The sequence below is a fragment of the Sodalis sp. RH20 genome, from assembly GCF_047324205.1.
Taxonomy (GTDB): Bacteria; Pseudomonadota; Gammaproteobacteria; order Enterobacterales; family Enterobacteriaceae; genus Acerihabitans.
Map to the genome: position 1 here is coordinate 690999 of NZ_CP178733.1, position 56665 is coordinate 747663.

Consider the following 56665-nt stretch of genomic DNA (forward strand, 5'->3'; position numbering starts at 1 on the left):
ATTTGAACAAGAGCACGACACCCAGCCAGTAATGCTGATGCGTGTTTTGGACAGAGCCCTGGCGATAGGCGTGATTGCCACCGGCAAAAAATAAGAAAGTGGAGAGTGGGCAATGCTGAATTTTGATTACATCCGGGAACGTGTTTCAACGGCGCTTGCTGACATACGCACTGCTACAAAAGGACAACTAGCTGCATTTGAGGATTCTCCGATGACCCATTCCACGCGGTATAAGCGCAAGCGGCCGCGGGTAATAGAGCTAGGCGACAGGAGGGTGTGTGCAGACACTGATCCTATTTACTGCCCGGAAACGCGTAACAGAAAGCAACCATTCCCGCCGATTGACCCCATTACCTATTCCTATAGCTCCTGGCGCCGGGCTATAGGCGAGCTTGAACCATATCAGGAAGCATGGATCCGGTATTGCTATGGGTATGACTTGGACTATGGGCATCAGGTTACGATCTGCCAATTTATCTGGGACGAGTTTCAAAAACAGCTGGTGGGCAAAAAGGTAACCGAAAAAATGCGCGGCCGCTTGGCGTCATTGGTATGGCTAGCGGCTCAGGAAAGCGCCGGGCATTGGGATATGTTTCGCAATCCGTATACCAGCAAACGGCTATCTGAGCTGGTGGGGGTAAAGCCAGACAACTGGTCCAAAAACTACAGGCAGCACTGGAACTCGCTCATTGTGTTATGCGACGAGCTTGATATATCGGCACTAGGAGCGATTTTATCTAAAAGAAGTGATGCACGTTACAGAAACTTAGCATCATAATACTTGCAAAAATCAACTTTATCGGCGATATTAAGAGTATATTAGATATTATGCCAATTTTTTAAATAACCAAAACCTCGCCACGGCGGGGTTTTGCTTTTTCTGGAGTTCAAATGGCTGAGTGCCGTTCCGAGCAATTGATTTTCCGCCCTGCTAGCGAAAAACCAACAGAAGACATGCATGATGTTGAGGTGATCGTATACAACCCATGCGATGGCTGGCACATCGGGGAAATCCGGGTGGATAAAGACGATGATTGTTATATCGGAATCTATGACTGGTCTGGTAGCGAACTGACTTCTCATGATTTTTATGTAACCTGGGCAATCCTTCCCGATGGCTTAAAGTTAGGGCGGGCTTTCGAAGTCAAAAAAGGGTGGACACAGCGTTGAGCTTCAATGTACTGCTTGGAGTCAGCGGTTGCACAACTTGAAATGCATGAGGCTTGTTTTTTTTTGCACACTCGCCTCGGGTAGTTAGATAGTTTATCAAATGTCCTTCTAACAACGTAGAATATCCAAGTTATCTTTTTTCATGCTCGAAAAGCTACAAATGTCACGCAAATTTAGTTGCCAGTTACCCCTGAAAGGCTCTATATTAAATCGATAAGTTTCATAAAAAGTACCTCCTTTAAGGAGGTTTTTTCGTCTTTAATGGTCGGTGGACACTACATGTTGTGTCTGCTCGGTTTTTCTGGCACTACATGTTGTGGCTAGAGGGGTTCCTAATGAATATATCTGAACTGTATACCAAATATGAGATCAAACCGGCAGAATATATGCCGAACGAAAGCTCGGATGATTTTGGCCGACGTGTTATGAGTTCTTCACCCAACATAGTAGAGCAAAAAGGTGTTATGTATTCAACTGGTTCAAAACTCAGTGAAAACACCCAAAATCAGAAAAATTCCAATACTTATCAGATGTATACATATTAGAAAAATAAATCATGCCTAATTGGAACAAGGTTATGGGCGAGATGGCTGTTCTCGCCCAAAAAAGCCCTTTTGATACTGTTAGAAGCAAATATATTAAAGAAATGTCACAACTGACAGGTCGGAATGTAATAGCGTATTATTCAGGATTTCTACAGAAAAATTCCCAGTCAAATCAACACCTTATATCCATGACAGATGATGATAAAAATGGGTTCATGGCTGCAATTCATGGATTAAATCCGGAATTGGGCCTTGATTTGATATTGCATACACCTGGCGGGGATATAGCTGCACTAGAATCAATTGGGTATTATCTTCGTGCGAAATTTGGTAAAAATATCAGAGCATTTGTTCCTATGATTTCTATGTCTGCAGGCACTATGCTTGCATGTTGTGCAAAGGAAATTATCATGGGGAAACAATCAAACATAGGCCCGTTCGATCCTCAAGTTGGGGGCGTTCCTGCTCATGGAGTGCTTGAAGAGTCACAAAATGCTTTGCAGGATATTTTAAAAAATCCGGCGTCAGCAGCATATTGGCAGTTTACTCTTTCGAAGCTAAATCCAACATTTATTGGTGAATGCCAAAAAGCTATCCAATGGGCAACAACGATCGTTAGCGATTGGTTGGTCACTGGCATGTTTGATGGGGATGCCGACGCCCACACTAAGGCAGAAGCTATCTGTGCTAGCTTGAATAATCATTCCTCAACATTTGCCCATGCACGTCATATTCATATTGATAAAGCGTTGCAAATCGGTCTAAACATAACAGCTATGGAAAGCAATCAAGACCTCCAAGACTTGGTTTTGACTATTCATCATAGTTTTATGCATACATTCGGCAATAGTTCAGCAGCGAAAATAATTGAAAATCAAGAGGATGGACGGATGGTGTGGCATGTTCCTCCAAATGGTCATTGATTAGAAATAATAAAATCTAATAAATTTGAGGCTTATGCTGATTAACGCATTGCGTGGCAATTGAAATGCAATCTTATCCTAAGTTTAAATAATATATTATGCCTTTATCGCTGAATATTTTTGTCAACAATGCCAGATTTTTGATTTCAAGAGCCGCACTCAGGTGTGGCTTTTTCTTTGTGAAATGGGCGGCGGTGATGGTGCGCTAACACCAAAACCGCCATTCGCCTGTATCGGGGATCACAAGCGAACCAAGGCCCACTGCTGATGTGCACACAGCAAAGTGAGCCTATCAAAAAGGACGCTTCTGGTCTATGAAAAATACTGTTAATTTAAACAGTGCTAAGCTCGTTCACGCGGATTCCCTCAGCTACATCAAAACGCTTCCTGATAACTCCATCGATCTGATTGCCACCGACCCGCCGTACTACCGGGTTAAAGCGCTCGCATGGGATCGGCAGTGGGATAGTGTTGAAGATTATCTGGCCTGGCTGGACGACATGCTGGTGGAGTTTTGGCGAGTACTGAAACCGGCTGGCAGCATGTATCTGTTTTGCGGCTCGCGCCTGGCGTCAGATACCGAATTGCTGGTGCGCCAACGCTTCGACGTGTTCAACCACATCATATGGGCGAAACCATCTGGGCAGTGGAAAGGTTGTCGCAAAGAAGATCTGCGATCTTTCTTCCCTGCAACGGAGCGGATCATATTCGCTGGTCATTATGGCGCAGAGGGATATGCAAAGGGCCAAGTGGGGTACGCGAGTAAATGCAAGGAGCTCAAAGCCCAGGTATTTAAGCCCCTAATTGATTACTTTCGCAATGCCCGCGCTGCCCTGAATATTTCAGCTGCGGAAATCAACGCGGCAACCGGCACGCAGATGTGTTCTCACTGGTTTTCCGAAAGTCAGTGGCAACTACCGAAACCAGAGCAATACGCCGCGTTGCAAAAGCTGTTCGCTAAAAAGGCGCTCGCCGCCGGTTTAGCTTGCCCGCTGGCGGGGCTTCATTGTTCTTTGCGTGAACGTTATGATGCGCTGAGCGAGACCTACTCCAGACTGGTAGAGGAATACGGCGAATTGCGCCAGCAATATCAGAATCTGCGCCGACCGTTCGCAGTAACGAAAGAAGTCCCTTATACCGATGTCTGGACGTTCCCGCCGGTACAATCGTACCCGGGCAAGCATCCCTGCGAAAAGCCGGCCGACATGATGCGACATATTATCCAGGCCAGCAGTCGGCCAGGCGATGTGGTGGCCGATTTCTTTATGGGGTCCGGGGCAATGGTAAAAGCCGCAATAGCGCTTGGAAGAAAATCGATAGGGGTTGAACTGGAGGAAGAGCGTTTCCTGAAGACCCGCAAAGAGATCGAAATGACGTCAGTTAAATAAACGTACCGATGTTTTACCGAAATGAGGCTGCCTAACCAGGCGGCTTTTTTTATTCCCGCGCCACGCTCGGCGTACTTCAACCACAGAACCTTTCAGGGGTGAGCCACAGTGGTGGTCAGTGTGACTAATCTGTGGGCTGATCATTCATCCAAAAAGTAGCTCTCTGCAATAGGCATGCTTCTGAGTGCCTTTGACAAAGAGCTTTTCATTTTCGGTCCGCCCAGTATTTTCCTTGCCATCCTGGCTGGTGGACTGCTTTTACCCACATACACCGGGTGACCGGGTAAATAACGAGCCTGCTATGGATTGGAATGCCTTGGTGTCTTCAGTATTTTCCAAAGAAACGGCTATAGGCGGATTCATTTCGATCATATTCGGTGCTGGAGGTTACGCAGCTTTTGGCCGCAGATTCCTGTCAAGCAGCAAGGCTCTCATCACGAACGATAAACAGTGGTCGGACACTCTGGAAAAACAGGGTAAATATATCGACCGACTGGAGATAGCATTGGAAGCACGCAATGCCGACCTCAAGGCTCGTGATGTCGAGATTGAAAAGAAAGATGAACTGATCCGGCAATATTATCAAGACCTCGCCGCGACGAAAGCTGAACTGCAGATTATTCAAAGCTCGCAGATCTATTTAACCCGCAAAGTTGACGAGCTGACCGCCGTTAATAAAACGATGTCAGAAGAGCTTTCACGCTTACGTTCTGAATTGGGAGCCGCCCGATGATTCACCTCGAATTCAAAAACAGCGAACTGACCATCACCTGGCGAATGCTGGTTTTGTTGTTCTGCGTAGCGCTGGGCATACACCTCGGCGGGGTAGTGAGTGGCTATTGCATTGCACAAGCGCAGTTCGCCCAGCGCGCAGAGGCCCGCGATAAAGCGATCGCTCAGTTGCCTGACAAGACAGCTGATAAGGTCAAGCAGGCCGTAGAGGACAATGACAAATGACCAAAGACGATATTTTCAACGAGATTATCGGCAGGGAAGGCGGCTACGTTGATAACCCTGACGATGCTGGTGGCCCGACAAATTGGGGTATCACGCAAACAACTGCTCGCGCACATGGCTACACCGGCGATATGAAGAATCTGACCCGGCTGCAGGCCATCGCCATCTTGGACGCCGACTACTGGACTGGCCCACGGTTCGATCAGGTCGCCCAGGTCTCTATGCCGATTGCTGTGGAACTGACGGATACCGGCGTAAACATGGGGCCATCGGTCGCGGCTAAGTTTCTTCAGCGAAGCCTTAACGCGATGAACAATCAGGGCAAGCTATATCCGGATCTGATTGCTGATGGACAGGTAGGTCCGCGTACTATCACCGCGCTGAAAACGTACCTTTCGTCCCGCGGCACAAACAGCCTCGTGATCATGTTGCGCTCGCTTAATTGCCTGCAGGGTGCGAAATACATCGAACTGGCTGAAAGCCGGGCCGCCAACGAGACGTTTGTCTATGGCTGGCTTGCCAATAGGGTGGCGTAATGTCAATTCTCGATATCCTGCGCAGTTCAGGCGATGGGTCAATATCCATGAGCAAGACTCATGCAACGTTGGGTTTCCTGGTGGCTACCGGCATTGTTGCTTGGTACGCCTACAACCTCCAACTCTCTGAATGGATGTTTGTTGCCTACATGGGTATTGCCCTTGGCGCCAATTCCATCAACAAGAAAATCGCCACCGACGCGCCGCCGCCACCCCCACCACAAGAAGGGTCAAGACTATGACAGTTATAATCGCCTGGATATTCTCCCACTTGTCCGTGATTGGCGCAGGTTTGGCCGCGCTGGTGGGCATTATCGCAACTGCATTTGGCCTTGGACATTCGAAAGGAAAGGCTACGGCTGAGAACGTCGCAAAGGTCGAGAAGGTCGAGGAAGAAAAGCAGACCATTCAGGATATGGCCACCCGGCAAACTACCGTAACAACTGAGGCCGCCAATGTTCAGGAAAACGTTAACCATATGTCTGACGCTGATGTTGATAGCGAGTTGCTCGCAAAATACTCCTACCCCTCAGACAAAGACGGTAGTCGTTGATACGGCGTGCAGTTGGGTAAGGATCATCCGCCTAACGCCTGACGATATTAAAACACTCGACCCGCGTACTAAAAAGGACATCCTGGCTCATGACAAGGCGGTGGAGGCTAACTGTTCAGATGTAGCTAGATAACTCATGTACAACTGGATTATAAGCAGGCATGTTGGTTTCTAATATAAAATTCATTGCGAACGCAATCTTTTGAGATTGCCTTGAAATGTGCATTTACGAGTGAGTCTGATAATGCACAAGCCCCCACGGAAAACTTGCTATATTTGATTGAGCTAAGTATGTTGGTTATTTACGAAAGGGGGAACTATGGAAACTAAAATTGAGGGTGTTCGTCTGAGTGCAAATACTTTTGGGAAAGCCACAAATGGTGAATATGTTCCGCCCAGTGGCGGTGTCATAACTAGCATTGACACACAAAACCAGACATTTACCTATGCCTTCTTGCAAGTCAAAAGCGGCGAAACATGGTATACGATTGGTCAGTAAGAAAAATCTAACCGCCCGAAAGACTTTTTATTATGTTCAGTCAGCCTCGCACTAGCGGGGCTTTTTTATTGTGATATGTATTGAGTATCAATGCGAAAACAGCGTAATGAATTTAATGAAGTTTTTTTACCTGAATCATAGAAACGGTCCATTTCAGTTATTTTTGCGATGAGTGCGTATAAGTCAGCAAGCCCTGTATATTGGCAATGGTTAGGCAGCTCTAAATAATGCTATAGCATTCACAAAGATGACAGTAGTTTAGATTCAGGCAGTTACACCATTTTCTACGACTGAATGGTATTAAAAGCATTTGGAAGCAGGCGGTCAATATTATGCATGTAAAGCCATCATCAATTCCTTTCAGCTCAACTTGGGGAGTGTCGATGGCGGCTCTTGATATGCTGGAAATAGCATGAAAGAACAACGCATCTACGGCAGCAAGTGGGACCGGATGCGCCTGGCTTTCCTGCGTGAGCATCCACTCTGTGTCATGTGTAAGCGGCAGGGCCGAGTCGTGGCCGCTGCTATTGTTGATCACATCGTTGCCCACCGACTTAAGGACGCGCTGCAATCCGGCAATGCCGAGGCTATTACCAAAGCGCAAAAACTCTTCTGGGACCGAAAGAACTGGCAATCGCTATGTAAACAGCATCACGACTCTACCAAGCAGCGCATGGAGAAGAGCGGCATCATGCCGGGATGCACCGAGGATGGCATACCACTCGATCCCAATTCACATTGGCGCAAATGAAAACGTTTATCACCGGCATCAAATGAGAGCCATTCTCAACGGGGAGGGCGGGTCGAAAGTTCAGGGCTTAGCCTCCTGAGGACCGAGCAGCCTGCTTTTTGTGCACAACCGCGAAATGAAAACTTTTTTTTGGGAGGTTTTCCATGGCTGGACGCCGACCAAAACCAACACACTTGAAGATCGTCACCGGTAACCCGGGCAAGCGTCCTCTTAACGAAGACGAACCGAAGCCCCCAAGGGAAATCCCAAGCCCGCCAGCGTATTTGTCCGATTGGGGCAAGGCTGCTTGGGGCCGACTGACCTTGCTGCTTGATCAAATGGGCGTATTGACTGTTGCCGATACCATGGCATTGGAACGCCTTTGCGATCTGTATGCAGAGATCCTCCGTCTACGTAATCAAATTGATACAGAAGGGAACACCTATACAGTGGAAACTGACGGCGGGTTTCTGATTAAGGGGCACCCCGCAGTGGGACAATTAGCCGATGCGGATCGCCGTTTCAAAGGGTATTTAATTGAGTTCGGTCTCACGCCGGCGGCAAGGACAAAGGTAAAGGTCGATGGCGGTAAAAAAGAAAAAGACCCGCTCGAACGGTTCTTCGGCTGACCCGGCAACACAATATGCTTTGGATGTAACGGCCGGGAAGATCCTGGCCGGTCCTGATATTCGCGCCGCATGCACACGGCATCTGCGCGATCTGGAGGAAGGACCAAAGCGCGGATTGGTCTGGGATGTTGAAGCAGTCACGAGGGTAATAGATTTCTTCGCCAAAGTGCTGAAGCTCAACGGCGGCGAGCATGAAGGACAGCCATTTATCCTTTTACCCTGGCAATGCTTCATCGCCGGATCGTTATTCGGCTGGAAAGGCCCGGACGGCACCCGGCGTTTTCGCATGAGCTATATCGAATCTGGTAAAGGCTCCGGAAAATCACCCCTAGCCGGCGGCATTGGCCTGTATCTGCTGATGGCTGACCAGGAGCCACGTGCTGAGGTTTATGCCGCGGCAACCAAAAAAGACCAGGCCATGATCTTGTTCCGGGATGCGGTCACCATGGTGGACCAATCTCCAGCCCTTACGAAGCGCATAACAAAGTCGGGCGGGGCAGGCAAAGAATGGAATCTGGCATTTCTGCAATCCGGTTCCTTCTTTAAACCCATCAGTTCGGACGACGGCCAGTCCGGACCGCGCCCGCATGGCGCGCTGATCGATGAAGTACACGAGCACAAAACCAATCAGGTTGTGGAGATGATGCGCGCTGGCACCAAAGGACGGCGCCAGGCGCTGATATTTCTTATAACCAACAGCGGCCACGATAAAACCAGCGTCTGCTTTGAGTACCACGAATATGGCCGCAAAGTAGCTGCCGGTGATTTAGTCGATGACAGTTTTTTCAGCTTTATTTGCTCGCTGGACGAAGACGACGATCCTTTTAAGGACGAAGCTTGCTGGCCAAAGGCCAATCCTTCTCTGGGGTATACCTTCGAGCTGAAATATCTGCGTGAGCAGGTTACCCAGGCGCGCGGCATGCCCTCGAAAGAAAGCACGGTCCGCCGGCTCAATTTCTGCCAATGGGTGGAAGCCGCCGATCCCTGGATTAACAGCGATACCTGGATGAGCTGTGAAGGGGATTATGCCCTGGAAGAGTTACAGGGCGAGGAATGCTATGGCGGCCTGGATCTTTCAGGTTCCCGCGACCTTACCGCGCTGGCGTTGTTTTTCCCCAAACAGCGCAAATTATTCGTGGAGTTCTGGACACCAAAAGACACGATGCTGGACCGCGCCAAGACTGACCATGTGCCTTATGACAGCTGGGTGCGCGACGGTTATGTCCACGCGCCGCCCGGCAAGGCGGTGAACTATGGCTTCGTGGCGGTGCGTATCGGCGAGTTGACGGCCATGTTTAATATCCGGTGCCTCGCGTTTGACCAGTACCGCATTAAATACCTGGAACCGGAGCTGGAGAAAGAATCCGTCAGCGTTGTGCTTATACCGCACGGACAGGGTTATTTCAAAGCGCAGGGATCAGGGCTGTGGATGCCGCGGTCAATCGAAGTCTTTGAAGAAAAACTGAACGACAAAACGATCATCATTCGCCGTAATCCCTGCTTGCGCTGGAATGCCGCTTCGGCGGTGCTTGAAGCTGACCAAAAGGATAATCGCATTTTCGCCAAGAAGAAAAGCACCGGGCGAATCGATGGCGTTGTTGCGTCGGCGATGGCTATCGGCGCCGCCGAGGATGCGGAGATCGAGGAAGAAGGCGATCTGGATGGTTTCTTTGATGACCCAATCATAGTAGGTACCTGATGGCACGGAACAACAAACCGGGGCGGATAAAATCCACGCTCCTTAATTGGCTGGGCGTGCCGATCAGCCTGACGAATGGCACTTTCTGGCAGGAATTGTATGGAACCAGTAGCAGCGGCAAGGTAGTGACCGCCGATAAGGCCATGGCCCTGGCGGCGGTATGGGCCTGTGTGCGGCTGCTCAGTGAATCCACGTCAACGCTGCCGCTGAAAGTCTACCGGCGCGAGGCGGATGGTTCGCGCAAGCTGGCGCAGGATCACCCGGCTTATAAAGTCCTGTGCCGGCGCCCCAATCTGGAAATGACCCCCTCGCGCTTTATGCTGATGGTGGTGGCCAGCATCTGTCTGCGCGGTAATGCGTTTGTCGAAAAGCTGATGATAGGCTCGAAAGTGGTTTCCTTGAATCCGCTCTTGCCGCAAAACATGCTGGTGAAGCGGCTCGATAGCGGCATGCTGGAATATACCTATACCGAGAACGGCAATAAACGAATTATCCCCACCGATCGCATGATGCATATCCGCGGCTTTGGCCTGGATGGTGTCTGCGGCATGATGCCGATGCATACCGGGCGGGATGTGTTCGGCGCGGCGCTGGCGGTGGATGAGTCAGCGGCCAAAATATTTGAAAACGGGCTGCAGAGTACCGGTTTTCTATCATCGGAAACCGCGTTAACCAAAGAACAGCGTGAACGGCTCCGTAAGAGCCTCCAGACCTTCGCCGGCTCAAAAAACGCCGGCAAATTGATGGTACTGGAAAATAAACTCACCTATCAAAACGTGACCATGAACCCGGAATCAGCGCAACTGCTGGAAAGCCGGGCGTTCAGTATCGAGGAAATTTGCCGGTGGTTCCGGGTGCCGCCGTTTATGGTGGGGCATGTGGATAAACAAAGCAGCTGGGCGTCCAGCGTGGAAGGGATGAACCTGCTGTTCCTGACGAATACGCTGCGCCCGTTGCTGGTCAATATCGAGCAGGAAATTTCCCGGTGCTTATTGAACGACGATGAGGATTATTTTGCTGAATTCTCTGTTGAAGGGTTGCTACGCGCGGACAGCGCCGGGCGTTCGGCCTTCTACACTACGGCATTACAAAATGGCTGGATGAGCCGTAACGACGTCCGGCGCCTGGAAAACCTGCCGCCCATCGATGGCGGTGATATCTATACGGTGCAATTGAACCTGACTCCGCTTGATCAGCTTGGTAAGGATAACGTGGCCAGCGGCGAGCGTGCCCGCGCGGCCCTGGAATCCTGGCTGTTCCCCGAGCGTCAGACTACCCCGCAAAATCAGGACAAGACCCGAGTCGCTTAATCTGGAGTAAATCTCATGACAATTAAAAGCCTTCCGGCTGCGCCGGCGGGGCGCCCCTGCGCGCGGGTTTCCTGTGAGCTGGTGCCGGGTGCGGTGGACCGCTGGAATGGCGGGCTGAAAGCGGCCGACAGCACAGATAACGCCATTTCCATGTTTGACGTGATCGGCAAGGACTGGGGGGGCGAGGGCGTCACCGCTAAGCGCATCGCCGGCGTGCTGCGATCAATGGATGGCGAAGACGTCACGGTCAATATCAATTCCCCGGGCGGCGATATGTTCGAGGGCCTGGCGATTTACAACCTGCTGCGCGAATACAGCGGCAAAGTGACGGTAAAAGTGCTGGGTATCGCCGCCTCCGCCGCGTCGATTATTGCCATGGCCGGCGACGAGGTGCAAATCGGGCGCGGGGCGTTCCTGATGATCCACAACTGCTGGGTGGTGGTGATGGGCAATCGCAACGACCTGCAGCGCGCCGCGGCGGATATGGAGCCGTTCGACCGAGCCATGGGGGATATCTATGTCGCCCGTAGTGGCCTCGCCGCCGATGATGTGGCCGATATGATGGATAACGAAACCTATATCGCCGGCAGCGATGCGGTGGAAAAAGGCTTTGCCGATCGGCTACTGCCCGCCGACGAAATCCAGGACGGAGACAACAGTCCCGCCGCCGCGCTGCGCAAACTGGATGCGTTACTGGCAAAGGCCAACACCCCGCGCACCGAGCGCCGCAAATTACTGAAAGCTTTAACGGGGCTCACGCCAGGCGCTGAGCCCGATACCTCCGGTACGCCGAGCGCTACCAATATCGAAAATGAAACCTTAGCCAGTCTGAAAGCTGCTTTAAGCGGCCTGACGGCGGCGTGCCAATAATTCTGGAGACACTATGTCTGAAGTAAATGATCTGCTGAAAAAAGTCACGGCAAGCATCGAAGATGCGACCGGAAAATTCAACACGAAGGCGGAGGAAGCCCTTGCTGAGGCACGGAACTCCGGCCAGTTGTCCGCCCAGACGAAAGAATCCGTTGATAAAATGGCGGTTGAACTTAATGCGCTGCGCGAAGCGGAAAAAACCCTCAAGGCGGCGCTGGGTGATCTGGAGCAGCATGTGGCGCAAATGCCGCTAGCGAACGCCAAAACGGTTATCGAAACCATCGGTTCGACCGTGGTCAGCTCCGAAGCGCTGAAGGCATTTGCCGCCAGCATCGAAGGAGGTAAGCGCGTCAATATCCCGGTGAATGCCGCGCTATTGTCGGTAAACATCCCTGGGCAGATTGTTCCGGTGGATCGTCAACCCGGTATTCTGGAACGGCTGAAACAGCGCCTGTTTATCCGGGATCTGATCGCGCCAGGCCGCACTATCTCCAATACCATTTACTGGGTACAGCAAACGGGCTTCACCAATAACGCCAAGGCAGTGCCGGAAAACACCGCTAAGCCGTATAGCGATATTGCCTTTGCTGAGAAAATCACGCCGGTACGCACCATTGCGCACATGTTCAAGGCGGCCAAGCAGATCCTGGATGATATGCCGGCCCTGCAGACTACCGTTGATGCGGAACTGCGCTACGGCCTGAAATATGTTGAAGAGCAGGAAATCCTGTTTGGCGACGGCACTGGCGCGCATCTCGACGGCATTGTGCCGCAGGCCACCGCGTATGCGCCTGCATTCGAGGTTGCCCAGCAAAACGGGATCGATGATTTGCGCCTGGCTATGCTGCAGGTTCAACTGGCGCGCGTGCCCTGCGACGGCCATGTCCTGCACTTTATCGACTGGGCCAAGATCGAACTGACCAAAGACACGCTGGGCCGCTATATTCTGTCCAATCCGGCGGCGCTTACTGGCCCTACTTTGTGGGGTATGCCGGTGGTGGCCACCGAGGCCGCGGCGTTCCAGGGTAAATTCCTGTGCGGGGCGTTCCGGAGCGCGGCGCAAATCTTTGACCGTGAAGAAGCCAATGTGGTGATCAGTACGGAAAACGCCGACGACTTTGAAAAGAACATGATTTCGATTCGTTGTGAAGAACGTCTGGCGCTGGCGACTTATCGCCCGGAAGCCTTTATTTATGGCAATTTCACGGTACCGGTTTCCGGCGAATAATCCCACTAACTTATAGCAGCCTCCGGGCTGCTTTTTTCTGGATTGAATCATGAAAATGACAGCGATAAAGCCCATTTATTTAAACCGTGATGTTGTGCTGGCGGGCCAGGAGTTTGAAACGCTCGAACAGCACGGCCGGGAGTTGATCAAAAAGGGTTATGCCGAGGCGGTCACTGAGGTGGCGGCTGACGTACCGGCAGAAAAACCGGTTGAAACTGGACCTGCTGAGGAAAATGCGCCGGCCGAGGCTGATGCTAAGGCTAAGGCGAAAACCAAATAAGGTGACGCCATGCTAACGGCTGAACAGGTAAAGCACCACTGCAATATCGAGCCGGAATTCACCGAAGATGATGCCTGGCTGCAAGCCCGCATTAAGGCGGCGGCTCTCTATGTGGAGAATTATACCCAGCGCCGCTTATATGAATCCGCAGATGATCCGCTGTACCAGGCCGACGAAGACGCCTTGCTGTATGGCGAAGATATCGAAACGGCAATGTTGCTGCTGATCGGCCATTGGTATGCCAACCGTGAGGCTGTAGTGGTCGGCACCAACAACGCCAGCGCATCATTGGATTTTGCCGTAGATGCACTACTGCAACCTTACAGGATCTATGGCCTATGAAAGCGGGGAGAATGCGGCACCGGGTGACCATCCAGCGGCCGGCAACCGGTCGGCTTCCTTCTGGGCAACCGGCTACTGGCTGGGAGGATGTTACCTCTGTGCGCGCCGAGGTGACGGATATTTCCGGTAGCGAGTTACTAAATTCCGGGGCTGAACAATCGGAAACGACAGTGCGGATCTGGATGCGCCGTTACGCGGCGGTGCCAATTACCAGCGCAAATCGGATTGAGCACCGGCCGCCGACCGGCCACGGCGAGATTTATGATATCGAATCTGTAATCACCGCCGAGAACGGCACCCGGTTGGAATTGCTGTGTAAAAAAGGGGTGAAAAAGTGATCGATACAAATCTCGATTTCTCCGGCCTGCTGGATATCGGTAAGGAACTGGAGGCGCTCAGTAAGGCAGAAAACCGCAAGGTGATGCGCGACGCAACCCGCGCCGGCGCGACCGTATTTAAAGACGAAGCCGTAAAGCGAGCGCCGAAGCGTAGCGGAAAACTGGCGAGAAATATCGTGGTGATTACCCAGCGCGATCGGGATGGCGGTATCGTTTCCGGGGTGCATGTGCGCGGTACCAATCCCCGGACAGGTAACAGCGATAACTCGATGAAGGCCAAAAATCGAAATAATGCTTTTTACTGGCGTTTTATCGAACTAGGCACCTCGAAATTGCAGTCGCATCCTTTTATCCGACCGGCATTTGATGCGCGGGAACGAGCTGCAGCGGAAGCGGCATTTGCCGAACTAAACCGGGCAATCGATAGGGTGCTGTCAAAATGACTGAAGCCGAAGCGTACACCCTCCTGGGACCATTGGCTGACGGTCAGGTATTTCCCTACGTCGCGCCGCTGGGTACTGTTGTGCCCTATGTGATTTTTATCCTGCCGTCCACAACGTATGACCAGGTGTTATGTGGTCAGGGCGCGTCGGCATCATCCCTGCAAATTGATGTCTATGCGCAAAGCATTGACGAGGCCCGGGCTATTCGCCAGCAGGCGCGCAACCGCATTGAACCATTATTGCCGGTGGATCTCATGGAGCTACAAGACTATGAGCCTGACACCGCACTATACCGCGCCACGCTTGAAGTGCAGATCTGGCAGTAGCCTACCTATTTAACATCATGCCGCCGAATGGCGGTTTTTTTATGCCTGGAGAAAACCATGACAGCTCTTGCCGAAAAAACGCAGGGTACCAAAATTTCCATTTCTTCGTTACCTGCTACCGCCGAGACCGCCGCAGATGCCGTAATGCTGGATTTGGAATGCACCATTAAGCAAATCGGGTTCACCGCTGGACAGAAATCAGACATTGATATTACTACCCTGTGTTCAACGGAAACGGAAAATATCAATGGCCTGCCGGCACCGGCGGAGGTATCCCTGTCGGGAAATTTTTACCGCAACCCGGCTCAGGATGCACTGCGCACGGCGTATGACAATGACGAAACCTACGCTTTTAAGGTGGTATTTCCGTCGGGGAATGGCTTCAGCTTTATCTCTGAGGTACGCCAACATACCTGGACGTCTGAGACGTCGGGGGTGGTCGCGGCTACGTTCTCCCTTCGCCTGAAGGGCAAGCCTGTGTCTATTGCCGCCCCTGTCGCTCCTTAAGATTTATTGCCGCCGGTCCGCTTCCACCCTTAATCATCATTAAGAGAAAAATAACTCATGGCAAAGAAAACACTATCGCTACGCGAACAGGTGCTTGCTCCGCTTGCTGGTTTCCGCACTGCCACGGAAACGGTACCAGAATGGGAAAACGCTAAGGTCAAAATCCGGGAACCCTCCGGCCCAGCCTGGGCGAAGTGGCGATCGATCATTAATCCAGAAGCCCCGGAAGGGGAAGAGGAGACAAAATTAACCGAGTCTCAAAAAACGCACCGCAATATCCAGGCGGATGTTGTCCTGTTTATTGACGTGCTGCTTGATGAAGACGATCAGCCGGTATTTTCAGAGGCAGACACCGAGCTGGTGCAAGGCATTTACGGTCCCGTCCATGCCCGCCTGCTGGCCAAGGCACTTAAACTCGGTCTGACGCAGGAAGAAACCGAAAAAAAGTAGCTGACCCCCTCAACTTTTTCATGATGTCGCTGGCGCTGCGGCTGGGGCGGACACTTGGGGAACTGGAGCGCGCCATGTCGGCCAGCGAGCTTAAGATGTGGATCGAGTATGACCGCCGCAGCCCTATTGGCGATATCCGCGGCGATATACAGGCGGCCCAGATCGCCGCCGCCACGTTCAACTCGCAGGGCGGAAAGGTTTCTCTTCAGGATGTCATTTTGCACTGGGGAGAAAACAAGACCACGGACGGCGGCGGCGATACCGCCGCCTTTGAAGCGTTTCTGAGTAATCTTGCAGGTTAATCACCGCCTTTCGGCGGTTTTTTTATGGGTGAAAAATGGCTACGCTGCGCGAACTGATTATTAAAATCTCGGCCAATTCCAGTTCGTTCCAGACCGAGATCGCCCGCGCCAGCCGTATGGGGGCCGATTATTACAAAACAATGCAGAACGGCGGCCGCCAGGCAGCGGCGGCCACACGGGAAACCCAGCGCGCCCTTGCTGAACTGAACTCGCAACTGGCATCCGTCAAAGCGTCCGCAACCGGTATGGCTGGTGCCTTTGCCGGTGCTTTTGCCGTGCGTGAGCTTATCGGGTATGCGGATACGTGGAACCAGTTAAGCGGCCGCCTACGCCTGGCGTCCACATCCTCGCAGGATTTTGCAACCGCGCAAACCCAGTTGATGGCTATCAGCCAGCGTACCGGCACAACCATCCAGGCGAACACCAACCTTTACGCCCGTATCGCGCAGTCCATGCGAGACGCGGGATATGCTTCGTCCGATGTAGCAAAAGTGACAGAAACCGTCGCTACGTCGCTGAAGCTGTCTGGCGCAAGTACTGAGGAAGCCAGCTCCGTTATTACGCAGTTAAGCCAGGCGATTGGATCCGGTGTCCTGCGTGGTGAAGAATTCAACGCCATCATGGAGAATGGCGGCCGCCTGGCTAAATTATTGGCTGCGGGGCTGAATACGACTGTTGGCGGTCTGCGCGCCATGGCGAACAACGGCCAGTTGACGACGGATAAAATTATCCCGCTGCTGACCAACGTTGAGCAGTTGCGAAAAGAGTTTGCCACTTTACCGGCATCGATAAGCGGTTCAGCTCAAAAGGTCGAAAATTCCTTCGAAGCTTGGGTGGGGGAAGAAAATAATGCCGTAGGCGCATCCACGGAGTTGTCCGGCGCGCTTGATGCTCTCGCCGCCAATATGGGCACAGTGGCCAACGTCACCGGCACGCTGGTGGCCATCGGTGCTGCGCGTTACTTTGGCAACATGGCGGGCAGTATCGGCACCGCCACTGGTAAGCTGCTGGAGAACTACAAAGCCCAGGTCAGCATTGCCAGCGCCCAGGTCTATGCCGCCGCGCAAACACAACGCAAGGCTGTAGCAGATGCCGGCGCCGCGTTATCTGCCTATAACCTGGCGCTGGCTGAAGCCAATGTCGCTAAAGGCACGAATGCGTCAATGCTGGCGACGCAAAACCTGATCGAAAAACGCGGCGCGATGATTGCCGCTAATACGGCTCTTGTGCAGTCGAATCGGGCTGTTGCCTTATCCGAAACGGGACTCAATAACCTGACTTCTGTTACCAGCCGCATCGGGGCAGGCGTGTCCGGGCTTCTCTCATTGGTTGGGGGAATACCAGGCGCAGTATTATTAGGGGCCGGCGCCTGGTACACGATGTACCAGCAGCAGGAACAGGCTACGGCGTCCGCGCTGGAATATGCCAAATCCCTGGATGGCATCAAAGCCAAATTAAGCACTTTATCGCTCTCCGGTGTGGCTGACACCGGCGATAAAATTCGTGCCTCGCTTAAAGCGCAAACTGACCTGATAGAAGATCAGCAAGATAAGGTCAATAGCCTTACCAGCACCATCGCGTTTTATCAAAAGCAGCTCCAGAATCCCTCCCCGGGCGTCAATACCACGGACTTGCAATCCGGTATCGACACCATCATGGGAAAACTGGCCACCGAAGAAGATCGGCTGCGCCAGATGCGCGCGGAGCACGATAAAACGCTGGCTGCCCTGAACGCGACGGAGCAACAGCGCATTGACTTGGTGCGCCAGCAGGCCGCCAACGAAAACAGCCTGTATCAGTCCACGCTCATGATGAACGGGGCTTATTCGGAATTTAACCGGCTGATGTCGCTGGGTAATAACCTTCTTACCCAGCGCGCCGGATTCGGAGCGGGTGCGTATCAGGGGCCTGTGGTATCAACTGCATCGGCAACCCCTCAACAAGCCACCGCAGTTGAGCGATCCCGGCGGGATAATGAGCTGGCAAGCCTTTCCGGCCTGGCAAAACAGCATCAGCAATTTGTCTATGAAGCGCAAGACCTGAAATTAACCGGCGCGCTTTATACCACTTATATCAATAACAAAGACCAGGCCGCGCAAAAGGATGCTGCCTCGGCCGCGGCCAAAAAGGTCGATACTGCTGCTACTTCCTCCCAGAACAAAGCAGTCAGGGAGGCGGCCAGCCAGGCGGAGCAGTACTCCCGCAAAATGGCCGATCTGAGTGTTGCGACTGAGGTTCAGCAGGTGCGTGCCACCCAGGGGGAGAAGGCAGCAGATTTGTATGCCGCGGCGCATCAGGCCGGGACAAAATGGACAGACGAGCAGCGCAAGGCTATCCGTGCCTCTTCTGAAGAGTTGGCTATATGGACCCAGCGAGCGGATGAAAATGTCCGTAAGCAGCGCGAGCAAATCGACGCACTTAAGGATCTGCGCGATGCCGCCCGGAAATATCAGGATGATGCGGCCCTTACAACCCAAACGCGTGGAATGAGTGATCGGGGCCGTCAATATTTTAATGACCGGCAGGAAGTGCAGCGCGTATTCGATAAAACTGACCAGGGCGCAGCAGCGATTGCGGCGCGCTCTGCCGCGCTGGATGCGTTGAATAAAAAATACCAGGCTACCTCGGATGCTGAAGCTGACTGGATGGCCGGCGCCACCAGGGGGTATCGGAATTGGCTGGACAATATAACCGATATTGCTGGCACGGTGTCGCAGGGCGTCACCAGTACGCTGGATGGTGCTTTTACCAGCGTTACCTCGATGCTGGAGGGCAATAAAGGTTCGTGGAAGTCTTGGGGCATATCCGTGCTCCAGATTCTCGAAAAAGTCGCTCTGCAAATGGCGGTTGTCCAAATGGCTGGCCAGGGCAACTCCGGCAGCAGTCTTTTCGGCTCAATCGTCAGCGGCGTGAGCAGCTATTTCGGTGGTAGTACTGCTGGCGCATCAACATCAACCGCATTCAATACCGGTGCCTACAGTAATCTGAGCCTGAACGCCAAGGGCGGCGCCTACAGCTCGCCCAGCCTGAGCGCGTATAGCAATAGTATCGTCAATCAACCAACGCTGTTTGCGTTTGCCAAAGGCGCCGGCCTTATGGGGGAAGCCGGTGAAGAGGCTATTATGCCTCTGACCCGAACAGCAGATGGTTCACTGGGAGTAAGGGCAGTAGGTGGTGGCAATGTTACCGCCGGCGCCGGCAGCGCGCCCCAGGTCTATATCAGTATTGATAACAATGGCAATACCACAACCCAAAGCAGCACGGGATGGGAGCAATTCGGTAGCGAGATCGGCGCGTTTGTCGATCAGCGGTACCGCGCGCTGCGTGATAGAGATCTGGGGCAAAACGGTGTCATTAGCCGGGCTATCAAGGGGCGGATATGATCGACACTTTTAACTTTCCCGCGCGCATCAATCCCGTGGGGGAAGTCACCCTCCGCGTGCGGGAAACGCAATTTGGGGATGGCTATACCCAGCGTTCCGGCGACGGAATTAATGGTGAGTCTGATAGCTGGCCACTGACGTTTGTCGGGGATTGGGATTACATTTCTCCGATCCGCAATTTTATCCGTTCTCATAAGGGTTACATCGCATTCCAGTGGCGGAATCCGCTATTTGAGTTGGGATTGTATATTTGCAAAACCCATCAGGTTACCGCGCTGGGGAATAACTCCCGCGGTAAGCCTATGTATCAGTTGACCGCCACTTTCGAAACTGCTTTTCATCCATAAGGGCAAAACGTGTCTATCAACAGTGACCTGCAAAAATTAGAGCCGGGTAGCAAAGTCGTGCTTTTTGAAGTGGACGGCACGGCATTCGACGGCCCGCAGCTTTATTTCCATAACCATGCCATTCCATTTACCGAAGACGAATTGAATGCCGCCGGCGGTGATCCGGCTGCGCTGCCGGCAAAATCAATCTGGTGGCAGGGCATCGAGTATAAAGCCTGGCCGACTCAAATCACCGGTGAGGAAGTAACGAGCGACGGCAGCGCGCCATCACCATCATTAGCCGTGGCCAATCTGGACGGCACCATTTCTTCAATGTGCCTGGCCTATCAGAATCTGGCAAAAGCCAAAGTCATCAAGCACACCACGTTCGCGCATTACCTGGATGCAAGGAACTTCCCGGAAGGAAACCTGAACGCCAATCCAAGCGAGGAAAAGCTCGACGTTTGGTATATAGACAGCAAGACCATGGAGAACGACGAGCAAATACAGTTCGCGCTTTCCAGTCCCGCCGATCTGCAGGGCATTATGATCCCGACGCGGCAAATTCATAGCCTTTGCACCTGGTGCATCCGAAACCGTTACCGAGGCCCGGAATGCGGCTACACAGGTTCGGCCTATTTCGATATTGATGACAACCCGGTGGATGATCCGTCAAAGGATGCCTGCGGTGGCCTGATGACGTCATGCAAATTGCGTTTTGGCGCCACGGCGGAATTACCTTTCGGTGGTTTCCCCGGGTCCGCGCTACTGAAGAGGTAAGGATGCGAAAACATATCATCAAATCGCTGCTGGCTCATGCCGAGCAAACCTATCCGGCGGAGTGTTGCGGCCTGGTTATTCAGAACGGCCGGAAGCAAACTTACCTCCCATGCACCAATACCGCGCCAGAAAACGGTGAACAATTCAGGATTGCCCCCGAAGAATATGCGGCAGCGGAAGATGCCGGTGTCATTATCGCGGTGGCCCACAGTCATCCCGACGCCACCACGCAACCGTCGCAGCTCGACCTGGCGCAATGCGATCTATTACAGGTCCCTTGGATTATCGCGAGTTGGCCGGAAGGCGACGTGCGTGAGATTATGCCCGCTGAAGGAATAAAGCCGCTGGAGGGGCGCCCGTTCGTGCATGGCATCTGGGACTGCTACGCCATCATCCGAGACTGGTACAAACTGGAGCGAGGCATAGAACTGCCCAATTTTGAGCGCTCTGATGGCTGGTGGGACCGTGGTGAAAACCTCTACATGAAAAACTATGCTGAAGCGGGCTTCGTGCCCACGGAAGGTGCATTGCAACCCGGTGACGTGATCATCATGCAGGTGCGCGCGGATGAGCCAAACCACGCCGGCGTTTACCTGGGCGATGGGCTGATGCTGCACCATATGTACGGCAAGTTGAGCGGCAAAGTCCCTTATGGGGGATACTGGCATGAAAGAACGATTACAACCCTTCGCCATAAGGGATAATTTATTGCTATTATCCTTGAATCATCGTTCGAGGGAGCCATAATGAAGAGAAACACTAACCTAATCTTGGCTGCAATATTTTTTGCAATTACAGGATGCTCTACAAGCCCCACCACATCTGACAATGTTACGTCGATACCTACAGAGCGCGCCCTAGGATTTCAGAATAAAAGTGATAGCAGCGCAACGATTATAATAAGCCGCGATAGTGGCTTCTTATCAGGGGGAGGGTGTTTTGTATCAATTCTTATTGATGGTAAAACGGCCGCTCGGATTAATACTTCTGAGATAGGTAAATTTTATGTTGAGCCTGGACGTCATATTATTGGCATCTCTGGCGATCCGTTAGGTGGGGGTTTATGTAAGTATCAAATCGGACAGCCTATAAAAGAATCATCAACTGAAGTTAGTAAAGGTGATGTCCAGAAGTTTAGAATATCTGGTGGCACTAACGCCGGATTAGATATCAGACCAACGAGCTTATAACCTATTTTTGATTTGCTACCATATTATTAAAAGGCCATTTAACCATGGCCTTTTTTAATGGAGGAATTATGTCAGAGTTGAAAACCATTCACCTTTATGGATCATTGAAAAAGTTTACGAAGGCAAATAAAGGAATAATTAATTTATCAGTTAATACAACGCAGGAAGCAATTAAAGCATGCTGTACGGTGCTTCCTGGCTTTGAGCGGTTTTTGATGACGGCTAAAGATCGTGGGCTAACCTTTTCAGTATTTAAAGGAAAGAAAAATATTAGTAAAGATGAATTGGATTTCGGTGTGGGCGATGATGAAATTAGGATCGTGCCAATTATTATTGGCAGCAAGCGGGCGGGATTATTTCAGACGATACTTGGTGCCGTTCTTGTGGTCGCTGGATATGCTTTATCGGGATTTACTGGTGGAGCAAGCCTTGCTTTAGTTCCAGCTGGCGTGGCAATGATGGTTGGCGGCGTTGTCCAGATGCTTTCACCCCAGCAGAGCGGACTGGCAAGTCGGCAGGATCCTGACAATAAGCCCAGCTACGCCTTTGGTGGCCCGGTAAATTCAATCGCTCAAGGCAACCCGGTACCCATTGGCTATGGCAAACGCCGTATTGGGGGGGCCATCATTTCAGCCGGAATCTACGCGGAAGATCAACAGTAATCAAGTTTAAATTCAGGAGCAAATATGAACGAATCACAACGTATTGCCGCGCTTGAAAAAGAAGTGACGGAAATTAGAATTCAGATAAAAAAAGCCAAGAATGAGAATGAGCAAGTGCATAGAATGATGAAAGCGGCCACATTGAAGGCCGCCGATGCATCATTTTTGCTGAGCTATCAAAGATAAGGCTTGATCCATAATCTCAGTAATTAATGGATTAGATACACTCCATTTATTTTTTTCTTGATTAATTAATTGTGCTAAAAATTTCCTTTCACCCTCAGGATGTTGACTACATAATAAACGAATTACATATTCAGCGGCTCCAACCCGCACTTGTAATATTCGCAAATCTTCTTTCTCTTGTTCCGTCATAAGTTTTGCCTTTTTTAACTCAGAGGTTTTCAGCCATCTCTCTGGCAAGGTGCGCCCATGTGAACGTATGGGCGGGCTGAATCCTTAACATAAACCTTACGTAACCAAAGGTTAATCCTGATATTTGATCAGCTATCGGCTCGCTTCGGCGGGCTTTTTTTATGCCCGGAGAAAACATGCCATCAATCGAAGGTCAGAAAGGCGGTAGTGCCAGCACCCACACGCCGGTTGAGTCCCCCGACTCACTGCAATCCACCTCCTATGCCAAAATGCTGTTTGCGCTTGGCGAGGGGGAGTGGCTGGGTGACCTGGACGGCACAAAAATTCAACTTGATGGAACCCCGATCCAAAGCGCCGACGGCACAATAAATTTTCCCGGGGTGCAATGGGAGTTTCGCTCCGGAACGCCGGACCAGTCCTATATCGCCGGTATGCCTGATGTCGAAAACGAAACTGCCGTTGCTCTGGAACTGACCAACCAGACGCCATGGATCCGGGCTGTGACCAATACCGAGCTAAGTGCTGTGCGCTTGCGTTTCTCCTGGTCTTCTTTGCAACAGCAAAAAAGCAACGGCGATGTGGTGGGCTACCGGATCCAATATGCGGTAGATGTAGCCACAGATGGTGGAGCATATCAGGAAGTGCTGAATACTGCGGTCGATGGAAAAACCACGACCACTTACGAGCGTAGCCATCGCATTGATCTACCTGCGGCAACCACTGGCTGGCAAATCCGCGTCCGTCGTCTTACTGCCAATTCATCCAGTAACCTTATTGCCGACACCATGGTGATCGAAGCCATAACAGAAGTGATCGACGCCAAGCTACGCTATCCCGAAACGGCGTTGTTGTTTATTCAGTTCGACGCCAGCCAATTTCAAAATATCCCAGTGGTTTCATCCGAACCCAAAATGCGCATTATCCGGGTGCCGACAACCTATGACCCTGTTGCTCGCACTTACAGCGGAACCTGGGACGGCACGTTTAAATGGGCCTGGTCAAACAATCCTGCCTGGGTGGCTTATGACATTCTAATGGCTGAACGTTTTGGCCTGGGCGAACGGATCACCGCTGCCAATCTCTATTACACCAAATGGGACCTGTATACGATTGCTCAATATTGCGATCAGTTGGTGCCCGATGGCCGTGGTGGTGGGGCGACTGAACCGCGTTTTCTCTGCGACGTTTATATTCAATCTCAGGAGGAAGCGTGGACCGTCCTCAATGACCTGGTGGCTGTTTTTCGCGGCATGATGTTCTGGGCCAACAATCAAATGAACGTGTTGGCAGATATGCCGCGGGACATGGATTACGCAATTACCCGGGCGAATGTTAAAGACGGAAAATTCACTTACGCCAGCGCCAGCGAGAAAACCCATTACAGTACGGCCATGGTTTCGTGGTCAGACCCGGCAAATGGTTATCAGGACGCGGTGCAGCCGGTGTTTAAAAAAGCCTTGATTAGGCGCTACGGCATTAAGCAGGCCGATATCACCGCTATAGGCTGTATCCGCCAAACGGAGTCGATAAGGCGCGGTGATTGGGTACTGGAAACCAACGACAAGGACCGCGTGGTGTCCTTCACCGTGGGGTTGGACGGTAAAATCCCATTGCCGGGTTATATCATCGGTATTGCTGACGAAATGCTCGCTGGCCGGCCACTCGGTGGACGAATCAGCGCTGCAGCTGGGCGTAATATAACCCTTGACCGTGTTTCTTCAGCAGCCGTTGGGGAACGGCTGATTATTAATTTGCCCAGCGGCAAATCCGAAGGGCGCACCATTTCGTCGGTATCCGGCAAGGTCGTCACCGTTACCACGGGCTATTCAGAAACACCGGAGCCGGAATGTGTCTGGGCTGTAGATGCCACCAACCTGGCCCTGCAGCTGTTTCGCGTCACTGGCATTACCGCGGGTGACGATGGAGTGTCGTTCGATATTACCGCCATAGAGTACGATCCGAATAAATTTGCGCGCATCGATACCGGCGCGCGGATAGAAGATCGGCCGGTTACGGTTATCCCCCCTGGCGTCCAGCCGCCGCCGTCAAATGTGGTGATCAGCAGCTTTACCGCTATCGCCCAGGGCCTGGCGGTCACCACGATGCGGGTAACATGGGATAAAGCAGACAGCGCGATTGCCTATGAATCTGAATGGCGTAAAGACAACGGCAACTGGATAACTGGGCCGCGCACCTCCGCGCAGGGTTTTGAGGTGACCGGGATATATGCTGGCCGTTACCAGGCGCGCGTGAGGGCAATAAATGCCTCGGAGATTTCCAGCGTATGGGCAAACGCTCTTGAAACACAACTGAACGGCAAAGAGGGTAATCCGCCGGCGCTGGCCAGCTTTACCGCCACCGGCCAGGTATTTGGCATTGCGCTGTCCTGGCAATTCCCGGCCGGCGCCGAGGATACGCAGAAAACGGAGATTTGGATCAACACCCAAGGATCGGATGATGGTTCATCGCTCCTGGGGGACTACGCCTACCCGCAAAACTCCCACACCATGACCGGCCTTGCCGCCGGCAAATCCTTCTGGTTTAAAGGCCGGCTGGTGGACAAAACAGGTAATCAGGGGCCATGGACAAACTGGATTAATGGCGCATCCAGTAGCGATGCCTCTGAAATTCTGGATTACCTGAAGGGGCAGATCACTGATACGCAGCTGGGCCAGGATTTATTGGCGCCCATCCAGGATGCCCGAGAGTTAAAAAACATGTGGTCGGTAAAGGTCGGTGCCACTCAGGACGGCAAGCAATACCTGGCCGGGATCGGGGTAGGGGTAGAGAACACCCCGTCAGGCATGCAAAGCCAGGTGCTGATTTTGGCCGACCGTTTCGCTGTGCTTAATCAAACCAATGGCGTGACCTCGGTACCCTTTGCCATTGATGGCGGCCAGGTGTTTATGAATATCGCCTTTATCAAAGACGGAACTATCACCAACGCCAAGATCGGCGATTACATCCAGTCAAACAACTGGGTAGCGGGTCAATCAGGTTGGCATATCGGTAAGGATGGCAGCTCAGAATTCAATGATGTTACGGTGCGGGGAACAGTTTATGCCACGGATGGTTTATTCAAAGGGCGCATTGAGGCAACGGACGGCTATTTCAACGGCACCGTTTATGCCAACCATCTTGAGGGTGACCTTGCCGTAATGACGTCCATGGATATAAACGTCAGTACACCGTCCGGCTCGTCAAGCCATGAGGGCAATTACACCAAAACATTAAATCCTGATAATTATATCGACAGAACATTGTCTGTTATTTTCCCCTTAAATGCCTGGGCATCAACCAGCCCGCAGGGAGGTGACGGAAACGCCTATATCGAGTTAAAGGCAGAAATATTTGTTGACGGTGTTTCTGTCATCACGTTCAAAACCAATGCTAATGCGTTAGGTGGTGGCAATACCGATTACAACGGCACCTCGGGAGCCTGGACGGTGGATGTGCCGCAAGGGCAGGCTAAGACGATGAGTCTCAAAGTGACCAAAACTACCGGCGGGGGTGGTACTCATGACGCCTACGCCGGGCCAGCGATATTCATAGCATGCCGTAAACGAAATAACAGTTGGTCCTGATTTCATTGACGACAAAGAGAAATCCGCTTCGGCGGATTTTTTATTGGGAGAAATAAATGGCAGTAACTATCAGTGGCAAACTTATCGGCCCAAATGGGGACCCGCGCTCGGGTGTAACAATACAGCTTCGCGCGGTGAAAACATCATCGGCAGTTGTTCAACTGGCCCCTTCAACTTCGGTCACTGGCAGCGACGGCAGTTATTCCTTATCTGTCGAAGTCGGCACGCACGAGGTTATGATCGAGGCTTTTGGCCAGCCTTACGAAAAGGTAGGCACCATAGCGGTGTATGCCGATTCAACTGCTGGGACGTTAAATGATTTTCTAACAGCACCTGGAGAGACAGAACTCACCCCCGCTATTGTCGCCACAGTTGAAGAAATGCGCACTGCCTCTCTGGCTGCCCGGGACGAAACACTCGCAGCCCGAGACATAACCGTCACAGCCGCCCAATCTGCTATCACCTCTGGCAACCTTCAACCTGACGAGGCCACGGGGCTGGCCAATACCACTAACGGCCAGATCTTCACGGTAGGGTATGGAAGCGGCGCGGATATTTCATATAAGACATTCGAGAACGTGAACGGCGTAGCTGTAGTAAGAATTGAGGCACTTGGCAAAGGAGCAGTGGATGCGGTTCAATCTGATATGGATATTCTTGGACAATCTGTTATAAAAGGCGACGATATATTTTTACCAAATGGAAGAAAAATAATAAATGGCATGGCTGGTTCAGATGGGTTTGGTAACGTTTATTCAGATGAACGAGGTAAATTTTATGGCGGGGGGGTTTCGCACGATACATCAGAAATAATTTTTGATCCTTATATTGCCATGGTTATTGGTGACCAAACCGATGGGGTGACACCTTGGACAGTTTTTTATAAAAACGGTCATATTAAAACCAATATTTGTGAGTTAATAGAACATCCAAGTCCTGTATATCACCTTAACCCACCAGGGATATATCTGGCAGATAATGCAACGCCAAATCCAAACGCGTTCATGAGACCTATCATGCTAAAAGATTTAAACGATTTCAATATAGGTCTTTATGGCATGTCTTTGGATTACGCAGTGAGAGGTGATGCCGCTTCAGGCAGGCAGGCTGCGGAGTGGTTGTATGAGTGGGCTATGCGCCGTTCGATGGTAATAAGAAATGGGTCAGGTAATCCTGGCGCATCATATGAGAGACACTGGCGAGTCGCAAACTTTGCAATTTGTTATTTTATAGGGAAAAATGAAATAAACTTTGAGTTGAGAAGGGAAATTATTGATTGGTTTACTGACCTCGGCAATACCATGATACTTGATTTTGATGGATATTCTGCTAAAACAAATAATCACGCATACTGGTGCGCCGCCTCCGTGTATGCGCTTTATCTCGTTACCGGCATAGAAGAATTTAAAACATTTTCTCTAAATCAATATGATTTAGCAATGAACCGCATACAAGAAGATGGGACCTTGACAACTGAACTAGACAGGTTGAAACGTGTACTTTATTATCATAGTTTCGCACTAGAACCTTTGATAATGATGTGTGAGTTGGCAATACAAAAAGGAGAGGATTTATACAATAGAAGCTCAAAATTATTTCTATTGATAGAAACCACTATTCACGGCGTATACGATCCCGTTTGGTTCAAGAACATAGCTGGCTTATCTAATGATCAAGAGCCAGTTACTGGGGGTGGGTGGGGTGGGTTCCTTTCTTTACGATACCCGGAGCTTATTCAGGGAAGGTTAAATGCTGACATAACGGTTTACACTGACCAGTTTTTCATGGGAAAAACTTACGAATTAGCAAGACTATGGGTGAAATAATATGACGACTATTATTGCCGGAAGCGGAATAATTACTAATCCGAATTCAATAAAGCTTTTCACTCCCTCTATTGAAATGCCTCCTTTATTGATAAAGGGGAATTTTAAAAGGTCAATAGCCAGTTTAGTTGATATAAGTGGGGCGGGTGCTCTATTTAACCTAGCCGGAACAAGTACAGGTAATGTCACCTTTGATGATGAGGGTGTTTTTGTTACGAAAACCAACGGTCTTGAAACAAATGTATTAGCAACCGAGGCCATTAGCATCTACTCAGTTCATAAACAAGGTGACCTGACTTATGATATTCTAAACGCGATCCCTTTTAATGATGGCTCTCAAAATACAACCGGTTCAGGATATGGGACATATTTTTTGGAGCGATACCCGCGTGGTAGTGGAGATACACAAATTAACGGGATGTATGCAACAGGATATGTTTATTGGGATTCAACTCCTAGCGCTAACAGAACTGGTTTACAAAATGCTCAACAGAATGTTGAAAAGGGTGATTTCGTTTTTCGTATGATGGTGATTGATCCAGTTTCATATACTGCAACTATTTATTCCGGTTATAAAGGCGTTTTGACAAAGGATGTCACTCAGATCCCGCATGATTTAGCGGCGAGGGTGAGAACAACGCCTTTACGTGTAGGATATGCTCCTAACTCCTCGGCAATATCAGGGGCTAGCCCCGCACTTCGTATTGCAGAGTTTGGAGCGTATAATGGCGCATGCACAGATAAGCAGGCCGCAAAGGCGTATACAGAATCCAGGGCACTCCAAGCTTTAAGTGGAATAACCATCTAACTAGGAATATCACGCTTTAGGTCGGGCCTTCCCTGGCCCTTTGGAAGTACACGCGCACTGTACCGAACCAATCGGCCTCCATCAAACCGGCGCGACATTCTTGCGAAACGCGCCGCAAAACTAAATTTCCCTTCCGCTCAACGCCCTACGATTTTCCTCTCCCGCTTCGCTTCACAATATCCGCATGGCGTGCATATACTGTATAAAATAACAGTGATGATCCATTTGAGTATGCGAACATGATTTTTTATCGGGCCGTTGAACTTGCCGAAGTAATTCCCCTCCCACTTTTTTTGGAGCGGGTGCCCGCTGGCTTTCCCAGCCCAGCCCAAGATTACATTGAAAACCGTATAGATTTGAATCAGTTATGTGTGAGCCATCCAGCTGCGACCTATTTTGTCAGGGTAACCGGCGACTCGATGATCGAGGGGTTTATCAACGAGGGCGACATGCTAATCGTAGACAGCGCTCTCACGGCACAGCATGGGCAAATTGTTATCGCGGCAGTAGACGGTGAATTTACTGTCAAGCAATTGCAACTCACCCCGACGCCACGCCTATTACCCATGAATACGGCTTATCAGGCCATCACAATACGTTTAGAGGACAATGTCGAGATATTCGGCGTGGTGACGTTTATCATTCACTCGGCACCCTGACCATGTTTGCCCTGGCGGATGTGAACTCGTTTTACGCATCCTGCGAGACAGTATTTCGTCCTGACCTGCAAGGTAAGCCGGTCATCGTTCTCAGTAACAATGACGGCTGCGTAATAGCGCGTTCGGCTGAAGCAAAAAAGCTCGGCTTCAAAACCGGGAACCCTTTTTTCGAGATTAAAGACATCGTACGGAAACACTGCGTGCATGTGTTTTCCAGCAATTACGCGCTGTATGCCGACATGTCAAACCGGGTCATGACCACCCTGGAGGAGATGGCGCCATCAATTGAGATTTACTCCATTGATGAGGCTTTCATGAACCTGTCCGGGGTCAGCAATTGCATGAGCCTGGAGCAGTTTGGGCGAGATGTACGCGAAAGGGTAAAGCAGCGCACAAAGCTGACCGTTGGCGTAGGCATTGCCCCAACAAAAACGCTGGCCAAGCTCGCCAATCATGCCGCTAAGCAATGGAGCAAAACCGGCGGCGTGGTGGATCTGTCCTCTCCGCTGCGCCAGCGTAAGCTGATGGCGCTGATGCCGGTGGAGGAAGTCTGGGGCGTTGGCCGGCGGATTTCGAAAAAGCTAAATGGAATGGGTATTTTTACCACCTTGCAGCTGGCTGATAGCCACCCGCCATTTATCCGCAAGCATTTCAGCGTTGTGCTGGAGCGCACGGTTCGGGAACTCAATGGCGAATCATGCATGGCGATGGAAGAGTTTGCGCCAACCAAACAAGAGATCATCAGCTCGAGGTCGTTCGGGGAACGGGCCACCACCTACCAGATGGTGCGCGAGGCGGTCTGTGCTTATGCCGAGCGAGCGGCGGAGAAACTGCGGGGCGAACGTCAGTACTGCAAGAAAATTTCTGTCTTCATCAAAACAAGTCCGTTTGCGGTGGATGAGCCCTATTATGGCAACCAGGCGACCGGAAGTCTCACCATCCCGAGCAATGACACCCGCGACATTATCCGCGTCGCTATGGAGTGCCTGGACAGAATTTTCTTGCCTGGCATGCGCTATCAGAAAGCCGGTGTGATGTTGGGGGATTTTTATAGCATCGGAGTAGCGCAGTTGGCTCTATTCGATGAATATAAACCGCGGGCCAACAGCGAAGCGCTCATGCGTGTACTGGATGGGATTAATCACTCTGGGAAAGGTAAGGTCTGGTTTGCGGGGCAGGGCATACAGCAGGCGTGGCAAATGAAGCGGGCGCTTCTCTCGCCGGCGTACACGACCAGATACAAGGATTTGCCGATCGTGAAAGCAAAGTGATGCAACTCAAACGACAGGGTTATCGATGCGTTTGATGATCCCTGCGTTGTCGTTGTGAATATTCCCCACGGCCTTAGCGACAGGGTGAAAAGAAAATTCATCTGCCGGTATGGCGAAATCATGTGCCAGTTCTTCGGCGCGTTCCGGCGTTATCTCGGGTGATAGCCATTCGAGGGAAGCCTCTCTCGTCATAACCAGCGGCCGGCGGTCATGGATATCGACCAAGCCCTTGTCACTGGCCGCAGTGATGATAACAAATCCATCGTCATCCGGCGCATCCAGGGCGTCGGGATGAAATCGACCTATAGCCGCAAAGAATATAGGAGCCTTGCTTTCATGATAAATGAAATACGGCTGTTTAATTTTTGCGTCGTCCGGATCTTTCTTCCATTCGTACCAGCCGTCTGCCATGACCAGTGCGCGCCCAGTATTCCAAAGTGGCTTAAACATGCGCCCCGTAGCCGCCGTCTCGACGCGCGCGTTGATGAGGGGAGGGCGGCCAGCTTCTTTGGCCCAAGCCGGCTGATATCCCCACATTACGGGGTCGAGGTGCAATTTATCATCGCGCTGGTTTAACAGTAGAACGCGGGTGCCTGGCGCAACGTTGTAGCGTCCGATTGGCTCGCCATCGAGGGCGCCAACGAATTCGACGTCAGGCTTAAGTGATTCGAGATATTGTTCTCTGGTTTCGATCTGGGCAAATCGTCCGCACATAGAGATCAGCTTATAAGGAGGAGGGTATTTGAAGTATAGAAAATGGTGCGGTTTTTCCCTGGTTTTTCCCCCATTTTACCCCAAGCAAAATGCAGACGAAAAAAAACCAACCACAAGTGGTTGGTTTTCTTCAGGATGATTGGTCGGCATGAGAGGATTCGAACCTCCGACCCCCGACACCCCATGACGGTGCGCTACCAGGCTGCGCTACATGCCGACTGCATGGGCGCCTATACTACCTTGTCCTGCGTTGATTGCAATAGCCCATTGAATTGACTGCTTTAGATTTAAGCAGTTAATTGGCAATAAAGCGTTTTTCGTCCGTCAGTACCTGCAAAAGCAGCGCCAGCTGCGGTTTGGCGTTATGAATAACGTCGCCATTAAGATCGTAGGTGCGGTAATCACCGTTGCTTTGCAGCACGATGCTCTGGGTCGGCGTATTGATAACCAGCGTGCCGTTATCGCCGCTGACCACCCAATCGTTGCTCCGCCTTGGGGCAAACAGATCCTCGCCCTGGGTATAGTCGCTGGCATCGGTGGCGACATGCAGCAGGCGCTGCATCAGCGTGGCGGTGACATCGTTGTGGTAGGTCAGCTTGGTCACCACCTGCGGCGGGGTGCCCGGCCAGTGGATGATAAGCGGCACCTGCAGCTGGTATCGGTTAAGGCGTGTGCCGGCTTCCCGATGGCCGTTCTTGCGATCGTTGAGCTCCAGCCCGTTGGCGGCGGTAATCACCACCACCGTATGCTCCAGGTCTCCCCTGGCGCGCAGGGTGGCGATAATCTGGCCGATATAGCCGTCCAGGCGCTGAGCGCCCTGCTGGTAATGCTCCGCCAGGTTGGGCTTGTTATTCAGGCCGGCGTTGATATCCGTGCCGTTGAATTCCACGTAAGAATACCAGGGCGCATCGCCGGTGGACGCCGCGCGCCACTGTTGCCATTGCTGGGCGGTCTGGCTGTCGGGCTGGCTGACCGGCTCCGGCAGGCTGAAATCGGTCAGCAGCGCCTGCCTGTCCAGCGGGCTGCCGAAGCCGTTGGATGAGAACAGGCCCAGCTGATAGCCCTGCTTGCCGAGCGCATCGAATAATACCGAGGTCTTGCGCGCCGCCAGGATGCCGTCCATATAAGAAGACGAAATGCCGTAAAACAGCCCGAACAGCCCAGTATCCGCATGATTGCCGGTGCTGAAATGGTTGGTGAAACGCACGTTGTCGGCGGCGAACTGCTTTAACGTCGGCATCTGTTGGTCGACGGTATCGTTGCGCAGGGCGCCGGTGGCGATGATCAGCAGGTTATATCCGCTGCCTTTATTCTGGAATTGCAGCGGGCTTAACGGGTATTCCACCGCCACCGCCTCGGGATTGCCCTGCTGCACCAGGCGACGCTCGTATTCCTGCGCATCCAGCAGGCCGTGCCGCTCCAGGAAGCGGCGCGCGGTCATGGGGTAGGATAGCGGCAGGTTGGAGCGCTGCATGGTAATCGGCCGGTAGAAATTGGCGTCCGCCCAGATATAGATAATGTGCGAGGCGAAAAAGGCGCAGATAAGCACGATAGCCACGGGCTTGCCGATTTTACGCCGGTTAAGGCTGCGCAGCTTTTGCCATGACCAGGTGCCGAAGAGCATTTCCACCAGGAAGATGATGGGGATGCCGATAAACATCAGCTGCCAGTCGCGCGCCAGCTCACCTTCGTCGGGGTTGACCACCAGTTCCCAGACCACCGGATTAAGGTGGAGGTGGAAACGGGTAAACACCTCGGTATCCACCAGCAGCAGCGTCAGCCCGGCGGTGGCGATAATGGCCGACAGAAAGCGCAGCAGTCGCTGCGACATCACTACAAAGGTCAGCGGGAAGATAATCAGCAGGTAAAGGGTAAAAACGATAAAACTAAAGTGGCCGAGCCAACTGGTGAACGCGAAAACGCGGCCCAGCAGCGAGCCGGGCCAGTCGGCGACAAAAAGATAGCGGCTGCCGAGCCCAAGGCTAAGCAGGATGTTGAAAAGGGCGAACCAGTGACCCCAACTGATCATTTGGGAAACTTTGTCACGGTAGCGCTGGCTATTTGTCACCATAAATCAGTCTTGGCAGCTCATTAATGCGTATCGTGAGTCCGGACGGAGGAGAGCAGCGCCTCGCCGAAGGAGTTTGCCAGGGTTTTGCGCTGTTCCGGCGCCACGCTGGTGTTGATCACATGAGTAATCATATTACCCAATACCATCAGCGACAAATCGGTTGGCGTACGGTGCTTTTCCAGCACCGCCGACAGTTCGCCCAGCAATGCTTCAACCTCTTCGTCGCTATAACGGGATGCTTGCGGCATAATATATTCTTAGTAATCTGTTAAAGTCCGCTATCTTACCGTATCAACTCCGCTTTTTCCGCTTTTTTATCGCTTTTCAGCCGGGGCGCCCCTGCGCAATGTGCTGTGCCAGCGCAACACCGGTTGAGCTGCGGGCTATTCAGTGTTTGAATACGCACCTGGCCCGAAGGAGAATAAATCATGAGTCTGGATATTGACCAGATAGCATTGCATCAGCTTATCAAACGCGACGAGCAAACGCTGGAACTGGTATTGCGCGATTCGCTTTTGTCCCCCAGCGCGGCGGTGGCGGAGATGATGGCGGAACTGCACCGGGTATATAGCGCGAAAAACAAAGCCTATGGTCTGTTTAACGAAGGCAGCGAGCTGGCGTCGGCGCTGCGCAGCTGCCGTAAGGGCGATGAAGACTTCCTGGCGTTTACCCGCGCCGCCACCGGCAGGCTGCGCGACGAACTGGCCAAATATCCTTTTGCCGAGGGCGGCGTCGTTTTGTTTTGTCAGTACCGCTACCTGGCGGTGGAATATCTGTTGATCGCGGTGTTGAACAGCCTGAGCAGTATGCGGGTGAATGAACAGCTTGATATCAGCAGTACCCATTATCTGGATATAAACCATGCGGATATCGTGGCGCGTATCGATCTGACCGAATGGGATACCAATCCGCAGTCTGCGCGCTATCTGACGTTCCTGAAGGGACGAGTGGGCCGTAAGGTGTCCGACTTTTTTATGGATTTCCTCGCCGCCAGCGAAGGGCTGGACGCCAAAGCGCAGAATCGCGGGCTGTTGCAGGCGGTGGATGATTATTGCGCCGATGCCCAGCTTGATAAAAGCGAGCGGCAGAATGTGCGCCAGCAGGTATACAGCTACTGTAAGGATCAGCTGTCGTCCGGCGAGGAGATCGCGGTGGCCGAGCTGTCCGGGACCCTGCCGCCGGTGGGCGATAAAACCTTTCAGGCGTTTGCCAGCGGGGCGGGGTATGAGCTGGAGGAGAGTTTTCCGGCCGACCGCGGCACCCTGCGCCAGTTGACCAAGTATGCCGGCAGCGGCGGCGGCGTTACGCTGAATTTTGACGCGCAGCTGTTGGGCGAGCGTATTTTCTGGGACCCCGCCACCGATACCCTGACCATCAAAGGTACGCCGCCGAACCTGCGCGATCAGCTTACCCGTCGCCAGAACGGCGGAAGCTAACGTACGGTGTCGGCGGGCCTACCGCGCCATGGGGCCTCGGTCGGGCGGAAAACCACGCCCGATTCAACCCCATCGGCACGGTCTCCCTTGAATACGTTTGCTGTGAGTACGGTGTTGGCGGGCCTACCGCGCCATGGGGCCTCGGTCGGGCGGAAAACCACGCCCGATTCAACCCCATCGGCACGGTCTCCCTTGAACACGTTTGCTATGAGCCCGGTGTTGGCGGGCCTACCGCGCCATGGGGCCTCGGTCGGGCGGAAAACCACGCCCGATTCAACCCCATCGGCACGGTCTCCCTTGAATACGTTTGCTATGAGCCCGGTGTTGGCGGGCCTACCGCGCCATGGGGCCTCGGTCGGGCGGAAAACCACGCCCGATTCAACCCCATCGGCACGGTCTCCCTTGAATACGTTTGCTATGAGCCCGGTGTTGGCGGGCCTACCGCGCCATGGGGCCTCGGTCGGGCGGAAAACCACGCCCGATTCAACCCCATCGGCACGGTCTCCCTTGAACACGTTTGCTATGAGTCCGGTGTTGGCGGGCCTACCGCGCCATGGGGCAAAAAAAAACGCCGCGTAAGCGGCGTCCTTTTATCGTATCGGTTAGTCGCGATTAAACGCGGACAAAGTCGATATGAGTCAGTTTCGGTTTGAACGGATGGCGTTGTACCGCCTGAACCTTAACCTGAGTTTCGGCGCCGTCGATAACCAGTGATAATACGTCGCTATAGAAACCCGGTTTGGTTTGGGTATTCAGCACGATTTCGTGGTCCATCTCGATAGAGACCGGCGCTTCGGTGCCACCATAAACGATAGCAGGAAACTTATTCGCTAGACGCAGGCGGCGGCTCGCACCCTTACCCTGATCTTTACGCACTTCTGCATTAATAATTAACATGTATTTTCTCGATACTTAAAAAAGTAACCCCGCTACAGGCGACCCAGCAGCAGGTTGGATAGACGTGCTTTAAAGTAAAGCGGGCGGAATTCTACCGGAAATACCCCGGCGGGGCAAATAAAACCCCGTCAGCCGCGCAATTCGTGGGCCAGGCGATAACGGCCCTGGTAGTCGAAAATCTTTTCCCTTACCTGCCAGAACGCGCCCTGGCGGCGCGCGACGACAAAATCCGGCGCGCGCAGCCGGTCCGCCGCGCGCTGGATATCGGCGGCGGTTTGCCAGGGAAAGGGCACCCCCGGCGCCCGCTGGTGCAGACGCAGAAAACGGTGCTCGAACACCCGCCGCTGGGGCGGCGTATGCAGCCGGAAACGCTCGGCGACCTCGGCGCCGTCCTCATCATGGTAGGTGATGCGCAGCCATTCGCCTTTGCCGTCGCCCCCGCAGTCAAGCGTCATGCCGCTGCAGCGCAGCACCAGCGCGTCCTTGAGCCGCAGCGCCGCCTTGAGCATATCGTCCGGATCCACCAGGATTTTATCGCATTCGTGGCAGCGCCTGGCGGCGATATCGTTTTCGGCGCCGCAGTCCGGACAGATCTTGCAGCGGAAGCGAAAATCGCATTGGCGGCGTTCGCCATCTTCCTGTTCCTCGAAACCCTGGCAGCGGCGGCCGTAGTGTTCAATGACTTCGCCCTCCGGCGTGGTTTTGCCCCAGAACATATTGGCAAAGCCGCAGAGCGGGCAGAATACCTGGACCGGCGTGCCGGTTCCGGCCGGTTTGGCCTGGCCTATCTCGGGAGAAAATAGATCGTGGCCGTTGCCGGCATAGTCGAGAATCAGGCATCGGGTCTTGCCGGGATAGAGCCGGAGTCCGCGCCCGACAATCTGCTGGTACAGGCCGACCGACTCGGTGGGCCGCAAGATGGCGATCATATCCACATGGGGAGCGTCAAAACCGGTGGTCAGCACCGCCACGTTAACCACGTAGCGTAGCGATTGCCGGCGGAAGGCGTCGATCAGCCGGTCGCGATCCGCCTGGGGCGTTTCGGCGCTGATAAGCGCCGCCTGCGCGGGCGGCAGCAGGCCGAGGACTTCGCGGGCATGTTCTACCGTCGCGGCAAAGATCATCACGCCGCGCTTATCCGCCGCGTACTCCTGTATCTGGCCGACGATAAGCGGCGTGATGCGGTTTTGCCGCCGTACTTCGGTATTCAGCTCCGACTCGGCATAGTAGCCGTTGATATTGGGCGACAGGCGGCTGAAGTCGTAATGCAGCACCGGCATATCCAGGCGCTCCGGCGGCACCAGGAAGCCGTGCTTGATCATATAGTGCAGCGGCAGCTCATAGACGCAGTCGCGGAAGAAACTGCGCTCGTCGCCGCGCACCATGCCGTGATGGTGGTATTGGTATATCCATCCCTTGCCGAGGCGGAAGGGCGTGGCGGTCAGCCCCAGGATGCGCAGCGCCGGCCGGGCGAGGCGCAGATGGCGGATGACCTGCTGATATTGGCTGTCGTCGCCGTCGCCGAGCCGGTGGCATTCATCGATAATCAGCAATGAGAACGCGCTGTCGAACTGATCCAGGTTGCGCGCAACGGACTGTACGCTGCCGAACACCACTTTGCCCCGGCTGTCCCGCTGCTGCAGACCGGCGGCGAAGATATCCGCCTCCAGTCCCAGCGCCTGGAATTTTTCATGGTTTTGCGCCACCAGTTCCTTGACGTGGGCCAGGACCAGAACCCGGCCGCGCGCCAGGCGCGCCAGCTCGGCGATCACCAGGCTTTTGCCGGCGCCGGTGGGCAGCACGATCACCGCCGGTTCGTCGTGGCGGCGAAAATGATCCACCGCCGCGTTGACCGCGTCGCGCTGATAAGGACGTAGGGTGAAGGACATCTCTAAATGAATCTCGTTGTCGGCTATGCTCGGCAGGCAAGCCCCGTTATACTGTGATTTCACTTTATAAGCATATGCGGCATTCGCCGCCTTTCCCGCACGATAGCGGATTCGGGCCATTTGGTCCGGCCGCGCGCCTCCCTTACCGGGCGGGTGGAGCATCGTTGCCGGGCGCTTTCCAAGATTACAGGCAAAACGACGTTAATGCGACTGGACAAATTTTTATCTCAACAGTTAGGTATCAGCCGGGCGCTGGTGCAACGGGAACTGCGCGCCAAGCGGGTGACCGTCGACGGTGATACGGTGAAACAGGGCGCGTTCCAACTGCTGGCGCAACATGAAGTGCGCTTTGACGATCGGGTCCTGCACCAGATACTTGCCCCGCGCTATTTTATGCTGCACAAACCCCAGGGCTATGTGTGCTCAACCGACGATCCCGATCATCCCACCGTGCTGTATTTTATGGACGAACCGGTGCCGGACAAGCTGCACGCCGCCGGACGCCTGGACATCGATACCACCGGCCTGGTGTTGATGACCGACGACGGCCAGTGGTCCCACTGGATCACCTCGCCTAAACATCACTGTGAAAAGACCTATTTGGTGACGCTTGAGGATCCGCTGGACGGGGATATCGCGCGTCAGTTTACCGAAGGGGTGATGCTTCACGGCGAAAAACTGCCGACCCGGCCCGCACAGCTTGAGCAACTTGCCGAGCGTGAAGTGCGCCTGACCATCAGCGAAGGGCGTTATCATCAGGTGAAAAGAATGTTCGCCGCGGTGGGTAACCATGTGGTGGCGCTGCATCGCGAACGTGTCGGCGCCATCGTGCTGGATGCGGATCTGGAACCCGGCCAATACCGCGCGCTGACCGCCGATGAAATCGCCGGCATAGGCGCGCCGGCACGTCCGTGACAACAACGGCGGGCGGTGGGTCCGCCGGCCGTGCAGGATTGATAAAGGCATGAACGAGGAGTCGTACAACGTGCAAGCAGACCGGACATCCCATATCGGTTTAATCGTCATCCTGGGTTTATTGTCGATGCTGATGCCCTTGGCTATCGATATGTATTTGCCGGCCATGCCGCTGATTGCCTCGGAGTTCGGCGTCGGCGCGGGGAGCGTGCAGATGACCCTGAGCGCCTATGTGCTGGGGTTTTCCATCGGCCAGCTGTTTTACGGGCCGTTGGCCGATAGCCTGGGCCGTAAGCCGGTGATTCTGTTCGGCACGTTCTTTTTTGCCGTCGCCGCCGCGGCTTGCGCGCTGTCGCAATCGGTGGAGCAGCTGATCAATATGCGTTTCTTGCATGGTCTGTCCGCCGCCGCCGCGAGCGTGGTGATCAATGCGCTGATGCGCGATATGTTCACCAAGGATGATTTTTCACGCATGATGTCGTTTGTGGTGCTGGTGATGACGGTGGCGCCGCTGCTGGCTCCCATCATCGGCGGCGTGCTGCTGGTGGTGTTTAACTGGCATGCCATTTTCTGGATCATGAGCCTGACGGCGCTGGTGGCCACCGTGCTGGTGATGCTGTATATCCGGGAAACGCTGCCCAGGGAGCGGCGGCAAAAGTTTAATCTGCGCACCACCATCGGCAACTTCGGCGCGTTATTTCGCCATAAGCGGGTGTTCAGCTATATGCTGGCCAGCGGTTTTTCCTTTGCCGGGATGTTTTCGTTCCTGAGCGCCGGGCCGTTTGTCTATATCAATCTTAACGGCGTTTCACCGCAGAATTTCGGTTATTATTTTGCCCTTAACGTCTTGTTTTTGTTTATCATGACGCTTATCAACAGCCGGAGCGTGAGGCATTTCGGGGCGCAGAAGATGTTCCGTTTCGGGTTGTTTATCCAGTTGCTGATGGGTATCTGGCTGTTGATCGTTTGCGGCATGAACCTGGGGTTCTGGCCGTTGGTTATCGGCGTGGCGGTGTTTGTCGGCTGCGTGGCGATGGTGACGTCCAACGGCATGGCCGTGATCCTGGATGATTTTCCGCATATGGCCGGTACCGCCTCGTCGCTGGCGGGAACGCTGCGGTTCGGCGTGGGCGCGGTAATCGGTGCGTTGTTGTCGCTGGCGACGTTTTCCAGCGCCTGGCCGATGGTATTGTCCATGGCGTTTTGCACCATCAGCGCGATGTTGTGTTATCTGTATGCCAGCCGTCCGCGGCGGGCGGCGCGTACCGCGTCATAGCGTTTTCCTTTTCACACGCCGGGCGTTGGCACGTTCTCCCTTAACACTTCTGTTTTGGGTTTGGTGTTGGCGGGCTTACCGTGCCATGGGGTGCTCTGTTGGGCGGGAACACCACGCCGATTCGACCCCATTGGCACGCTCTCCCTTTTACACGTCTTGTGTAGGTTTGGCGATAGCCGTCCTGGCAATATTGGGCTTCCGTGAAGATAAATGTCGCCCCGGCGAGGGTTTCGCCTGCTTTGCGTTAGCGTGCGTCAGGGCTTATGACGCCTCGGCAAGGGTTTCGCCTGCTTTGCGTTAGTGTGCGTCAGGGCTTATGTCGCCTCGGCAAGGGTTTCGCCTGCTTTGCGTTAGCGTGCGTCAGGGCTTATGTCGCCTCGGCAAGGGTTTCGCCTGCTTTGCGTTAGCGTGCGTCAGGGCTTATGACGCCTCGGCAAGGGTTTCGCCTGCTTTGCGTTAGCGTGCGTCAGGGCTTATATCGCCACGGCAAGGGTTTCGCCTGCTTTGCGTTAGTGTGCGTCAGGGCTTATGTCGCCTCGGCGAAGGTTTCGCTTGCCGTGCGTGAGGTGTTCATAGGTATTGCCGGATGCCGGCAAGCGACAAAGAGGCCGTACCGCGACGGCCTCCTTGACCTCCGCGCGCCCGGCAGGTCGCGCGTCGCTGCGCGATGCCTTCCGCCGCCAATGTCCCCGTGATGCACCGGCCCGTTATGCGCTCCCGGCGCAACGGGCCTTTCGCCGCTCCCGGCGGCTCATGCCGGGACCACCGGCGCCGTCAGCACGCTTTATGCCGGGATATCTGTCGCGGCCAGCGCTGTGATGTATAGGGCATCGGCGCCGCTGTGGGTTTAGTGGAAGGTGGTACAGCAGACAGAGAAGCGGCTAATCATTGTGCAATGCAAAAGGCACCGCGACAGGTCAGTCATACATGCAAATATACATGCAGTCGGCAGCCGGCAATTATCAGTCATACATCATGCGATGCAGCCAACATTTACACCGTCAGCAGTCATACGGCCAGCGTCTCATACCGCCGGAAATTATGGTCAGACAACCACGTAGCCGGGCATAAACCCGCCACAGTGAGAGTAGGTAGCTGGCCGCAAATCTTAGCTAAACTAAACTAAGCCAAGCTAATTTAAGTTAACCCAAAATTAATACCGATATTTTTCCCGGTACGTGCATATTACTTACTACCAAAAAACGCTATTTTACTCACAGACGATGGTGTTGACGTGGTGCCGGCATAGAGTGCGCCGGCAGCGCGCATCCCGGCTGGATGAGCCGCCGGGAGCGGCGAAAGCTAAGGGCCGCGCCGGGAGCGCGTCCCGTGCGGTCCCAAAGCCGGGATGCGTGATGCCGGGAACCGCGCAGCGGCGCACGATCTGCCGGACGCGCGGAGGTCAAGGAGGCCGTCGCGGTACGGCCTCTTTGTCGCTTGCCGGCACCCAGCATTCCATATAACCGCCGAACGCACGGCAAGCGAAACCCGCGCCGAGGCGACATAAACCCTGCCACAAGGCAAGCCAAGGCACAGCAAGCGAAACCCGCGCCGAGGCGACATAAACCCTGCCACAAGTCAAGCCAAGACACAGCAAATAAAACCCGCGCCGAGGCGGCATAAACCCTGCCACAAGGCAAACCAAGGCACAGCAAACAAAACCCTCACCGAGACCACTTAACCCCTGACGCCCCCTTTACCTTTTATTTATCCTGAAACCTTTTGTAGCGCGTCGGTTACAAATAGTCGCAAATCTGCGCTTGTGTTTCTTTTCCTCGTAATGATAATCAATATCGTTTTAATTGACGTTTCTTTACTTTTTATCGCCCCCAAAAGCATCGAGGTGATGGGTATGTTTGTGCCTTTTCTGATTATGCTGCGTGAGGGTCTCGAGGCGGCGCTGATCGTGAGCCTTATCGCCGGCTATCTGAAAAAGACCGGCCGCGGCCGCTGGCTAAAAGCGGTGTGGGTGGGCGTGCTAAGCGCGGCGCTGTTGTGCCTGGCGGTGGGTGTCGTCATTAACGAAACTACCGGCGAATTTCCGCAAAAGCAACAGGAACTGTTCGAGGGCATCGTGGCGGTGCTGGCGGTCCTCATCCTTACCTGGATGGTGTTCTGGATGCGCAAGATGTCCCGTTCGATTAAAGCCCAGCTGGAAAGCGCCGTCGATCAGGCGCTCAGCAATGCCCGCGGGCAGGGCTGGGCGCTGGTGGGCATGGTGTTTTTTGCCGTGGCCCGCGAGGGGTTGGAATCGGTGTTTTTTTTGCTGGCGGCGTTTCAGCAGGACGTGGGCATCGAGGCTCCCATCGGCGCGGTGTTGGGATTGGCCTGCGCCATCGTCTTGGGGATGCTGATGTATTACGGCGGCATCCGCCTGCGCATGGAGAAGTTTTTCAAATGGACCAGCCTGTTTATTCTGTTTGTGGCCGCGGGGCTGGCGGCCGGGGCAATTCGCGCTTTCCACGAAGCGGGATTATGGAATGGTTTCCAGGCAATCGCGTTTGATTTCAGCGCCACCCTGTCCACCCAATCGTTGTTCGGCACCTTGCTTGAGGGGCTGCTGGGTTATCAGGAAGCGCCCACCGTCAGTGAAGTGGCCGTGTATTTGTTATACCTGGTGCCGGCTCTGGTGATGTTTTTCCTGCCTGCGCGGGGCAACCGGACGACACGTGTCGCCGGATAAAATCCATTAAATTGTTCCACTATTCAGGGTAAAAAAATGTCCAATATGCAACGCTTCCGTCGCCGCATTCTTCCTGCCGCCTTACTGGTGGCGCCGGTGCTGTCGGCATGGGGCTGGCCCGCGCTGGCGGCCGATATTCCCCAGGTCAAGATTACCGTTAACGATAAGCAGTGCGATCCGATGGCGCTGACCGTTAAACCGGGCAAAACGCAGTTTATTATTCATAACACCAGCCAGAAAGGGCTGGAGTGGGAAATCCTCAAGGGCGTGATGGTGGTCGAGGAGCGCGAGAACGTGGCGCCGGGCTTTACCCAGAAGATGACCGCCACCCTGGAGCCGGGGGAATACGATATGACCTGCGGCCTGCTGAGCAATCCGAAGGGCAAGCTGACGGTTTCGGCGGACGGCGGCGCGGGCGCGGCGAAACCGGATGCCATGGCGCTGGTGGGGCCGATTGCCGATTATAAAGTCTATGTGCTGCAACAGGTCGGCGAGCTTGTCTCCCATACCAAGACCTTTACCGATGCGGTGAAGAAAGGCGATCTGGCCACCGCGCAGAAGCTATTTGCCCCCACCCGCGTGTACTACGAGCGTATCGAGCCTATCGCCGAACTGTTCTCGGATCTGGACGGCAGTATTGATGCCCGCGAAGATGATTTCGAGCAGAAATCCGCCGACCCGAAATTCACCGGTTTCCACCGGCTGGAAAAAATCCTCTTCAGCGATAAAACCACGGCCGGCACCGCCCCGTTTGCCGATCAATTGTATAAAGATACCCAGGATCTGCAAAAACGCATCGGCGACCTGACCTTCCCGCCGAGTAAAGTGGTCGGCGGCGCCGCCGGACTGATTGAGGAAGTGGCCTCCAGTAAGATCAGCGGCGAGGAAGACCGTTACAGCCGTACCGATCTTTCCGATTTCCAGGCCAATATCGACGGATCGCAAAAAATCGTCAACCTGCTGCGCCCGCTGCTGCAAAAAGCCGATGCGCCGCTGCTGGCGAAAATTGACGGTAACTTTGCCAAGGTGGATAACGTCCTGATGAAATACCGTAATAAAGACGGCTTTGCGTCTTATGACAAGCTGACCGATGCCGATCGCACCGCGCTCAAAGGCCCGATCACCGCCCTGGCGGAAGATCTGGCGCTGCTGCGCGGCGTGCTGGGGCTGGAGTAGGGTTGAGCGCCTGATGAGTGCTGATAAAGATAAAAACAGCGGTAAGGCGGCGTCGCCATCACGGCGCCGCTGGCTGAAGGGGCTTGGCGCCCTCGGCGGCGCCCTGGCGTTGCGCGGCGCGGCGGCGGCGCCGGCTCCTGCTCCCGATGAGCATTCCCCCGGCACCTTGTCACCCGACGAGCGCTGGCAGCGCCAGCCGTTTTACGGACCCCGGCAGGCCGGCATCACCACGCCGCAGCAGGCGGCCATGATGCTGGTGGCGTTTGACGTGCTGGCCGGAGATAAGGACGATCTGCGGCGGTTGTTTCGCGTGCTGACCGAGAGGATTGCATTTTTAACCACCGGCGGGCAGGCGCCGGCGGTGGATGATAAATTGCCGCCGATGGACTCCGGCATTCTGGGCGAGCATATCGCCCCGGATAACCTGACCATCACGGTGGCGGTGGGCGACTCGTTGTTTGACGATCGTTTCGGCCTCGCCGCGCTGAAACCCCGGCGGCTGCAAAAGATGACGCGTTTTGCCAACGATGCGCTGGACGCTGATTTATGCCATGGCGATCTGCTGTTGCAAATTTGCGCCAACGGCAGCGACACGGTGATTCATGCGCTGCGGGATATCATTAAGCATACCCCGGATCTGCTGAGCGTGCGCTGGAAGCGCGAAGGCTTTATTTCCGCCAGCGCGGCGCGCAGCCGGGGCAAGGAGACACCGATTAATTTGCTGGGCTTCAAGGACGGCACCGGCAATCCGGATACCCGCGACCCCGGCCTGATGGATCGGGTAATCTGGGTCGGCGCCGGTACGGATGAACCCGCCTGGGCGGTAAACGGCAGTTACCAGGCGGTGCGCATTATCCGCTTTCACGTCGAGTCCTGGGATCGTACGCCGCTGCACGAGCAGCAGACCATCTTCGGCCGTGATAAGCGCACCGGCGCGCCGCTGGGCATGGCCAATGAACATGATGTGCCCGACTACAGCCGCGATCCGCAGGGCAAGGTCATCCCGCTCGATGCCCATATGCGTCTGGCCAATCCCCGTACGCCCGCCACCCAAGGCAACCTGATGCTGCGCCGGGGCTATAGCTATTCCCTGGGCGTTTCCCGCTCCGGCCAGCTGGATATGGGATTGTTGTTCGTCTGCTTCCAGCAGGATCTGGAGCAGGGGTTTCTCGCCGTGCAGCGCAGGCTTAACGGCGAGGCGCTGGAAGAATATATCCAGCCCATCGGCGGGGGCTACTTTTTTGCCCTGCCGGGGGTCGAGCGCCAGGACGGCTATCTGGCGCAGTCGCTGCTGGCATAACGCCGGCGGTTTTCCCCCTTCTGCCGCTTTGCCGGCGCGGCTGCCCTGCGCCGGCGTGCATGTCGATTTTCCTGTGAACCGCCGTCCCCTTTACCCGCCGCGACGGCGGGAGCGCATCCTATCCTTCCTCCCGTGGCATTTTTTTGTTCGCAAAATGTAAATAATAAGCTCAGTTAAAGTTATGCAAATGCATAAAAAACAGTTGTGCTACGGCGTTTAACGCGGTACATATAGGCCGAAAAGAGATCTGTCTCTCATTTCAAAGTTATCTATGCTGTTTTTATGAACATATTGACTGCTAATGTCACGCTAATATTATAGTATTGTGATAAAATTGTTACTAAGTAGTTTAATCGTCTGGGGACGTGGAGTGACAAATCTACAGTTATCCGTGGTGCATCGTTTGCCACAATATTACCGCTGGCTGAATGGGTTTAGCGGCATCAAAGTCGAACCGATATCCGCCGGTGATTGCGACGATAACGACCTGATTGGCCTGACGCTGTTAAGCCATGAAGGCGATACGGCGTGGGAAGTGATGCGGGAACTGGCGCGTTCCCTGGTGGAAATCCAGGTCACCTGCTCGGTGCTGGAATGCGAAGGGCAGCCTTGCCTGTTTTTGCACCGTGACGATGAATGCACCGGCCTGTGCCGGCTGAAAAACATGGGCGTGGCCATCGCCGAGCCCGCGTCGGCATCGTACTATTCTTAAGACCAGTACCCGGGCGCGCCGCGCTTACCCGGCCGCCAGCAGCAACTGGCGGGTATACTCCGCCGAGGGCGCGTCGAACACCTGCCGGCAGGCGCCCTGTTCCACGACTTCCCCTTCCCGCAGTACCATCACCTGATGACACATTGCCCGCACCACCTGCAGATCGTGGCTGATAAACAGGTAGGTCAGCTGGTGTTTTTCCTGCAGTGATTTCAGCAATTGCAGGATCTGCGCCTGCACCGATCTGTCCAGCGACGAGGTGGGTTCATCAAGAATTACCACGTCCGGCTGCAAAATCAGCGCCCGGGCGATGGCGATGCGCTGGCGCTGCCCGCCGGAAAATTCGTCGGGGTAACGATGGCGGGTGTCGGGATCGAGCCCCACTTCGCTTAGCGCGGCAATCACCCGCCGGTCCTGTTCCTGCGCCGAAAAATGATGATGCACGCGCAGCCCCTCCACCACGATTTGCGCCACCGTCAGCCGGGGATTCAGCGCCGAGTTCGGGTCCTGGAACACCACCTGGATACGGCGGCGCAGCGGCAGCATGCCGCGCCGGTTAAACTGATGCAGCGGCTGGCCGTCAAACCAGATCTCGCCGTCGGATTTCAGCAACCGCAGCACCGCCAGCGCCGTGGTGCTTTTGCCTGAGCCGGATTCGCCCACCAATCCCAGGCTTTCGCCGCGCCGCAGGCTAAATGACACCCCGCGTACGGCGCTTTTTTGCGCCGCCTGGCGGCGAAACAGCCCCTGGCGCCCGGAAAAGGTCACGCCCAGATTAGCGACCCGCAGCAGCGCCGGCGCCCCCGGCGGCACCGGCAGCGGCTCGCCTCCCGGCTCCGCCGCCAGCAAACGGCGGGTATAAGGGTGTTGCGGCGCGCTGAAGAGGGCGTCGCGCCCGCCGATCTCCACGCATTTGCCTTCCTGCATCACCGCCACGTTGTCCGCCAAACGGCGCACGATATTCAGGTTATGGGTGATAAACAGCAGCGCCATGCCCATCTCCCGGCGCAGGTCGGTCAGCAATGCCAGGATCTGCGCCTGTACCGTTACGTCCAGCGCGGTGGTCGGCTCGTCGGCAATCAGCAGTTTGGGCCGGGTGAGCAGGGCCATGGCGATCATCACCCGCTGGCGTTCGCCGCCGGAGAGCTGGTGGGGGAAATCCCGCAGCCGGGATTTGGCCTGGCGGATGCCCACCCGATCGAGGCTGGCCAGCACTTCGGCGCGGGCTTCGGCGCCGCGCATGTCCCGATGCAGCGCCAGCACCTCCAGCAGCTGTTTTTCCACGCTGTGCAGCGGGTTAAGCGACGACATCGGTTCCTGGAAGATCATGGCGATGTCATTGCCGCGCACGCGCCTGAGCGTTGCGTCTGGGGCATGCAGCAGGCTCTTGCCGGCGAACAGGATATCGCCATGGGGGTAGCACACCTGCGGCTGGGGCAGCAGGCGCAGGACCGACAGGGCGGTAACGCTTTTGCCCGAACCGGATTCGCCTACCAGCGCCAGCGTTTCGCCGGCGTTAAGCGCCAGCGTCACCTTATCCACCACCTGCCGGGTTTGATTGCCCTGGCCAAAGGCGACGCTCAGTTCCTTGATTTCTAACAATGGCGTGGTCATAGGTTAATGCGCCTTGCTGGGGTCAAAGGCGTCGCGCACCGCTTCGCCGATAAAAATCAGTAATGACAGCACCAGGGCCAGCGTGACAAAAGCGGTAATGCCGAGCCACGGCGCCTGGAGGTTATTTTTGCCTTCCAGCAACAGGTTGCCCAGGGACGGCGAGCCGATGGGCAGGCCGAAACCGAGAAAATCCAGCGAGGTCAGGGTGGTAATGGACCCGCACAGGATAAAGGGCAGGAAGGTCAGCGTCGCCACCATGGCATTGGGCAGCATATGGCGCAGCATGATCATCCGATCGCTGACCCCCATGGCCTGGGCGGCGCGGATATAGTCGAAATTACGGGCGCGCAGGAATTCGGCGCGCACCACGCCCACCAGGCCCATCCAGCCGAACAGCACGGTAATGGCCAGCAGCCACCCGAAGTCCGGCGGCACGACGCTTGATAATAAAATAATCAAAAACAGCGTCGGCATGCCGGACCAGACCTCGATAAAGCGCTGTCCCCACAGGTCCAGCCGGCCGCCATAATAGCCCTGGCTGGCGCCGACGATAATGCCGATAACGCTTGAAAGCAGGGTCAGCGCCAGGCCGAACAGCATCGACAGCCGGAAGCCATACAATAAGTTGGCCAGCACATCCTTGCCGGTGCTGTCGGTACCCAGCCAGTTCTGCCGGCTTGGCGGCGACGGGAAGGGCCGGGCGGTGGCGAAGTTAATGGTGCGGTAGTCATAGCGTACCGGCGCCCATATCGCCCAGCCGTGCGCGGCCAGCCGCCCGGCGATATAGGGATCGCGGTAATCGGTCCTGGTCGCCAGCTCGCCGCCGAAGGTGGTCTCGCTGTAGTTAAACAGCAGCGGCGAATAAAATTGTCCCTGGTAGCGCACCAGCAGGGGCTTGTCGTTGGCCACCAGCTCCGAGGCGAGGCTCAGGATAAACAGCAGCAGAAATAGCCATAACGACCAGTAGCCCCGGCGGTTGCGGCGAAAACGCGCCCAGCGCGCCTGGTTGACGGAACTCAGTCTCATTGGCGGCCCTCGAAATCAATGCGCGGGTCGACCAGCGTATAGGTCATATCGCTGAGGATATTGAGCAGCAGGCCGATCAGGGTAAAGATATATAACGTGCCGAACATGACCGGGTAATCCCGTTGCAGGGTGGCGTCGTACCCCAGCAGCCCCAGGCCGTTAAGGGAAAACATCACCTCAATCAGCAGCGAACCGGTAAAAAACATGCTGATAAAGGTGGCGGGGAAACCGGCTATCACCAGCAGCATGGCGTTGCGAAACACATGGCGGTAGAGGATCTGGTTTTCCGTCAGCCCCTTGGCGCGCGCGGTGGTGACGTATTGCTTGCGGATCTCGTCCAGGAACGCGTTTTTAGTCAACATGGTCAGGGTGGCGAATCCGCCAATCACCGTGGCCAGCACCGGCAGCGTGATATGCCAAAGATAATCGGTGATTTTTTTATACCACGGCAGGCTGTCGAAATGGCTCGAGACCAGACCGCGCAACGGGAACCAGTCCAGATAGCTGCCGCCGGCGAACAGCACAATCAGCAGGATGGCGAACAAGAAGGCCGGGATCGCGTAGCCGATGATGATAAGCGTGCTGCTCCAGACGTCGAAGGCGCTGCCGCTGCGCACCGCTTTTTTGATGCCGAGCGGGATCGACACCAGATAGATGATAAGCGTGCTCCACAAGCCGAGGGTAATGGAGACCGGCATGCTTTCCCTGATCAAATGCATTACCGTGGCGCCGCGAAACAGGCTGTCGCCAAAATCAAAGCGCACATAGTTCCACAGCATGGTGAAATAGCGCTCATGCAGCGGTTTATCGAAGCCGTAGCGCCGGGTAATCTCCGCAATCACCTCCGGATCCAGGCCCCGGGCGCCGCGGTACTGGCTGTCGCCAATCTGGCCGCCGTGCAGCGTTTGCACGCGGGCGGCGGGGTCGCTGTGCCCGGCGCTGAAGCCGCTTTGCTGGCCCATCTCAATGGCGGCGATGGCCTGATCCACCGGTCCGCCGGGGGCAATTTGCACGATAAAGAAGTTCAGGGTAATGATGGCCCAAAGCGTCGGGATCACCAGCAATAAACGGCGTAACAAATAGATTAGCAAGCGGCTCCTCCCTTAGAGCTTTGTCGATAGTCAGACGCAGGACGCACCGGGCGGCCGCGGCCGGCGTCAGCGTCGTTCCGCGGGCAGCCTGGCCGCCCGGTTGACATCATACCACCAGGTATCGAAACCCAGCGCATAGGTGGGTTTAACGGCCGGCATGGCGAATTTATCCCAATAGGCCAGACGGGTCTGGTGGGAAAACCACTGGGGAATCATAAAATAATTCCAGGTCAGCACCCGGTCCAGCGCCCGCCCCAGGGGCAGCAGCGCTTTTTCGTCGCCCTGGTGGCGCACGATTTCGTTGATCAGGCGGTCAACCGCCGGATCCTTGACGCCGGGGCGGTTATAGCTGGATTCCACATAGGCGCTGCCCCACAGGATTTGCAAATCGCCGCTGGGGTAGGGGAAGGCGGCATAGCTTGACGGCATCATATCAAAATCACGTTTGCGCAGACGGTTGGTAAACTGCGCGCTGTCCACCTGACGCAGCGTCATCTGTATGCCCAGGCGCTGCAGGTTGTGCTGGAAGGGCAGGATGTAATTGCTGCTGTTGCTGCCGCTCATCAGCATCATTTCAAAGGCAAACGGCTTGCCGGTTTTGACGTTGACCAATTGCTGGTCCTTTAATTCCCAGCCGGCCTGCTTTAACAGCCCAAGCGCCTTAAGCAGGTTTTTGCGGTCATAACCGCTGCCGTCCGATACCGGCGGCTGGTAGCGTTCGGTAAACACCTCCGGCGGCACCTGGCCTTTCAGCGGCGCCAGCACCGCCAGTTCGTCCACGCCGGGATAGTCCCGCGCCGCATAGTCGGTATTGATGAAATAGCTGTCGACCCGCTGGTACCCCTGGTAAAACAGCGCCTTGTTCATCCATTCAAAATCAAACGCCAGCGTCAGCGCCTCGCGCACCCGCCGGTCGGCGAACAGCGGGCGCTGGATATTAAATGCCAGCCAGGGCGTTGCGACCGGCGCATCGTTGGGTATTTCCTGCTTGATGATATAGCCGCGTTCCACGTTGCCGCCGTGGTACTGCGTGGCCCACAGCTTGGGCGAGCTTTCGATGCGCAAATCAAACGCGCCGGCTTTAAACGCTTCCAGCGCCACGTTGTCGTCCAGGTAATAATCATAACGGATGCTGTCAAAATTATTACGGCCGCGGTTGACCGGCAGGTTGGCCGCCCAATAATCGCGGACACGCGAGTAGGTGACATACTGCCCGGTACGCCAGGACGTAATGCGGTAAGGCCCGCTGGCCGGCGGCGGCGAGGTCAGCGGGTCGCCGAGTTTGTGATGCTGCCAATAGCTTTCCGGCATAATCGGCAAGGTCAGCAGGCCCAGCAGCATCTCTTTATCGGGTTTGGGAAACTCGTAGCGTACCGTGAGCGGCGCGATGGCTTTTACCGTGACGCCTTTGTAATAAATACGAAATTGCGGCACCCCTTCGGTCATGAATTTGCCGAAGGTGAAGGCCACGTCCCGGGCGGTGATGGGCTGATGGTTGTGATACTGCGCCTGGGGATTGATGGACACCTCCATCCAGGAAAAATCGCTGGGATAGCGCGCCGATTCCGCCACTAGGGGATAATAGCTGCCCATCTCATCGTCCGAGGTGATAAATAAACCGTCATAGAGCTGGTCGGTGCGCATCGCCGCCGAGCCGCGCAGGGCAAAACGGTTAAAATTGTCAAAGGTGCCGATGGCCGCCAGGGTTATGGCGCCGCCCTTGGGCGCGGCGGGGTTGACGTAATCAAAATGGCTGAAGTCGCTGGGGTATTTCGGCTGGCCCAATAGCGCAAAAGCGTAGCTTTCATTAATAGTGTCAATAGTGTCGGCGCGCGGGCCGAGGCAGACGACGCTGAGGATCAGCGCAATCCAAACACGTGGAAACATCAGGTTACGCTCCTGGGATAACACCAAATAGTATTGAAAGGGCAAGCCGCTGAAGGCTGTCTATTATACTAATGCCTAAAACAATGCCATTAACGGTTTTTTTGCCATTAATGTCAAAATTATCAATCAGATTATTAAGCCATACACCCTTTAATCAGGAGGACGACGGTGCGCAAGTCCATTGCTACCCTATCCATGGCCGGCAGCCTGCCGGAAAAGCTTGAGGCCATCGCCCGGGCGGGGTTTGACGCCGTGGAACTGTTTGACGACGATCTGCAACGCTTCCCCGGTACCGCGCGCGACGTTAAACGGCTGCTCGACGCGCTCGATCTTGAGGCGGTGCTGCTGCAGCCGCTGCGCAACGCCGACGGGGCGCCCGCGGCCGGCCGCGCCGGCGTGCTGGCCGAGGCCGGGCGCATGTTTGACGCCATGGCAGAACTGGGATGCCGGCAATTGCTGGTATGCAGTTCGGTGGACCAGGATGCCCTGGCGGACGAAGAGGCGCAAAACGGCGATCTGCTGCGCCTGGCCGAGTTGGCGCAGCGTTATGGCTGCGCCATCTGTTATGAGGCCCTGGCCTGGGGGCGCCATGTGCATCATTACCGCCAGGCCTGGGAGCGGGTCAGCACCGTCGCCATGCCCAACCTGGGCCTGGCGCTGGACAGCTTTCATATCCTGGCCCTGGCGGATAACCTCGACGGCCTGGCGCACATCCCGGCGGAAAAAATCTTTTACGTGCAGATGGCCGATGCCGCGCCGCGCCCGCGGCCGTCGCAGCCGGTAGACGCCTGGAGCCGGCATCATCGCTGTTTTCCGGGCCAGGGCATCCTGGATGTCGCCGGTTTTGCGCGCCAAGTGGCGGCGGCAGGGTACCGGGGCATCTGGTCGCTGGAAATTTTCAGCGACCGGTATCAGCGGGAAACGCCGCAGCGCATCGCCGCCGAGGGGTTTGCCTCGCTGGCGTGGCTGGAACGGGAGATAACGGCGCGCCGGCCGTAATTAGCGCGGCCGCGGGCATGGGATGTTGCGCCCATATATTGCCTTAACTGATATATTATCGTGCTTAATAATTAGCCGATATGGCGCAATCGCGGGCGGGCTGGCCGCCGGTAGCATAACGGCAAACGGACAAATGACGCGGATTATAATAATTAATATGTTGATAACATGCAGGCAAATATGTTAAGGAGCTGGGAATATAGCGGCGAGAATAGTGATGAGCTTCGAAGAATATGTATTAAGCAAAAAAACAGATATACAAATCTTTAATAATGGTCAAAAAAAAACCGCCAGGGCAGGCGGCTTTTATCTCGTTCGGCATTCAGGACATTTAAATAATAACCGTTAATTATCAGGAGTTGCTGTTGCCGCGCATTGCCGTGGTCATCTGCCCCTTGGCGCCGCCGGTTAATACCCGCCGTGCTTCCCGATAACGCTTGTTCCAGTAGGTTTCCGATAGGCTGGAAATGGTGACGCCGCTGGTGGTGGATGCGTGGACGAACTGATCGTTGCCCAGGTAAATCCCCATATGGCGCCCGGTGGAACCGGCATGGAACACGACCAGATCTCCTGGACGCAGCTTGGTGCGCTGGATTTTAGCGCCCATACCCTGCTGCTCGCTGCTTGAGCGCGGCAATTCCAGGCCAAACTGTTCATGGAACGTTTGCTGTACAAAAGCCGAACAATCTATACCACGTTTAGAGCTGCCGCCCAGGCGATACCGAACGCCTTTCCATACGGCATATTGATCCATAATTTTCGTCTTCACATCGACATTACGGACCATATCTTCGAATTGATCCTGAGAGGCTTGCAGTAAAAAATCACTTTTATCGTTGACTGCATGCATCTCAGCTGTTTGTTGACTGCCATGAGAACTACAGGCGGAAAGCATAACTGCCGCCGCCACTGCGGGGATTAACCGCAGCACATATCTCAAAATAGGTTGAGATTTGACCATTATAAGTGTTATCCCTTAAAGTCCTTAGCGACGGTGCCGCTATAAAATACCGAGCGAATCGAGAATAATGCGCAAATACTGATTGACCAACCGTTATTCCTGCATTGTGTGGTATTACTCACACATTTTTATTAGCGGGAAAATATCAGTGTATAAGTACAGCGAATTCGAGGGTACCGTAATGAATAAGGGAAAGCGAGGATTTTTATCGACTATTTTATAACTTTTGGTGATGTGAAATAGTATTAAATTAAACGTTAAGAATTGGATCAAAAAGCCCCGCCGTTTGCCGGGAATGGCGGCGGGCGGGCATTGTCGTTGCCCGTGGGCCGGCGATCCCGCAACCTTCCCGTAACGTGGCGACCGCCGGACGCCGTCACAGCCCGCCCCCGCTATAATTAATTCCTATTGATATCGCCGGTCGCGCACGCCCGGCAAGCGCTGGTTAAACCAGCTCACCGCCTTATCGCTGGCATCCGTCATCAGCCACCAGCTCAGGCCGACCAGCACCACCGACAGCGATCCCACCGCGATATCGCTGAACCAGTGCGCGCCAATCATCACCCGGGGCAGGGAGAACAGCACCACGATAGCCATGCCGCAGGCAAACGCCCGGCCGCCGAAATAGCGCAGCATATAGGCGGCAAAAATCATCAGCATCATGCCGTGGTCGCCCGGAAAGCTATCCATGGAAGCGTCCTTGGTGGGAATGCGGCTAAATTGCGACACGCGCACCACGCCGTCCTCATTTTGGAAAAACAGCGTCGGGCTGGGGCGGCTGACCGGCAGCAGGTGCCCCAGCTGGTTAAGCACCAGCGCCGAAAGCAGCATGACGATGCCGAGGCTTATCAATTGATAGCGCCGATCCGGCGGGGTGCGCAACAGGTAGTGGAGGTAAAGCAGGCCCATCGCCAGCAGGGAGGTGATATCGAACGCGCGATAGTTGGTGACGGCCAGGAATACGGCATAAGCGTGGCTGTTGGCGGCGATATGATTAAAAAACAGGAATATCGCCGTATCCAGTCGCGACCAGAATCCGTGGTGCGAAGGCAGGTACCATGAGACAAAAAGCGCGATGCCCAGGATATTGAGCAAAATAACGGCAGGTAAGCGACGCATGACTCAGCACCTATAAAACAAGTGACTAAATTAAGGTGATTATAGTATTCCTGCTAATTTAAACGAATCTTCAACAAAGCCGTTTGCAGCGCGTTCCAATCCGCCGGGGCGGGATTGATCAATTCAATCCGGCTGTCGGGCGGCGGTGCGGGCAGAGTCTCGATGCGCAAGTCCTGGCCCTGGCGGTTGACCTGCAGGGTGCCTTCGGGGATGCGTACCACGGCCTTGACCCGTTCCACCGGCGCCAGCCGCGCCCACTCCAGCAGGCCGATGGTATCGAAGGTGGTGGCGCCGTCAAAAATCCAGCCGCAGGACTGGTAGCCCTGGCCCTGGTTCAGCGCACGCCGCCAGCCGGTATTGCCCGGCAGCCGCAGCGCCGCGAGTCCCGCCTTGGGCGCCGGGGGGGCGTGATGGTGGGCGCCGTCGGGCAGTTCGCGCGCGTTCAGGCGCGGCAGGTCCAGCAATGACAGCGGCACCCGGCCCTGGACGGCGTCGACTATTTGGCGTCCATCGCCGTGCCCGGCGGCCCACTCGTCCAGCAGCACGCGATCCTGCGGCTGGTAGCTGTCCTGCTTGTTGGCGATAATGACATCGGCGGCGGCCAGCTGGTCGCGGAAGTTTTCATTGTCGCGGTAACGTGCGTCGCCGAGCTGGCGCGCGTCCAGCAGGCACAGGGTGGCGCGCAGGGTCAGCCAGTTTTCATATACCGGCGAGGTGAGCAAAGAGAGGATTTGCTTGGGATGGCCAAGCCCGGTCGGCTCGATCAGCAGCCGATCGGGGGTGTTGCGCTGCAACAGGGTATTTAATCCCACCTGCATGGGCAGGCCGTTGACGCAGCACATGCAGCCGCCGGGAATTTCCTTGAGCACTGCGCCGCTGTCGGCTAGGAGCGCGCCGTCGACGCCAATCTCGCCAAATTCATTCACCAGGACCGCCCAGCGTTCGCCGGCCGGTTTTTGCGCCAGCAGATGCAAGAGGGTAGTGGTTTTACCGCTGCCGAGAAAACCGGTAATCAGGGTGGTGCGGGCGGTCATGGTCGTCCCCGGGCGGCCGGGGAGAGGGCGGCGGCCACCGTCGCTTTGGCGCCGTCCCGCGCCAGCGCGAGATAAGCCGCGGTGACGGCGGCGGCAAAGGCGGGGCTGGCGGACAGATCCGCGCCGAATACCGAACGCAGCGCCAACAGCGCCAGCACCCGCGGCTCGCCGTCGGGGCTGTGGTCGACGATGCGCCGCAGCTCGTCGCTCAGCGGATCGCGGATATCAATAGGCGCGCCGAGATCGTCGCGGCCGCCCACATAACGCATCCAGCCTGCGATGCCCAGCGCCAGCAGGGGATAGCCGTCGCCGTGGGCGATATGCCAGCGCACCGGGTCCAGCATGCGCTGCGGCAGCTTTTGCGTGCCGTCCATGGCAATCTGCCAGGTGCGGTGTTTCAGCGCCGGATTGGCGAAGCGCGCCAGCAACTGCGCGGCGTAGGCGGCGAGGTCCACTTCCCCGGCGCCCAGGCGCAGGGTGGGCGCCTGTTCCTGCGCCATCATCGCGGCCACGGCGGCGTGGTAGCCCGGGTCCGCCATGCAGTCGCTGATATGCTGGTAGCCGGCCAGATAGCCGAGCCAGGCCAGAAAGGAATGGCTGCCGTTCAGCATGCGCAGCTTCATTTCTTCATACGGCGCGACGTTGGGGACAAACTGCGCGCCCGCCGCCTGCCAGTCCGGCCGGCCGGCAACAAAATTATCCTCGATAACCCATTGGATAAAGGGTTCGCAGGCGATGGCGCAGGGGTCCGCCACGCCGATAAGGGCGGCAATCTCAGCCAGCGTTTCTTCCGTGGCGGCGGGCACGATACGGTCGACCATGGTGGCCGGAAACGACACCTGTTCCCCGATCCATGCCGCCAGCAGCGGATCCCTGGCCTGGGCCAGGCCCAGCACCGCCCGCCTGAGCACCTGGCCGTTGCCGGGAATATTGTCGCACGACAGCAGGGTCAGCGGCGCGAGGCCGCGCGCATAGC

General features: G+C 54.9%; 60 protein-coding genes, 1 tRNA gene and 1 pseudogene (2 of these 62 only partly in view). 47 read left to right on the plus strand and 15 right to left on the minus strand.

Features of this window, described 5'->3' with window-relative positions:
- The 34 genes and pseudogenes from ACL2XM_RS03280 to ACL2XM_RS03445 form a co-directional block, all read left to right on the plus strand.
- Window positions 1–94: the end of a DUF968 domain-containing protein gene (locus ACL2XM_RS03280; protein ID WP_413732314.1), read on the plus strand. It extends 914 nt beyond the left edge of the window; the window shows 94 of its 1008 coding nt (coding positions 915–1008); its start codon lies off the left edge, out of view; its stop codon occupies window positions 92–94.
- An 18-nt stretch (window positions 95–112) separates the two neighbouring features.
- Window positions 113–778 carry a bacteriophage antitermination protein Q gene (locus tag ACL2XM_RS03285; RefSeq protein ID WP_413732316.1) on the plus strand — a complete coding sequence of 222 codons (666 nt, stop codon included), beginning with the start codon at window positions 113–115 and terminating at the stop codon, window positions 776–778.
- A 113-nt stretch (window positions 779–891) separates the two neighbouring features.
- Complete coding sequence (locus ACL2XM_RS03290; RefSeq protein WP_413732318.1) at window positions 892–1170, plus strand: hypothetical protein; 279 nt, start codon at window positions 892–894, stop codon at window positions 1168–1170.
- 335 nt (window positions 1171–1505) lie between these two features.
- Entirely contained in the window at window positions 1506–1715 is a 210-nt protein-coding gene (locus tag ACL2XM_RS03295; protein ID WP_413732319.1) for a hypothetical protein, read from the plus strand.
- Window positions 1716–1726: 11 nt separating this feature from the next.
- Window positions 1727–2638, plus strand: a complete 912-nt coding sequence (locus tag ACL2XM_RS03300; RefSeq protein WP_413732320.1) for an SDH family Clp fold serine proteinase — start codon at window positions 1727–1729, stop codon at window positions 2636–2638.
- A 314-nt stretch (window positions 2639–2952) separates the two neighbouring features.
- Complete coding sequence (locus ACL2XM_RS03305) at window positions 2953–4026, plus strand: DNA-methyltransferase (RefSeq protein ID WP_413732321.1); 1074 nt, start codon at window positions 2953–2955, stop codon at window positions 4024–4026.
- A 301-nt stretch (window positions 4027–4327) separates the two neighbouring features.
- Window positions 4328–4759, plus strand: coding sequence for a hypothetical protein (locus tag ACL2XM_RS03310; RefSeq protein WP_413722676.1), 432 nt, complete (start codon window positions 4328–4330; stop codon window positions 4757–4759).
- A complete protein-coding gene (locus ACL2XM_RS03315) occupies window positions 4756–4983 on the plus strand; it encodes a hypothetical protein (RefSeq protein WP_413722677.1) in 228 nt (75 codons plus the stop codon). Before ACL2XM_RS03310 ends, ACL2XM_RS03315 begins: the two co-directional genes overlap by 4 nt.
- A complete protein-coding gene (locus tag ACL2XM_RS03320; RefSeq protein WP_413732323.1) occupies window positions 4980–5519 on the plus strand; it encodes a glycoside hydrolase family 108 protein in 540 nt (179 codons plus the stop codon). Before ACL2XM_RS03315 ends, ACL2XM_RS03320 begins: the two co-directional genes overlap by 4 nt.
- A complete protein-coding gene (locus ACL2XM_RS03325; RefSeq protein ID WP_413732325.1) occupies window positions 5519–5761 on the plus strand; it encodes a hypothetical protein in 243 nt (80 codons plus the stop codon). Before ACL2XM_RS03320 ends, ACL2XM_RS03325 begins: the two co-directional genes overlap by 1 nt.
- A complete protein-coding gene (locus ACL2XM_RS03330) occupies window positions 5758–6072 on the plus strand; it encodes a hypothetical protein (RefSeq protein ID WP_413733272.1) in 315 nt (104 codons plus the stop codon). Before ACL2XM_RS03325 ends, ACL2XM_RS03330 begins: the two co-directional genes overlap by 4 nt.
- Complete coding sequence (locus tag ACL2XM_RS03335) at window positions 6011–6205, plus strand: hypothetical protein (protein WP_413733179.1); 195 nt, start codon at window positions 6011–6013, stop codon at window positions 6203–6205. The genes ACL2XM_RS03330 and ACL2XM_RS03335 overlap by 62 nt, the downstream gene beginning before the upstream one ends.
- 186 nt (window positions 6206–6391) lie before the next feature.
- Window positions 6392–6571 (plus strand): hypothetical protein, encoded by a 180-nt coding sequence (locus ACL2XM_RS03340; protein ID WP_413732327.1) that lies wholly within the window; start codon window positions 6392–6394, stop codon window positions 6569–6571.
- A gap of 412 nt (window positions 6572–6983) precedes the next feature.
- Entirely contained in the window at window positions 6984–7322 is a 339-nt protein-coding gene (locus ACL2XM_RS03345; protein WP_413732329.1) for an HNH endonuclease signature motif containing protein, read from the plus strand.
- Window positions 7323–7465: 143 nt separating this feature from the next.
- Window positions 7466–7930, plus strand: coding sequence for a phage terminase small subunit P27 family (locus ACL2XM_RS03350; RefSeq protein WP_413732330.1), 465 nt, complete (start codon window positions 7466–7468; stop codon window positions 7928–7930).
- Window positions 7884–9629, plus strand: a complete 1746-nt coding sequence (locus tag ACL2XM_RS03355) for a terminase large subunit (RefSeq protein WP_413732332.1) — start codon at window positions 7884–7886, stop codon at window positions 9627–9629. The genes ACL2XM_RS03350 and ACL2XM_RS03355 overlap by 47 nt, the downstream gene beginning before the upstream one ends.
- Window positions 9629–10939, plus strand: coding sequence for a phage portal protein (locus ACL2XM_RS03360; protein ID WP_413732334.1), 1311 nt, complete (start codon window positions 9629–9631; stop codon window positions 10937–10939). The genes ACL2XM_RS03355 and ACL2XM_RS03360 overlap by 1 nt, the downstream gene beginning before the upstream one ends.
- A gap of 15 nt (window positions 10940–10954) precedes the next feature.
- A complete protein-coding gene (locus ACL2XM_RS03365) occupies window positions 10955–11809 on the plus strand; it encodes a head maturation protease, ClpP-related (RefSeq protein WP_413732336.1) in 855 nt (284 codons plus the stop codon).
- Between the two features lie 13 nt (window positions 11810–11822).
- On the plus strand, window positions 11823–13037 hold the full coding sequence (locus ACL2XM_RS03370) for a phage major capsid protein (RefSeq protein WP_413732338.1): 1215 nt from the start codon (window positions 11823–11825) through the stop codon (window positions 13035–13037).
- Between the two features lie 49 nt (window positions 13038–13086).
- Entirely contained in the window at window positions 13087–13317 is a 231-nt protein-coding gene (locus ACL2XM_RS03375) for a hypothetical protein (RefSeq protein ID WP_413732339.1), read from the plus strand.
- 9 nt (window positions 13318–13326) lie between these two features.
- Window positions 13327–13659: a head-tail connector protein gene (locus ACL2XM_RS03380; RefSeq protein ID WP_413732341.1), complete on the plus strand. Its 333-nt coding sequence runs from the start codon at window positions 13327–13329 to the stop codon at window positions 13657–13659.
- Window positions 13656–13997 carry a phage head closure protein gene (locus tag ACL2XM_RS03385; RefSeq protein ID WP_413732342.1) on the plus strand — a complete coding sequence of 114 codons (342 nt, stop codon included), beginning with the start codon at window positions 13656–13658 and terminating at the stop codon, window positions 13995–13997. The genes ACL2XM_RS03380 and ACL2XM_RS03385 overlap by 4 nt, the downstream gene beginning before the upstream one ends.
- A complete protein-coding gene (locus ACL2XM_RS03390; protein ID WP_413732344.1) occupies window positions 13994–14440 on the plus strand; it encodes an HK97-gp10 family putative phage morphogenesis protein in 447 nt (148 codons plus the stop codon). Before ACL2XM_RS03385 ends, ACL2XM_RS03390 begins: the two co-directional genes overlap by 4 nt.
- Window positions 14437–14766: a DUF3168 domain-containing protein gene (locus tag ACL2XM_RS03395; protein WP_413732345.1), complete on the plus strand. Its 330-nt coding sequence runs from the start codon at window positions 14437–14439 to the stop codon at window positions 14764–14766. The genes ACL2XM_RS03390 and ACL2XM_RS03395 overlap by 4 nt, the downstream gene beginning before the upstream one ends.
- 57 nt (window positions 14767–14823) lie before the next feature.
- Window positions 14824–15252: pseudogene (locus tag ACL2XM_RS03400) on the plus strand (phage tail protein); the annotation flags it as partial.
- A gap of 78 nt (window positions 15253–15330) precedes the next feature.
- The gene (locus ACL2XM_RS03405; RefSeq protein ID WP_413732347.1) at window positions 15331–15723 is read left to right on the plus strand and encodes a phage tail assembly chaperone; all 393 of its coding nucleotides are present in this window, start codon (window positions 15331–15333) and stop codon (window positions 15721–15723) included.
- Window positions 15724–15746: 23 nt separating this feature from the next.
- On the plus strand, window positions 15747–16025 hold the full coding sequence (locus ACL2XM_RS03410) for a DUF4035 domain-containing protein (protein WP_413733180.1): 279 nt from the start codon (window positions 15747–15749) through the stop codon (window positions 16023–16025).
- A 35-nt stretch (window positions 16026–16060) separates the two neighbouring features.
- Window positions 16061–19408 carry a phage tail tape measure protein gene (locus tag ACL2XM_RS03415; RefSeq protein ID WP_413732348.1) on the plus strand — a complete coding sequence of 1116 codons (3348 nt, stop codon included), beginning with the start codon at window positions 16061–16063 and terminating at the stop codon, window positions 19406–19408.
- Complete coding sequence (locus ACL2XM_RS03420; protein ID WP_413732350.1) at window positions 19405–19755, plus strand: phage tail protein; 351 nt, start codon at window positions 19405–19407, stop codon at window positions 19753–19755. Before ACL2XM_RS03415 ends, ACL2XM_RS03420 begins: the two co-directional genes overlap by 4 nt.
- A 9-nt stretch (window positions 19756–19764) precedes the next feature.
- Window positions 19765–20514, plus strand: a complete 750-nt coding sequence (locus ACL2XM_RS03425; protein ID WP_413732352.1) for a phage minor tail protein L — start codon at window positions 19765–19767, stop codon at window positions 20512–20514.
- A 2-nt stretch (window positions 20515–20516) separates the two neighbouring features.
- Window positions 20517–21218 (plus strand): C40 family peptidase, encoded by a 702-nt coding sequence (locus ACL2XM_RS03430; protein WP_413732354.1) that lies wholly within the window; start codon window positions 20517–20519, stop codon window positions 21216–21218.
- Between the two features lie 42 nt (window positions 21219–21260).
- Window positions 21261–21704 carry a hypothetical protein gene (locus ACL2XM_RS03435; RefSeq protein ID WP_413732356.1) on the plus strand — a complete coding sequence of 148 codons (444 nt, stop codon included), beginning with the start codon at window positions 21261–21263 and terminating at the stop codon, window positions 21702–21704.
- Window positions 21705–21772: 68 nt separating this feature from the next.
- On the plus strand, window positions 21773–22366 hold the full coding sequence (locus tag ACL2XM_RS03440; protein WP_413732358.1) for a tail assembly protein: 594 nt from the start codon (window positions 21773–21775) through the stop codon (window positions 22364–22366).
- Window positions 22367–22390: 24 nt separating this feature from the next.
- Window positions 22391–22552 carry a hypothetical protein gene (locus ACL2XM_RS03445; protein WP_413732360.1) on the plus strand — a complete coding sequence of 54 codons (162 nt, stop codon included), beginning with the start codon at window positions 22391–22393 and terminating at the stop codon, window positions 22550–22552.
- Here ACL2XM_RS03445 and ACL2XM_RS03450 read toward each other — a convergent pair.
- Window positions 22526–22741 carry a hypothetical protein gene (locus tag ACL2XM_RS03450; protein WP_413732361.1) on the minus strand — a complete coding sequence of 72 codons (216 nt, stop codon included), beginning with the start codon at window positions 22739–22741 and terminating at the stop codon, window positions 22526–22528. The two genes, ACL2XM_RS03445 and ACL2XM_RS03450, sit on opposite strands and share 27 nt — an antisense overlap.
- Before the next feature lie 176 nt (window positions 22742–22917).
- Between ACL2XM_RS03450 and ACL2XM_RS03455 the strand changes: the two genes are divergently transcribed.
- The 5 genes from ACL2XM_RS03455 to umuC all read left to right on the plus strand — a co-directional run bounded on the left by ACL2XM_RS03455 (window position 22918) and on the right by umuC (window position 30889).
- The gene (locus ACL2XM_RS03455; protein ID WP_413732362.1) at window positions 22918–26325 is read left to right on the plus strand and encodes a phage tail protein; all 3408 of its coding nucleotides are present in this window, start codon (window positions 22918–22920) and stop codon (window positions 26323–26325) included.
- Between the two features lie 56 nt (window positions 26326–26381).
- Window positions 26382–28151: a prophage tail fiber N-terminal domain-containing protein gene (locus ACL2XM_RS03460; protein ID WP_413732364.1), complete on the plus strand. Its 1770-nt coding sequence runs from the start codon at window positions 26382–26384 to the stop codon at window positions 28149–28151.
- 1 nt (window position 28152) lies between these two features.
- Window positions 28153–28959 carry a hypothetical protein gene (locus tag ACL2XM_RS03465; protein WP_413732365.1) on the plus strand — a complete coding sequence of 269 codons (807 nt, stop codon included), beginning with the start codon at window positions 28153–28155 and terminating at the stop codon, window positions 28957–28959.
- A 239-nt stretch (window positions 28960–29198) separates the two neighbouring features.
- Entirely contained in the window at window positions 29199–29618 is a 420-nt protein-coding gene (gene umuD, locus ACL2XM_RS03470; RefSeq protein ID WP_413732366.1) for a translesion error-prone DNA polymerase V autoproteolytic subunit, read from the plus strand.
- 2 nt (window positions 29619–29620) lie between these two features.
- Entirely contained in the window at window positions 29621–30889 is a 1269-nt protein-coding gene (gene umuC / locus ACL2XM_RS03475) for a translesion error-prone DNA polymerase V subunit UmuC (RefSeq protein WP_413732368.1), read from the plus strand.
- Window positions 30890–30895: 6 nt separating this feature from the next.
- Here the strand turns inward: umuC and ACL2XM_RS03480 are convergent, their stop codons facing one another.
- The 4 genes from ACL2XM_RS03480 to ACL2XM_RS03495 all read right to left on the minus strand — a co-directional run bounded on the left by ACL2XM_RS03480 (window position 30896) and on the right by ACL2XM_RS03495 (window position 33922).
- Entirely contained in the window at window positions 30896–31603 is a 708-nt protein-coding gene (locus ACL2XM_RS03480; RefSeq protein WP_413732370.1) for an SOS response-associated peptidase family protein, read from the minus strand.
- Window positions 31604–31743: 140 nt separating this feature from the next.
- A tRNA-Pro gene (locus tag ACL2XM_RS03485) sits at window positions 31744–31820 on the minus strand.
- A gap of 78 nt (window positions 31821–31898) precedes the next feature.
- Window positions 31899–33674, minus strand: a complete 1776-nt coding sequence (yejM, locus tag ACL2XM_RS03490) for an LPS biosynthesis-modulating metalloenzyme YejM (RefSeq protein WP_410014283.1) — start codon at window positions 33672–33674, stop codon at window positions 31899–31901.
- Window positions 33675–33694: 20 nt separating this feature from the next.
- The gene (locus tag ACL2XM_RS03495) at window positions 33695–33922 is read right to left on the minus strand and encodes a YejL family protein (RefSeq protein ID WP_410014284.1); all 228 of its coding nucleotides are present in this window, start codon (window positions 33920–33922) and stop codon (window positions 33695–33697) included.
- Window positions 33923–34102: 180 nt separating this feature from the next.
- Between ACL2XM_RS03495 and yejK the strand changes: the two genes are divergently transcribed.
- Entirely contained in the window at window positions 34103–35110 is a 1008-nt protein-coding gene (yejK, locus tag ACL2XM_RS03500; RefSeq protein ID WP_410014285.1) for a nucleoid-associated protein YejK, read from the plus strand.
- A 612-nt stretch (window positions 35111–35722) separates the two neighbouring features.
- Here yejK and rplY read toward each other — a convergent pair.
- Together rplY and ACL2XM_RS03510 are read right to left on the minus strand one after the other, a co-directional pair.
- Complete coding sequence (gene rplY, locus ACL2XM_RS03505) at window positions 35723–36007, minus strand: 50S ribosomal protein L25 (protein ID WP_410014286.1); 285 nt, start codon at window positions 36005–36007, stop codon at window positions 35723–35725.
- A gap of 128 nt (window positions 36008–36135) precedes the next feature.
- Window positions 36136–37896 carry a DEAD/DEAH box helicase gene (locus ACL2XM_RS03510; protein WP_410014287.1) on the minus strand — a complete coding sequence of 587 codons (1761 nt, stop codon included), beginning with the start codon at window positions 37894–37896 and terminating at the stop codon, window positions 36136–36138.
- Between the two features lie 204 nt (window positions 37897–38100).
- On the opposite strand from ACL2XM_RS03510, the gene rsuA reads away from it, so the two are divergent.
- From rsuA to ACL2XM_RS03540, 6 genes are all read left to right on the plus strand, one after another.
- Window positions 38101–38811 carry a 16S rRNA pseudouridine(516) synthase RsuA gene (gene rsuA, locus ACL2XM_RS03515; RefSeq protein ID WP_410014288.1) on the plus strand — a complete coding sequence of 237 codons (711 nt, stop codon included), beginning with the start codon at window positions 38101–38103 and terminating at the stop codon, window positions 38809–38811.
- Between the two features lie 70 nt (window positions 38812–38881).
- Complete coding sequence (locus ACL2XM_RS03520) at window positions 38882–40087, plus strand: Bcr/CflA family multidrug efflux MFS transporter (RefSeq protein ID WP_410016770.1); 1206 nt, start codon at window positions 38882–38884, stop codon at window positions 40085–40087.
- Window positions 40088–41939: 1852 nt separating this feature from the next.
- Window positions 41940–42770, plus strand: a complete 831-nt coding sequence (gene efeU, locus ACL2XM_RS03525; protein ID WP_410014289.1) for an iron uptake transporter permease EfeU — start codon at window positions 41940–41942, stop codon at window positions 42768–42770.
- A 36-nt stretch (window positions 42771–42806) separates the two neighbouring features.
- The gene (efeO, locus tag ACL2XM_RS03530) at window positions 42807–43946 is read left to right on the plus strand and encodes an iron uptake system protein EfeO (protein ID WP_413732372.1); all 1140 of its coding nucleotides are present in this window, start codon (window positions 42807–42809) and stop codon (window positions 43944–43946) included.
- Window positions 43947–43959: 13 nt separating this feature from the next.
- A complete protein-coding gene (efeB, locus tag ACL2XM_RS03535; RefSeq protein ID WP_410014291.1) occupies window positions 43960–45246 on the plus strand; it encodes an iron uptake transporter deferrochelatase/peroxidase subunit in 1287 nt (428 codons plus the stop codon).
- Window positions 45247–45616: 370 nt separating this feature from the next.
- Window positions 45617–45958, plus strand: coding sequence for a YejG family protein (locus ACL2XM_RS03540; protein ID WP_410014292.1), 342 nt, complete (start codon window positions 45617–45619; stop codon window positions 45956–45958).
- A 24-nt stretch (window positions 45959–45982) separates the two neighbouring features.
- Here ACL2XM_RS03540 and yejF read toward each other — a convergent pair whose 3' ends face one another.
- The 4 genes from yejF to ACL2XM_RS03560 all read right to left on the minus strand — a co-directional run bounded on the left by yejF (window position 45983) and on the right by ACL2XM_RS03560 (window position 51576).
- Window positions 45983–47572, minus strand: a complete 1590-nt coding sequence (yejF, locus tag ACL2XM_RS03545; protein WP_413732373.1) for a microcin C ABC transporter ATP-binding protein YejF — start codon at window positions 47570–47572, stop codon at window positions 45983–45985.
- A gap of 3 nt (window positions 47573–47575) precedes the next feature.
- On the minus strand, window positions 47576–48598 hold the full coding sequence (locus tag ACL2XM_RS03550) for an ABC transporter permease (protein ID WP_410014294.1): 1023 nt from the start codon (window positions 48596–48598) through the stop codon (window positions 47576–47578).
- Window positions 48595–49689: a microcin C ABC transporter permease YejB gene (locus tag ACL2XM_RS03555; protein WP_413732375.1), complete on the minus strand. Its 1095-nt coding sequence runs from the start codon at window positions 49687–49689 to the stop codon at window positions 48595–48597. The genes ACL2XM_RS03550 and ACL2XM_RS03555 overlap by 4 nt, the downstream gene beginning before the upstream one ends.
- A 66-nt stretch (window positions 49690–49755) precedes the next feature.
- Window positions 49756–51576, minus strand: coding sequence for an extracellular solute-binding protein (locus tag ACL2XM_RS03560; protein ID WP_410014296.1), 1821 nt, complete (start codon window positions 51574–51576; stop codon window positions 49756–49758).
- Window positions 51577–51744: 168 nt separating this feature from the next.
- Between ACL2XM_RS03560 and ACL2XM_RS03565 the strand changes: the two genes are divergently transcribed.
- Entirely contained in the window at window positions 51745–52575 is an 831-nt protein-coding gene (locus tag ACL2XM_RS03565) for a sugar phosphate isomerase/epimerase family protein (RefSeq protein ID WP_410014297.1), read from the plus strand.
- Window positions 52576–52927: 352 nt separating this feature from the next.
- On the opposite strand, the gene mepS is transcribed toward ACL2XM_RS03565, so the two are convergent.
- The 4 genes from mepS to ACL2XM_RS03585 form a co-directional block, all read right to left on the minus strand.
- Window positions 52928–53536, minus strand: a complete 609-nt coding sequence (gene mepS, locus ACL2XM_RS03570) for a bifunctional murein DD-endopeptidase/murein LD-carboxypeptidase (RefSeq protein ID WP_410014298.1) — start codon at window positions 53534–53536, stop codon at window positions 52928–52930.
- 405 nt (window positions 53537–53941) lie between these two features.
- Window positions 53942–54655 (minus strand): phosphatase PAP2 family protein, encoded by a 714-nt coding sequence (locus ACL2XM_RS03575; RefSeq protein ID WP_413732377.1) that lies wholly within the window; start codon window positions 54653–54655, stop codon window positions 53942–53944.
- Window positions 54656–54708: 53 nt separating this feature from the next.
- The gene (locus tag ACL2XM_RS03580; protein WP_410014300.1) at window positions 54709–55689 is read right to left on the minus strand and encodes a CobW family GTP-binding protein; all 981 of its coding nucleotides are present in this window, start codon (window positions 55687–55689) and stop codon (window positions 54709–54711) included.
- On the minus strand, window positions 55686–56665 hold the 3' portion of the coding sequence (locus ACL2XM_RS03585; protein WP_413732378.1) for a mannitol dehydrogenase family protein. 511 nt of this gene lie beyond the right edge of the window; the window shows 980 of its 1491 coding nt (coding positions 512–1491); its start codon lies beyond the right edge, outside the window; it ends in the stop codon at window positions 55686–55688. Before ACL2XM_RS03585 ends, ACL2XM_RS03580 begins: the two co-directional genes overlap by 4 nt.

Bases quoted from the DNA above. Each gene is read 5' to 3' on its own strand.
- ACL2XM_RS03285 (WP_413732316.1), top strand. From the start codon at position 113: ATGCTGAATTTTGATTACATCCGGGAACGTGTTTCAACGGCGCTTGCT.
- ACL2XM_RS03290 (WP_413732318.1), top strand. From the start codon at position 892: ATGGCTGAGTGCCGTTCCGAGCAATTGATTTTCCGCCCTGCTAGCGAA.
- ACL2XM_RS03295 (WP_413732319.1), top strand. From the start codon at position 1,506: ATGAATATATCTGAACTGTATACCAAATATGAGATCAAACCGGCAGAA.
- ACL2XM_RS03300 (WP_413732320.1), top strand. From the start codon at position 1,727: ATGCCTAATTGGAACAAGGTTATGGGCGAGATGGCTGTTCTCGCCCAA.
- ACL2XM_RS03305 (WP_413732321.1), top strand. From the start codon at position 2,953: ATGAAAAATACTGTTAATTTAAACAGTGCTAAGCTCGTTCACGCGGAT.
- ACL2XM_RS03310 (WP_413722676.1), top strand. From the start codon at position 4,328: ATGGATTGGAATGCCTTGGTGTCTTCAGTATTTTCCAAAGAAACGGCT.
- ACL2XM_RS03315 (WP_413722677.1), top strand. From the start codon at position 4,756: ATGATTCACCTCGAATTCAAAAACAGCGAACTGACCATCACCTGGCGA.
- ACL2XM_RS03320 (WP_413732323.1), top strand. From the start codon at position 4,980: ATGACCAAAGACGATATTTTCAACGAGATTATCGGCAGGGAAGGCGGC.
- ACL2XM_RS03325 (WP_413732325.1), top strand. From the start codon at position 5,519: ATGTCAATTCTCGATATCCTGCGCAGTTCAGGCGATGGGTCAATATCC.
- ACL2XM_RS03330 (WP_413733272.1), top strand. From the start codon at position 5,758: ATGACAGTTATAATCGCCTGGATATTCTCCCACTTGTCCGTGATTGGC.
- ACL2XM_RS03335 (WP_413733179.1), top strand. From the start codon at position 6,011: ATGTTGATAGCGAGTTGCTCGCAAAATACTCCTACCCCTCAGACAAAG.
- ACL2XM_RS03340 (WP_413732327.1), top strand. From the start codon at position 6,392: ATGGAAACTAAAATTGAGGGTGTTCGTCTGAGTGCAAATACTTTTGGG.
- ACL2XM_RS03345 (WP_413732329.1), top strand. From the start codon at position 6,984: ATGAAAGAACAACGCATCTACGGCAGCAAGTGGGACCGGATGCGCCTG.
- ACL2XM_RS03350 (WP_413732330.1), top strand. From the start codon at position 7,466: ATGGCTGGACGCCGACCAAAACCAACACACTTGAAGATCGTCACCGGT.
- ACL2XM_RS03355 (WP_413732332.1), top strand. From the start codon at position 7,884: ATGGCGGTAAAAAAGAAAAAGACCCGCTCGAACGGTTCTTCGGCTGAC.
- ACL2XM_RS03360 (WP_413732334.1), top strand. From the start codon at position 9,629: ATGGCACGGAACAACAAACCGGGGCGGATAAAATCCACGCTCCTTAAT.
- ACL2XM_RS03365 (WP_413732336.1), top strand. From the start codon at position 10,955: ATGACAATTAAAAGCCTTCCGGCTGCGCCGGCGGGGCGCCCCTGCGCG.
- ACL2XM_RS03370 (WP_413732338.1), top strand. From the start codon at position 11,823: ATGTCTGAAGTAAATGATCTGCTGAAAAAAGTCACGGCAAGCATCGAA.
- ACL2XM_RS03375 (WP_413732339.1), top strand. From the start codon at position 13,087: ATGAAAATGACAGCGATAAAGCCCATTTATTTAAACCGTGATGTTGTG.
- ACL2XM_RS03380 (WP_413732341.1), top strand. From the start codon at position 13,327: ATGCTAACGGCTGAACAGGTAAAGCACCACTGCAATATCGAGCCGGAA.
- ACL2XM_RS03385 (WP_413732342.1), top strand. From the start codon at position 13,656: ATGAAAGCGGGGAGAATGCGGCACCGGGTGACCATCCAGCGGCCGGCA.
- ACL2XM_RS03395 (WP_413732345.1), top strand. From the start codon at position 14,437: ATGACTGAAGCCGAAGCGTACACCCTCCTGGGACCATTGGCTGACGGT.
- ACL2XM_RS03405 (WP_413732347.1), top strand. From the start codon at position 15,331: ATGGCAAAGAAAACACTATCGCTACGCGAACAGGTGCTTGCTCCGCTT.
- ACL2XM_RS03410 (WP_413733180.1), top strand. From the start codon at position 15,747: ATGTCGCTGGCGCTGCGGCTGGGGCGGACACTTGGGGAACTGGAGCGC.
- ACL2XM_RS03415 (WP_413732348.1), top strand. From the start codon at position 16,061: ATGGCTACGCTGCGCGAACTGATTATTAAAATCTCGGCCAATTCCAGT.
- ACL2XM_RS03420 (WP_413732350.1), top strand. From the start codon at position 19,405: ATGATCGACACTTTTAACTTTCCCGCGCGCATCAATCCCGTGGGGGAA.
- ACL2XM_RS03430 (WP_413732354.1), top strand. From the start codon at position 20,517: ATGCGAAAACATATCATCAAATCGCTGCTGGCTCATGCCGAGCAAACC.
- ACL2XM_RS03435 (WP_413732356.1), top strand. From the start codon at position 21,261: ATGAAGAGAAACACTAACCTAATCTTGGCTGCAATATTTTTTGCAATT.
- ACL2XM_RS03440 (WP_413732358.1), top strand. From the start codon at position 21,773: ATGTCAGAGTTGAAAACCATTCACCTTTATGGATCATTGAAAAAGTTT.
- ACL2XM_RS03445 (WP_413732360.1), top strand. From the start codon at position 22,391: ATGAACGAATCACAACGTATTGCCGCGCTTGAAAAAGAAGTGACGGAA.
- ACL2XM_RS03450 (WP_413732361.1), bottom strand. From the start codon at position 22,741: ATGACGGAACAAGAGAAAGAAGATTTGCGAATATTACAAGTGCGGGTT.
- ACL2XM_RS03455 (WP_413732362.1), top strand. From the start codon at position 22,918: ATGCCATCAATCGAAGGTCAGAAAGGCGGTAGTGCCAGCACCCACACG.
- ACL2XM_RS03460 (WP_413732364.1), top strand. From the start codon at position 26,382: ATGGCAGTAACTATCAGTGGCAAACTTATCGGCCCAAATGGGGACCCG.
- ACL2XM_RS03465 (WP_413732365.1), top strand. From the start codon at position 28,153: ATGACGACTATTATTGCCGGAAGCGGAATAATTACTAATCCGAATTCA.
- umuD (WP_413732366.1), top strand. From the start codon at position 29,199: ATGATTTTTTATCGGGCCGTTGAACTTGCCGAAGTAATTCCCCTCCCA.
- umuC (WP_413732368.1), top strand. From the start codon at position 29,621: ATGTTTGCCCTGGCGGATGTGAACTCGTTTTACGCATCCTGCGAGACA.
- ACL2XM_RS03480 (WP_413732370.1), bottom strand. From the start codon at position 31,603: ATGTGCGGACGATTTGCCCAGATCGAAACCAGAGAACAATATCTCGAA.
- yejM (WP_410014283.1), bottom strand. From the start codon at position 33,674: ATGGTGACAAATAGCCAGCGCTACCGTGACAAAGTTTCCCAAATGATC.
- ACL2XM_RS03495 (WP_410014284.1), bottom strand. From the start codon at position 33,922: ATGCCGCAAGCATCCCGTTATAGCGACGAAGAGGTTGAAGCATTGCTG.
- yejK (WP_410014285.1), top strand. From the start codon at position 34,103: ATGAGTCTGGATATTGACCAGATAGCATTGCATCAGCTTATCAAACGC.
- rplY (WP_410014286.1), bottom strand. From the start codon at position 36,007: ATGTTAATTATTAATGCAGAAGTGCGTAAAGATCAGGGTAAGGGTGCG.
- ACL2XM_RS03510 (WP_410014287.1), bottom strand. From the start codon at position 37,896: ATGTCCTTCACCCTACGTCCTTATCAGCGCGACGCGGTCAACGCGGCG.
- rsuA (WP_410014288.1), top strand. From the start codon at position 38,101: ATGCGACTGGACAAATTTTTATCTCAACAGTTAGGTATCAGCCGGGCG.
- efeU (WP_410014289.1), top strand. From the start codon at position 41,940: ATGTTTGTGCCTTTTCTGATTATGCTGCGTGAGGGTCTCGAGGCGGCG.
- efeO (WP_413732372.1), top strand. From the start codon at position 42,807: ATGTCCAATATGCAACGCTTCCGTCGCCGCATTCTTCCTGCCGCCTTA.
- efeB (WP_410014291.1), top strand. From the start codon at position 43,960: ATGAGTGCTGATAAAGATAAAAACAGCGGTAAGGCGGCGTCGCCATCA.
- yejF (WP_413732373.1), bottom strand. From the start codon at position 47,572: ATGACCACGCCATTGTTAGAAATCAAGGAACTGAGCGTCGCCTTTGGC.
- ACL2XM_RS03550 (WP_410014294.1), bottom strand. From the start codon at position 48,598: ATGAGACTGAGTTCCGTCAACCAGGCGCGCTGGGCGCGTTTTCGCCGC.
- ACL2XM_RS03560 (WP_410014296.1), bottom strand. From the start codon at position 51,576: ATGTTTCCACGTGTTTGGATTGCGCTGATCCTCAGCGTCGTCTGCCTC.
- mepS (WP_410014298.1), bottom strand. From the start codon at position 53,536: ATGGTCAAATCTCAACCTATTTTGAGATATGTGCTGCGGTTAATCCCC.
- ACL2XM_RS03575 (WP_413732377.1), bottom strand. From the start codon at position 54,655: ATGCGTCGCTTACCTGCCGTTATTTTGCTCAATATCCTGGGCATCGCG.
- ACL2XM_RS03580 (WP_410014300.1), bottom strand. From the start codon at position 55,689: ATGACCGCCCGCACCACCCTGATTACCGGTTTTCTCGGCAGCGGTAAA.